64 protein-coding genes and 3 tRNA genes (1 of these 67 cut by a window edge) are annotated in these 53929 nt (G+C 68.1%); 7 read left to right on the top strand and 60 right to left on the bottom strand.

All coding sequences use genetic code 11. The features are described 5' to 3' along the window. The 47 genes from ADL25_RS09360 to ADL25_RS09135 all read right to left on the bottom strand — a co-directional run. On the bottom strand, window positions 1-86 hold the start of the coding sequence (locus ADL25_RS09360; RefSeq protein WP_003966937.1) for a DNA-directed RNA polymerase subunit alpha. 937 nt of this gene lie to the left of the window's left edge; only the first 86 of its 1023 coding nucleotides appear in the window; its start codon is at window positions 84-86; its stop codon lies beyond the left edge, outside the window. Between the two features lie 155 nt (window positions 87-241). Next, window positions 242-646: a 30S ribosomal protein S11 gene (gene rpsK / locus ADL25_RS09355; protein ID WP_003956432.1), complete on the bottom strand. Its 405-nt coding sequence runs from the start codon at window positions 644-646 to the stop codon at window positions 242-244. 65 nt (window positions 647-711) lie between these two features. After that, on the bottom strand, window positions 712-1092 hold the full coding sequence (gene rpsM / locus ADL25_RS09350) for a 30S ribosomal protein S13 (RefSeq protein ID WP_059127188.1): 381 nt from the start codon (window positions 1090-1092) through the stop codon (window positions 712-714). Window positions 1093-1279: 187 nt separating this feature from the next. Next, window positions 1280-1393 (bottom strand): 50S ribosomal protein L36, encoded by a 114-nt coding sequence (rpmJ, locus tag ADL25_RS09345; RefSeq protein WP_003974245.1) that lies wholly within the window; start codon window positions 1391-1393, stop codon window positions 1280-1282. 59 nt (window positions 1394-1452) lie between these two features. After that, on the bottom strand, window positions 1453-1674 hold the full coding sequence (gene infA, locus ADL25_RS09340; RefSeq protein WP_003948620.1) for a translation initiation factor IF-1: 222 nt from the start codon (window positions 1672-1674) through the stop codon (window positions 1453-1455). Window positions 1675-1846: 172 nt separating this feature from the next. Then, complete coding sequence (gene map / locus ADL25_RS09335; protein WP_059127187.1) at window positions 1847-2683, bottom strand: type I methionyl aminopeptidase; 837 nt, start codon at window positions 2681-2683, stop codon at window positions 1847-1849. Between the two features lie 134 nt (window positions 2684-2817). Further along, window positions 2818-3480, bottom strand: coding sequence for an adenylate kinase (locus tag ADL25_RS09330; RefSeq protein ID WP_059127186.1), 663 nt, complete (start codon window positions 3478-3480; stop codon window positions 2818-2820). Continuing rightward, the gene (gene secY / locus ADL25_RS09325; protein WP_059127185.1) at window positions 3480-4793 is read right to left on the bottom strand and encodes a preprotein translocase subunit SecY; all 1314 of its coding nucleotides are present in this window, start codon (window positions 4791-4793) and stop codon (window positions 3480-3482) included. Before secY ends, ADL25_RS09330 begins: the two co-directional genes overlap by 1 nt. A gap of 241 nt (window positions 4794-5034) precedes the next feature. After that, window positions 5035-5490, bottom strand: coding sequence for a 50S ribosomal protein L15 (gene rplO / locus ADL25_RS09320; RefSeq protein ID WP_059127184.1), 456 nt, complete (start codon window positions 5488-5490; stop codon window positions 5035-5037). A 2-nt stretch (window positions 5491-5492) separates the two neighbouring features. Beyond that, on the bottom strand, window positions 5493-5675 hold the full coding sequence (rpmD, locus tag ADL25_RS09315) for a 50S ribosomal protein L30 (protein WP_059127183.1): 183 nt from the start codon (window positions 5673-5675) through the stop codon (window positions 5493-5495). 2 nt (window positions 5676-5677) lie between these two features. Next, the gene (gene rpsE / locus ADL25_RS09310) at window positions 5678-6283 is read right to left on the bottom strand and encodes a 30S ribosomal protein S5 (protein WP_003992370.1); all 606 of its coding nucleotides are present in this window, start codon (window positions 6281-6283) and stop codon (window positions 5678-5680) included. A gap of 39 nt (window positions 6284-6322) precedes the next feature. Next, entirely contained in the window at window positions 6323-6706 is a 384-nt protein-coding gene (gene rplR / locus ADL25_RS09305) for a 50S ribosomal protein L18 (RefSeq protein ID WP_059127182.1), read from the bottom strand. A gap of 3 nt (window positions 6707-6709) precedes the next feature. Next, window positions 6710-7249, bottom strand: coding sequence for a 50S ribosomal protein L6 (rplF, locus tag ADL25_RS09300; protein ID WP_059127181.1), 540 nt, complete (start codon window positions 7247-7249; stop codon window positions 6710-6712). 24 nt (window positions 7250-7273) lie between these two features. Continuing rightward, on the bottom strand, window positions 7274-7672 hold the full coding sequence (gene rpsH, locus ADL25_RS09295; RefSeq protein ID WP_007384075.1) for a 30S ribosomal protein S8: 399 nt from the start codon (window positions 7670-7672) through the stop codon (window positions 7274-7276). Between the two features lie 209 nt (window positions 7673-7881). After that, on the bottom strand, window positions 7882-8067 hold the full coding sequence (locus ADL25_RS09290) for a type Z 30S ribosomal protein S14 (RefSeq protein WP_059127180.1): 186 nt from the start codon (window positions 8065-8067) through the stop codon (window positions 7882-7884). A 5-nt stretch (window positions 8068-8072) separates the two neighbouring features. Next, the gene (gene rplE, locus ADL25_RS09285; protein ID WP_016434630.1) at window positions 8073-8630 is read right to left on the bottom strand and encodes a 50S ribosomal protein L5; all 558 of its coding nucleotides are present in this window, start codon (window positions 8628-8630) and stop codon (window positions 8073-8075) included. Then, window positions 8630-8953, bottom strand: coding sequence for a 50S ribosomal protein L24 (gene rplX / locus ADL25_RS09280; protein WP_059127179.1), 324 nt, complete (start codon window positions 8951-8953; stop codon window positions 8630-8632). The genes rplE and rplX overlap by 1 nt, the downstream gene beginning before the upstream one ends. Before the next feature lie 2 nt (window positions 8954-8955). Then, window positions 8956-9324 carry a 50S ribosomal protein L14 gene (rplN, locus tag ADL25_RS09275; protein WP_003998823.1) on the bottom strand — a complete coding sequence of 123 codons (369 nt, stop codon included), beginning with the start codon at window positions 9322-9324 and terminating at the stop codon, window positions 8956-8958. A 184-nt stretch (window positions 9325-9508) separates the two neighbouring features. Then, window positions 9509-9790, bottom strand: coding sequence for a 30S ribosomal protein S17 (rpsQ, locus tag ADL25_RS09270; RefSeq protein ID WP_059127178.1), 282 nt, complete (start codon window positions 9788-9790; stop codon window positions 9509-9511). Then, window positions 9790-10014: a 50S ribosomal protein L29 gene (gene rpmC / locus ADL25_RS09265; protein WP_018564811.1), complete on the bottom strand. Its 225-nt coding sequence runs from the start codon at window positions 10012-10014 to the stop codon at window positions 9790-9792. The genes rpsQ and rpmC overlap by 1 nt, the downstream gene beginning before the upstream one ends. Continuing rightward, window positions 10014-10433 carry a 50S ribosomal protein L16 gene (gene rplP / locus ADL25_RS09260; RefSeq protein ID WP_059127177.1) on the bottom strand — a complete coding sequence of 140 codons (420 nt, stop codon included), beginning with the start codon at window positions 10431-10433 and terminating at the stop codon, window positions 10014-10016. The genes rpmC and rplP overlap by 1 nt, the downstream gene beginning before the upstream one ends. Before the next feature lie 5 nt (window positions 10434-10438). Continuing rightward, window positions 10439-11260 carry a 30S ribosomal protein S3 gene (gene rpsC, locus ADL25_RS09255; RefSeq protein WP_003998826.1) on the bottom strand — a complete coding sequence of 274 codons (822 nt, stop codon included), beginning with the start codon at window positions 11258-11260 and terminating at the stop codon, window positions 10439-10441. Continuing rightward, window positions 11260-11607: a 50S ribosomal protein L22 gene (gene rplV / locus ADL25_RS09250; RefSeq protein WP_059127176.1), complete on the bottom strand. Its 348-nt coding sequence runs from the start codon at window positions 11605-11607 to the stop codon at window positions 11260-11262. The genes rpsC and rplV overlap by 1 nt, the downstream gene beginning before the upstream one ends. 42 nt (window positions 11608-11649) lie before the next feature. Further along, the gene (gene rpsS / locus ADL25_RS09245) at window positions 11650-11931 is read right to left on the bottom strand and encodes a 30S ribosomal protein S19 (protein WP_059127175.1); all 282 of its coding nucleotides are present in this window, start codon (window positions 11929-11931) and stop codon (window positions 11650-11652) included. Between the two features lie 12 nt (window positions 11932-11943). Beyond that, entirely contained in the window at window positions 11944-12780 is an 837-nt protein-coding gene (rplB, locus tag ADL25_RS09240; protein ID WP_059127174.1) for a 50S ribosomal protein L2, read from the bottom strand. Between the two features lie 40 nt (window positions 12781-12820). Continuing rightward, entirely contained in the window at window positions 12821-13240 is a 420-nt protein-coding gene (rplW, locus tag ADL25_RS09235) for a 50S ribosomal protein L23 (RefSeq protein WP_059127173.1), read from the bottom strand. Continuing rightward, window positions 13240-13893 carry a 50S ribosomal protein L4 gene (gene rplD, locus ADL25_RS09230; RefSeq protein ID WP_059127172.1) on the bottom strand — a complete coding sequence of 218 codons (654 nt, stop codon included), beginning with the start codon at window positions 13891-13893 and terminating at the stop codon, window positions 13240-13242. Before rplD ends, rplW begins: the two co-directional genes overlap by 1 nt. Window positions 13894-13901: 8 nt before the next feature. Then, on the bottom strand, window positions 13902-14546 hold the full coding sequence (rplC, locus tag ADL25_RS09225; protein WP_059127171.1) for a 50S ribosomal protein L3: 645 nt from the start codon (window positions 14544-14546) through the stop codon (window positions 13902-13904). A gap of 16 nt (window positions 14547-14562) precedes the next feature. Continuing rightward, window positions 14563-14871 (bottom strand): 30S ribosomal protein S10, encoded by a 309-nt coding sequence (gene rpsJ, locus ADL25_RS09220; RefSeq protein ID WP_003948644.1) that lies wholly within the window; start codon window positions 14869-14871, stop codon window positions 14563-14565. Between the two features lie 520 nt (window positions 14872-15391). Further along, complete coding sequence (locus tag ADL25_RS09215) at window positions 15392-16657, bottom strand: alpha/beta hydrolase family protein (RefSeq protein ID WP_234380770.1); 1266 nt, start codon at window positions 16655-16657, stop codon at window positions 15392-15394. Window positions 16658-17107: 450 nt separating this feature from the next. Next, a complete protein-coding gene (gene tuf / locus ADL25_RS09210) occupies window positions 17108-18301 on the bottom strand; it encodes an elongation factor Tu (RefSeq protein WP_059127169.1) in 1194 nt (397 codons plus the stop codon). A 142-nt stretch (window positions 18302-18443) separates the two neighbouring features. Next, a complete protein-coding gene (gene fusA / locus ADL25_RS09205; protein ID WP_059127168.1) occupies window positions 18444-20570 on the bottom strand; it encodes an elongation factor G in 2127 nt (708 codons plus the stop codon). A gap of 39 nt (window positions 20571-20609) precedes the next feature. Then, the gene (gene rpsG / locus ADL25_RS09200; RefSeq protein WP_003992340.1) at window positions 20610-21080 is read right to left on the bottom strand and encodes a 30S ribosomal protein S7; all 471 of its coding nucleotides are present in this window, start codon (window positions 21078-21080) and stop codon (window positions 20610-20612) included. 2 nt (window positions 21081-21082) lie between these two features. Continuing rightward, window positions 21083-21454 carry a 30S ribosomal protein S12 gene (rpsL, locus tag ADL25_RS09195; protein ID WP_003948652.1) on the bottom strand — a complete coding sequence of 124 codons (372 nt, stop codon included), beginning with the start codon at window positions 21452-21454 and terminating at the stop codon, window positions 21083-21085. 353 nt (window positions 21455-21807) lie between these two features. After that, entirely contained in the window at window positions 21808-22320 is a 513-nt protein-coding gene (locus tag ADL25_RS09190) for a DUF1707 and DUF4190 domain-containing protein (RefSeq protein ID WP_059127167.1), read from the bottom strand. A 184-nt stretch (window positions 22321-22504) separates the two neighbouring features. Next, a complete protein-coding gene (locus ADL25_RS09185; RefSeq protein WP_059127166.1) occupies window positions 22505-26404 on the bottom strand; it encodes a DNA-directed RNA polymerase subunit beta' in 3900 nt (1299 codons plus the stop codon). 93 nt (window positions 26405-26497) lie between these two features. Beyond that, window positions 26498-29983 (bottom strand): DNA-directed RNA polymerase subunit beta, encoded by a 3486-nt coding sequence (rpoB, locus tag ADL25_RS09180; RefSeq protein ID WP_059127165.1) that lies wholly within the window; start codon window positions 29981-29983, stop codon window positions 26498-26500. 201 nt (window positions 29984-30184) lie between these two features. Then, complete coding sequence (locus ADL25_RS48910; RefSeq protein ID WP_159044905.1) at window positions 30185-30430, bottom strand: hypothetical protein; 246 nt, start codon at window positions 30428-30430, stop codon at window positions 30185-30187. Between the two features lie 263 nt (window positions 30431-30693). After that, the gene (gene rplL, locus ADL25_RS09175) at window positions 30694-31077 is read right to left on the bottom strand and encodes a 50S ribosomal protein L7/L12 (RefSeq protein ID WP_059127164.1); all 384 of its coding nucleotides are present in this window, start codon (window positions 31075-31077) and stop codon (window positions 30694-30696) included. A 111-nt stretch (window positions 31078-31188) separates the two neighbouring features. Further along, entirely contained in the window at window positions 31189-31719 is a 531-nt protein-coding gene (gene rplJ / locus ADL25_RS09170; RefSeq protein WP_059127163.1) for a 50S ribosomal protein L10, read from the bottom strand. A 284-nt stretch (window positions 31720-32003) separates the two neighbouring features. Further along, window positions 32004-32867 carry a DUF1396 domain-containing protein gene (locus tag ADL25_RS09165; protein WP_234380763.1) on the bottom strand — a complete coding sequence of 288 codons (864 nt, stop codon included), beginning with the start codon at window positions 32865-32867 and terminating at the stop codon, window positions 32004-32006. A 111-nt stretch (window positions 32868-32978) separates the two neighbouring features. Then, window positions 32979-33848 carry a hypothetical protein gene (locus ADL25_RS09160; RefSeq protein WP_059127161.1) on the bottom strand — a complete coding sequence of 290 codons (870 nt, stop codon included), beginning with the start codon at window positions 33846-33848 and terminating at the stop codon, window positions 32979-32981. Between the two features lie 238 nt (window positions 33849-34086). Then, entirely contained in the window at window positions 34087-34812 is a 726-nt protein-coding gene (rplA, locus tag ADL25_RS09155; protein WP_059127160.1) for a 50S ribosomal protein L1, read from the bottom strand. 95 nt (window positions 34813-34907) lie between these two features. Next, window positions 34908-35342 carry a 50S ribosomal protein L11 gene (rplK, locus tag ADL25_RS09150; RefSeq protein WP_059127159.1) on the bottom strand — a complete coding sequence of 145 codons (435 nt, stop codon included), beginning with the start codon at window positions 35340-35342 and terminating at the stop codon, window positions 34908-34910. Window positions 35343-35681: 339 nt separating this feature from the next. Then, window positions 35682-36491 carry a transcription termination/antitermination protein NusG gene (gene nusG / locus ADL25_RS09145; protein WP_059127158.1) on the bottom strand — a complete coding sequence of 270 codons (810 nt, stop codon included), beginning with the start codon at window positions 36489-36491 and terminating at the stop codon, window positions 35682-35684. A gap of 80 nt (window positions 36492-36571) precedes the next feature. Then, window positions 36572-36856, bottom strand: a complete 285-nt coding sequence (secE, locus tag ADL25_RS09140) for a preprotein translocase subunit SecE (protein WP_059127157.1) — start codon at window positions 36854-36856, stop codon at window positions 36572-36574. Between the two features lie 102 nt (window positions 36857-36958). After that, window positions 36959-37031: transfer RNA gene (locus tag ADL25_RS09135), tRNA-Trp, on the bottom strand. Between the two features lie 262 nt (window positions 37032-37293). On the opposite strand from ADL25_RS09135, the gene ADL25_RS09130 reads away from it, so the two are divergent. Together ADL25_RS09130 and ADL25_RS09125 are read left to right on the top strand one after the other, a co-directional pair. Then, window positions 37294-38520: a pyridoxal phosphate-dependent aminotransferase gene (locus ADL25_RS09130; RefSeq protein WP_059127156.1), complete on the top strand. Its 1227-nt coding sequence runs from the start codon at window positions 37294-37296 to the stop codon at window positions 38518-38520. 129 nt (window positions 38521-38649) lie between these two features. Continuing rightward, the gene (locus tag ADL25_RS09125; RefSeq protein WP_059127155.1) at window positions 38650-39690 is read left to right on the top strand and encodes an adenosine deaminase; all 1041 of its coding nucleotides are present in this window, start codon (window positions 38650-38652) and stop codon (window positions 39688-39690) included. A 92-nt stretch (window positions 39691-39782) separates the two neighbouring features. On the opposite strand, the gene ADL25_RS09120 is transcribed toward ADL25_RS09125, so the two are convergent. Next, window positions 39783-40424 (bottom strand): TetR/AcrR family transcriptional regulator, encoded by a 642-nt coding sequence (locus tag ADL25_RS09120; RefSeq protein WP_059127274.1) that lies wholly within the window; start codon window positions 40422-40424, stop codon window positions 39783-39785. 136 nt (window positions 40425-40560) lie between these two features. Between ADL25_RS09120 and ADL25_RS09115 the strand changes: the two genes are divergently transcribed. After that, window positions 40561-41193: an NAD(P)-dependent oxidoreductase gene (locus ADL25_RS09115; RefSeq protein WP_059127154.1), complete on the top strand. Its 633-nt coding sequence runs from the start codon at window positions 40561-40563 to the stop codon at window positions 41191-41193. A 30-nt stretch (window positions 41194-41223) separates the two neighbouring features. On the opposite strand, the gene ADL25_RS09110 is transcribed toward ADL25_RS09115, so the two are convergent. From ADL25_RS09110 to ADL25_RS09075, 8 genes are all read right to left on the bottom strand, one after another. After that, window positions 41224-42279: a UDP-N-acetylmuramate dehydrogenase gene (locus tag ADL25_RS09110; protein ID WP_059127153.1), complete on the bottom strand. Its 1056-nt coding sequence runs from the start codon at window positions 42277-42279 to the stop codon at window positions 41224-41226. A gap of 104 nt (window positions 42280-42383) precedes the next feature. After that, window positions 42384-43820, bottom strand: a complete 1437-nt coding sequence (locus ADL25_RS09105; RefSeq protein ID WP_059127152.1) for a DHA2 family efflux MFS transporter permease subunit — start codon at window positions 43818-43820, stop codon at window positions 42384-42386. Window positions 43821-43911: 91 nt separating this feature from the next. After that, a complete protein-coding gene (locus ADL25_RS09100) occupies window positions 43912-44484 on the bottom strand; it encodes a TetR/AcrR family transcriptional regulator (protein WP_199839132.1) in 573 nt (190 codons plus the stop codon). Between the two features lie 100 nt (window positions 44485-44584). Further along, the gene (locus ADL25_RS09095) at window positions 44585-45013 is read right to left on the bottom strand and encodes a MaoC family dehydratase (protein WP_059127151.1); all 429 of its coding nucleotides are present in this window, start codon (window positions 45011-45013) and stop codon (window positions 44585-44587) included. Between the two features lie 5 nt (window positions 45014-45018). Further along, on the bottom strand, window positions 45019-45474 hold the full coding sequence (locus ADL25_RS09090) for a MaoC family dehydratase N-terminal domain-containing protein (RefSeq protein WP_059127150.1): 456 nt from the start codon (window positions 45472-45474) through the stop codon (window positions 45019-45021). Window positions 45475-45861: 387 nt separating this feature from the next. Further along, window positions 45862-46026: a 50S ribosomal protein L33 gene (gene rpmG, locus ADL25_RS09085; protein WP_003948671.1), complete on the bottom strand. Its 165-nt coding sequence runs from the start codon at window positions 46024-46026 to the stop codon at window positions 45862-45864. An 89-nt stretch (window positions 46027-46115) separates the two neighbouring features. Next, window positions 46116-46188 (bottom strand) — tRNA-Met (locus ADL25_RS09080). 46 nt (window positions 46189-46234) lie between these two features. After that, window positions 46235-46307: transfer RNA gene (locus ADL25_RS09075), tRNA-Thr, on the bottom strand. 371 nt (window positions 46308-46678) lie between these two features. Between ADL25_RS09075 and ADL25_RS09070 the strand changes: the two genes are divergently transcribed. Together ADL25_RS09070 and ADL25_RS09065 are read left to right on the top strand one after the other, a co-directional pair. Continuing rightward, complete coding sequence (locus ADL25_RS09070; protein WP_059127149.1) at window positions 46679-47923, top strand: amidohydrolase family protein; 1245 nt, start codon at window positions 46679-46681, stop codon at window positions 47921-47923. Window positions 47924-48033: 110 nt separating this feature from the next. Then, window positions 48034-48690, top strand: a complete 657-nt coding sequence (locus tag ADL25_RS09065) for an SDR family oxidoreductase (RefSeq protein WP_059127148.1) — start codon at window positions 48034-48036, stop codon at window positions 48688-48690. Between the two features lie 295 nt (window positions 48691-48985). Here ADL25_RS09065 and ADL25_RS45890 read toward each other — a convergent pair whose 3' ends face one another. Both ADL25_RS45890 and ADL25_RS09060 read right to left on the bottom strand, forming a co-directional pair. Beyond that, window positions 48986-49198 carry a hypothetical protein gene (locus tag ADL25_RS45890; RefSeq protein WP_079050258.1) on the bottom strand — a complete coding sequence of 71 codons (213 nt, stop codon included), beginning with the start codon at window positions 49196-49198 and terminating at the stop codon, window positions 48986-48988. A gap of 103 nt (window positions 49199-49301) precedes the next feature. Further along, complete coding sequence (locus ADL25_RS09060) at window positions 49302-49775, bottom strand: NUDIX domain-containing protein (protein WP_059127147.1); 474 nt, start codon at window positions 49773-49775, stop codon at window positions 49302-49304. Between the two features lie 237 nt (window positions 49776-50012). Between ADL25_RS09060 and ADL25_RS09055 the strand changes: the two genes are divergently transcribed. Both ADL25_RS09055 and ADL25_RS09050 read left to right on the top strand, forming a co-directional pair. Next, the gene (locus tag ADL25_RS09055; RefSeq protein WP_059127146.1) at window positions 50013-50807 is read left to right on the top strand and encodes an SDR family NAD(P)-dependent oxidoreductase; all 795 of its coding nucleotides are present in this window, start codon (window positions 50013-50015) and stop codon (window positions 50805-50807) included. A gap of 14 nt (window positions 50808-50821) precedes the next feature. Then, window positions 50822-51250, top strand: coding sequence for a carboxymuconolactone decarboxylase family protein (locus ADL25_RS09050; RefSeq protein WP_234380761.1), 429 nt, complete (start codon window positions 50822-50824; stop codon window positions 51248-51250). Window positions 51251-51341: 91 nt separating this feature from the next. Here ADL25_RS09050 and ADL25_RS09045 read toward each other — a convergent pair whose 3' ends face one another. Beyond that, entirely contained in the window at window positions 51342-51719 is a 378-nt protein-coding gene (locus ADL25_RS09045) for a hypothetical protein (RefSeq protein ID WP_234380759.1), read from the bottom strand. Beyond that, the gene (gene ctaD, locus ADL25_RS09040) at window positions 51716-53455 is read right to left on the bottom strand and encodes a cytochrome c oxidase subunit I (RefSeq protein WP_059127145.1); all 1740 of its coding nucleotides are present in this window, start codon (window positions 53453-53455) and stop codon (window positions 51716-51718) included. Before ctaD ends, ADL25_RS09045 begins: the two co-directional genes overlap by 4 nt. Window positions 53456-53929: the final 474 nt, after the last annotated feature.

Here is a 53929-nt window from a genome sequence, read left to right as displayed (position 1 = left end):
CCCGGCTCCAGCGGCTCGATCACGAACCGGGAGCGGAACTCGTCGACGACCTCTTCGGTCAACGAGGGACGCTGAGCGATCAGCATGTGTGGATCAGATCCTTCAGTCGTGGACGCCCGCTATATGACGCCCGACGGGGCCGCACCCGGAATGCAGAGGTGCGGGTACTGCAAGGGTACGGGCGGCACGTCCCGAAAGGGCCGTACCGCCCGAAACCGCTGTCCTGCGGAGCGGCCGTGCGTCAGACGCGGCGGCGCTTCGGCGGACGGCAGCCGTTGTGCGGGGTCGGGGTGACGTCCTGGATGGAGCCGACCTCGAGGCCCGTGGCCTGCAGGGAGCGGATCGCGGTCTCACGGCCGGAACCCGGGCCCTTGACGAACACGTCGACCTTGCGCATGCCGTGCTCCTGCGCGCGACGGGCGGCCGACTCGGCGGCCATCTGCGCGGCGAACGGCGTGGACTTCCGGGAGCCCTTGAAGCCGACGTGGCCGGCGGAGGCCCAGGAGATCACGTTGCCCGACGGGTCGGTGATCGAAACGATGGTGTTGTTGAACGTGCTCTTGATGTGCGCGTGGCCGTGAGCGACGTTCTTCTTTTCCTTGCGGCGCACCTTCTTGGCAGCGCCCTGACGTCCCTTGGGGGGCATCTACTAACTCCTACGGGAGGTGGTCGGTCCTACAGCGAAGACCGTGGACAGGTGTCCGCTGCGGACTACTTCTTGCCCGGCTTCTTCTTGCCGGCGATGGCGCGACGCGGGCCCTTGCGGGTGCGGGCGTTGGTGCTGGTGCGCTGACCGCGGACGGGCAGACCCCGGCGGTGCCGCAGACCCTGGTAGCAGCCGATCTCGACCTTGCGGCGGATGTCGGCCTGGACCTCACGACGGAGGTCACCCTCGGTCCTGATGTTGTTGTCGACGTACTCGCGGATCGCGACCAGCTGCTCTTCGCTCAGGTCACGGACGCGGGTGTTCGGGTCGACGCCGGTCGCAGCCAGCGTCTCCTTCGAGAGGGTCCGGCCGATGCCGAACACGTAGGTCAGGGCGACCTCCACGCGCTTTTCGCGCGGGATGTCAACACCGGAAACGCGTGCCATTCAATGGCTCCAGTTGATCTTCGGAGGTCTTCCGCAGAACCGGCTCCCAGCCGCCGTACCAGGTACGAACTGGGTCCCCGGCCTCCGAACCGGGGGTATCGGAACCGATCGGTTCCGGGTCCTGCGTATGAACATATTCAGCTTGCGTCGCGCGAAGTTCTGCGGATGCAGAGGATGCGGTCCTGCGTCAGCCCTGGCGCTGCTTGTGGCGCGGGTTGTCGCAGATGACCATGACCCGACCGTGACGACGGATCACCCTGCACTTGTCACAGATCTTCTTGACGCTCGGCTTGACCTTCATGGATGTGAGGTTCTCCGGGTCAGTGCCACCACCCCGTGGAGACGGGGTACCGGCAAGATCTACTTGTAGCGGTAGACGATCCGGCCACGCGTCAGGTCGTACGGAGAAAGCTCCACCACGACCCGGTCGTCAGGGAGAATGCGGATGTAGTGCATACGCATCTTGCCGCTGATGTGTGCCAGGACCTGGTGGCCGTTCTGGAGCTCGACCTTGAACATGGCGTTCGGAAGAGACTCGACGACAGTGCCCTCGATCTCGATGGCACCTTGCTTCTTGGCCACGCTTCGCCCTTCGAATCGACTACCTTGATCGGCTCCGGTCCCGCATGCGGACATGCGGATGCACGAGAGCCGACGAGTCAGTCTACGTCAGGCCTCTCGGAAAGACGAATCGCGGAAGTCTGCCCCATGTCCGAGATCATCATGCGGGCAGGGGCCTGTCCGGCACCGGCTCTCAGGCGAGCGGGTCCGGCGCGGCCGTCACGCCGTACTCGGCGAGCTTGGCCCTGCCCCCGTCGGGGGACGTCAGCACCAGCGGGCCCTGTTCGGTCAGGGCGACGGAGTGCTCCCAGTGCGAGGACCAGGTGCCGTCGGTGGTGATGACGGTCCAGTCGTCCTCGAGGACGTCCGTCTTCGGGGTGCCCAGGGACACCATCGGCTCGATGGCCAGGCAGAACCCGGGGACCAGCTTGGGGCCCTTGCCACGGCGGCGGTCCACGTAGTTCAGCAGATGGGGGTCCATGTGCATCTCGGTTCCGATGCCGTGCCCGCCGTAGTCCTCGATGATCCCGTACTTGCCGCCACCGGGCTTCGGCTGCCTGCGGATGTAGGTCTCGATGGCCCGGGAGACGTCGACCAGGCGGTTGCCCTGCTTCATGGCGGCGATCCCGGCCCACATGGACTCCTCGGTCACCCGGGAGAGCTCGACCAGCTCCGGAGCGTGACCGGACCCCACGAACGCCGTGTAGGCGGCGTCGCCGTGCCAGCCGTCGACGATGGCGCCGGCGTCGATGGAGATGATGTCCCCGTCCTTGAGCACGACCTCCTCGGACGGGATGCCGTGGACGACGACCTCGTTCACCGAGGTGCAGATGGTGGCGGGGAAACCGCCGTACCCGAGGAAGTTCGGCTTGGCCCCGTGCTCCGCGAGAACCTTGCGGGCGACCTCGTCCAGGTCCTTCGTCGTGGCGCCCGGCACGGCCGCCTCGCGCGTGGCCGCGTGCACGGCGGCGACGACCAGCCCCGCCTCACGCATCCTGGCGATCTGCTCGGGGGTCTTGATCTGCACCATGACGACTGCGGCCTTTCTGGACCGGAGAGAAACACGGACTTCTTCAACGATACGGGCGCGCCGGACCGCCCATCACCGCTCACAGCTCGGCCGCGGCTCCCGGAGGGAACCGCGGCCGTGTGTGCCGGAAGCGACTACTTGGCGCCGTCCTTCTGCTGGAGCGCCTCCATCGCGCGCTGGGTGACGTCCTCCACCTTGCCGAGCGCGGAGATCGTGACCACCAGGCCCTGCGACTTGTAGTAGTCGATGATCGGCTCGGTCTGCGTGTGGTAGACCTCGAGCCGCTTGCGGACGGTCTCCTCGGAGTCGTCGTCGCGCTGGTAGAGCTCGCCGCCGCAGACGTCGCAGACGCCTTCCTGCTTGGCCGGCTTGTACGACACATGGAAGACGTGCGCCGAGTCGTTGCGGCAGACGCGACGTCCCGCGATGCGCTTGACGACCTCTTCCTCGGGCACCTCGAGGTCGAGGACCGCGTCCAGCTTCATGCCCTCGGTCCTGAGCATCTCGTCCAGCGCCTCGGCCTGCTTCACATTGCGAGGGAAGCCGTCCAGGAGAAAGCCGTTCTTCGCGTCGGGCTGCTCCATGCGGTCCTTGGCCATCGCGATGGTGACCTCGTCGGGAACCAGCTCACCGCGGTCCATGTAGGACTTCGCGAGTTTGCCAAGGTCCGTCTGCCGGCTGATGTTGGCGCGGAACAGGTCGCCCGTGGAGATGTGCGGGATCGACAGGTTCTTGGCGAGGAACGCGGCCTGCGTTCCCTTCCCGGCACCGGGCGGCCCGACGAGGACGATTCGCATCAGCGGAGGAACCCTTCGTAATTGCGCTGCTGGAGCTGGCTCTCGATCTGCTTCACCGTCTCGAGACCGACACCCACGATGATCAGGATGCTGGTTCCGCCGAACGGGAAGTTCTGGCTCGCCCCGAAGCCAACCAACGCCACTGTCGGTACGAGAGCAATCAGACCCAGGTACAGCGATCCCGGCCAAGTGATCCGGTTGAGCACGTACGAGAGGTACTCAGCAGTGGGCCGACCGGCCCGGATGCCAGGGATGAAGCCACCATACTTCTTCATGTTGTCCGCGACTTCCTCGGGGTTGAACGAGATGGCCACGTAGAAGAACGCGAAGAAAACAATCAGCAAGAAGTACATAGTGATGTAAATCGGGTGGTCGCCCTTGGTCAGGTTCTGCTGGATCCAGGCTTTCCACCCGGAATTACCCCCGGAGAACTGCGCGATCAGGGCCGGGATGTACAGCAGCGACGACGCGAAGATGACGGGGATCACACCCGCCTGGTTCACCTTCAGCGGGATGTAGGTCGAGGTCCCGCCGTAGGAACGCCGGCCGATCATGCGCTTCGCGTACTGGACCGGGATGCGTCGCTGAGCCTGCTCGACGAAGACGACCAGGCCGACCATGACGAGGCCGACGAGGATGACGGTGCCGAACTCGATCCAGCCCCCGGCCAGGGTGCCCTGCTTCTTGATCGCCCACAGCGCGGACGGGAAGGTCGCGGCGATCGAGATGAACATCAGAATGGACATGCCGTTGCCGATGCCGCGGTCGGTGATCAGCTCACCGAGCCACATGACGACGGCCGTACCGGCGGTCATGACGACGACCATCGTGATGGTCGTGAAGATCGACTGGTCGGGGACGATCGAGGTCGCCACCGGGCAGCCCGAGAACAGCGCGCCGCTGCGGGCGGTCGCCACCAGGCCGGTGCCCTGGAGGATCGCGAGGGCCACCGTCAGGTAACGGGTGTACTGCGTGATCTTCGTCGTGCCCGCCTGGCCCTCCTTCTTGAGGGCTTCCAGGCGCGGAATGACCACGGTCAGCAGCTGGAGAATGATGCTCGCCGTGATGTACGGCATGATGCCCAGTGCGAAGATCGTGATCTGCAGCAGCGCGCCACCGCTGAACATGTTGACCAGACCGAACAGGCCCTGGTTGCCCTTGGCGACGTCGATACACGTCTGGACGCTCTTGTAGTCGACGCCCGGGATCGGAATGTGCGTACCGACCCGGTACACCACGATGATGCCGAGCGTGAAGAGCAGCTTCTTGCGCAGGTCGGGCGTCCTGAACGCCCGGGCGAACGCGGTGAGCACGGTGCCTCCTGCGACCCCCGCGCGTCTGCGTCAAGGGTGACGGTCTTGAGTATCCGACTGAACAACGACTTGGGTAACGGCTGACTGCCGCCCTGAGTGCCCGAACCGCGGCACCCTGTGAAAGTTGGCAGTGCAGGCCACCTTACCGGCGAGACTGCTCCCTTGGAACGACCAACCGGGGATACCCCATGTGGGATATCCCCGGCCGGGATCGTTCAGGTCATCGAGACGCCCGAAATTCTCAGACGAGCTCGGTGACGGTACCGCCGGCGGCGGTGATCTTCTCCTTGGCGGAGCCGGAGACGGCGTCGACCGTCACCTGCAGCGCCACGGAGATCTCGCCCTGCCCGAGGACCTTGACGAGCGCGTTCTTGCGAACGGCACCCTTGGCCACCAGACCCTCGACGGTGACCTCGCCACCCTCGGGGTAGAGCGCGGCCAGCTTGTCGAGGTTCACGACCTGGTACTCGGTCTTGAACGGGTTCTTGAAGCCCTTCAGCTTCGGGAGGCGCATGTGGAGCGGCATCTGGCCACCCTCGAAGCGCTCCGGAACCTGGTAGCGGGCCTTCGTGCCCTTCGTACCACGACCGGCCGTCTTACCCTTGGACGCCTCACCACGACCCACACGGGTCTTGGCGGTCTTGGCGCCCGGGGCGGGACGGAGGTTGTGGATCTTGAGCGGGTTCTGCTCCGCCATGATCAGTCGACCTCCTCGACCGACACGAGGTGGCGGACGGTGTGCACCATGCCGCGGAACTCGGGACGGTCCTCCTTGACGACCACGTCACCCAGGCGCTTGAGGCCCAGGGAACGCAGGGTGTCGCGGTGGTTCTGCTTGCTGCCGATGTAGGACTTGACCTGCGTGATCTTGAGCTGCGCCATGATTACGCACCCGCCCCGGCACGCGCCCGCAGCAGGGCCGCGGGGGCGACGTCCTCGAGCGGCAGACCACGGCGGGCCGCGATCTCCTCGGGACGCTGCAGGCCCTTCAGGGCCGCCACGGTCGCGTGCACGATGTTGATCGCGTTGTCGGAGCCGAGCGACTTCGACAGCACGTCGTGGATACCGGCGCACTCGAGCACGGCACGCACCGGACCACCGGCGATAACACCGGTACCGGGCGACGCGGGCTTCAGGAGCACGACGCCGGCAGCCTTCTCACCCTGGATCGGGTGCGGGATGGTGCCCTGGATACGCGGGACCTTGAAGAAGTGCTTCTTGGCCTCCTCAACGCCCTTGGCGATGGCGGCCGGCACCTCCTTGGCCTTGCCGTATCCGACACCCACGGTGCCGTCACCGTCGCCCACCACGACCAGCGCGGTGAAGCTGAAGCGACGACCACCCTTCACAACCTTGGCGACGCGGTTGATCGCGACAACGCGCTCAACGTACGCGGTCTTCTCGGCGGCAGCAGCGCCGCCGTCACGGCCCTTCCGGTCCCGCCGCTCGCCGCCACCGGCACCGCCACCGCGGCGCTGGGGTCCAGCCATTGGAATTACCTCTCTCTGTTTCCGCTAGCTACGGCAGGCTCAGAACTTGAGCCCGGCTTCGCGGGCGGCGTCCGCCAGGGCGGCGATGCGCCCGGCGTACTGGTTGCCACCACGGTCGAACACGACAGCCTCGACACCGGCGGCCTTGGCGCGCTCGGCGACCAGGGCGCCGACCTGCTTGGCCTGCGCGGACTTGTCGCCCTCGCCACCACGGACCGAGGTGTCCAGCGTGGACGCCGATGCCAGGGTGTGGCCCTTGAGGTCGTCGATCACCTGCGCCACGATGTGGCGGTTGGAGCGGGTCACGACCAGACGCGGACGCTCCGCCGTACCCGAGATCCGCTTGCGGATCCGGATGTGACGGCGCTTGATCGCGGCGCGCTTGTAGGCGTCGCCCTTGAGGATCTTCTGTCCGTATGCCATGGCTTACTTACCCGCCTTTCCGACCTTGCGGCGGATGACTTCGCCCTCGTACTTGACGCCCTTGGCCTTGTACGGGTCGGGCTTGCGCAGCTTGCGGATGTTGGCCGCAACCTCGCCGACCTTCTGCTTGTCGATGCCCTCGACCGAGAAACGGGTGGGGGCCTCCACCTTGAAGGTGATGCCCTCGGGGGCCTCGACGGTGATCGGGTGGCTGTAGCCGAGCGCGAACTCGAGGTTCGAGCCCTTGGCGGTCACGCGGTAACCGACACCGCTGATCTCGAGCTTCTTCACGTAACCCTGGGTCACGCCGGTGATCATGTTCGCCACCAGCGTGCGGGACAGGCCGTGCAGGGCCTTGTTCTGACGCTCGTCGTTGGGGCGGGTGACGTGCAGAACGCCGTCCTCACCCTTGGCGATCTCGATCGGCGCCACGACGGTGTGGGTCAGCGTGCCCTTGGGGCCCTTGACCGAGACCGTGCTGCCGTCGATGGTGACGTCCACGCCGGCGGGAACCGCGATGGGGAGCTTGCCGATGCGCGACATAGCTGTTTCCTCCGTTCCCTTCCGTTACCAGACGTAGGCGAGGACTTCTCCGCCTACGCCCTTCTTGCCGGCCTGCTTGTCGGTGAGGAGCCCGTGGGACGTGGAGATGATCGCCACGCCGAGGCCGCCGAGCACCTTCGGCAGGTTGGTGGACTTCGCGTACACCCGGAGACCGGGCTTGGAGATCCGCTTGATGCCCGCGATGGAGCGCTCACGGTTCGGGCCGAACTTCAGCTCGAGAACGAGGTTCTTGCCGACCTCGGCGTCCTCGACCTTCCAGCCCGTGATGAAGCCCTCCTGCTGGAGGATCTCCGCGATGTGCGACTTGATCTTCGATGCCGGCATCGTCACGGAGTCGTGGTATGCCGAGTTCGCGTTCCGCAGACGCGTAAGCATGTCTGCGATCGGATCAGTCATGGTCATGAATTGGCCTTCGGCCTCTCTCGCCGGGGTTTCCTGGTGCGCCATCCCTCTCCCCGATCCGAGACGGGACGGGTGCGGCGCGGTGGACCTACGGCGTAGTAAGTCGTACGGGCGACAGACGCCCAACCCCACAAGCCTAATGCATGTGAGTTGGGCCGCCTGCCGACCCAGATGCTTACCGAGAGCCCTGCATCAACCCAATAGGGCTGTTACCAGGAGCTCTTGGTCACGCCCGGCAGCTCGCCACGGTGAGCCATCTCACGAAGGCACACGCGGCACAGGCCGAACTTGCGGTACACGGAGTGCGGACGACCGCAGCGCTGGCAGCGGGTGTAGCTGCGCACACCGAACTTGGGCTTACGAGCAGCCTTCGCGATCAGAGCCTTCTTCGCCATCTCGCTCACGCCTCCTTGAACGGGAAGCCGAGGTGACGAAGGAGCGCGCGGCCCTCAGCGTCGTTGGTCGCCGTGGTGACCACGGTGATGTCCATACCCCGGACACGGTCGATCTTGTCCTGGTCGATCTCGTGGAACATGACCTGCTCCGTGAGACCGAAGGTGTAGTTGCCACGGCCGTCGAACTGCTTGGGGGACAGACCGCGGAAGTCGCGGATGCGCGGCAGCGCGAGCGACAGGGTGCGGTCCAGGAACTCCCACATGCGGTCGCCACGAAGCGTGACGTGGGCACCGATCGGCTGACCCTCACGCAGCTTGAACTGCGCGATGGACTTGCGGGCCTTGGTGACGGCCGGCTTCTGACCGGTGATCGTGGTGAGGTCGCGGATGGCGCCCTCGATCAGCTTGGAGTCGCGGGCGGCGTCGCCCACACCCATGTTGACCACGATCTTGACGAGGCCGGGGATCTGCATGACGTTCTCGTACTTGAACTCGTCACGCAGCTTGCCCGCGATCTCCTCGCGGTACTTCTGCTTCAGACGCGGAGTGGTGGTGGTAGCCATCAGATGTCCTCACCCGTCCGCTTGGCAACGCGGATCTTGTTGCCGTTCTCGTCGAAGCGGTAGCCGACACGCGTGACGACCTTGTTGCCGTCCTTCTCCACGACCAGCTGAACGTTGGACACGTGGATCGGGGCCTCGGTGGTCACGATGCCGCCGGCCTGCGAACCGCTGGCGGTCGGACCGGCCTTGGTGTGCTTCTTGACCCGGTTGACACCCTCGACCAGGACACGCTCGTCGCGCGGGTAAGCGGCAATGACCTTGCCCTGCTTGCCCTTGTCCTTGCCGGTGATGACCTGGACCAGGTCGCCCTTCTTGATCTTCATGCTTACAGCACCTCCGGCGCGAGCGAGATGATCTTCATGAACTTCTTCTCGCGCAGCTCACGGCCGACCGGGCCGAAGATGCGGGTGCCGCGAGGGTCGCCGTCGTTCTTCAGAATGACGGCGGCGTTCTCGTCGAAGCGGATGTACGAGCCGTCCGGACGGCGGCGCTCCTTGACGGTGCGAACGATGACCGCCTTGACGACGTCACCCTTCTTCACGTTGCCACCGGGGATCGCGTCCTTGACGGTGGCGACGATGACGTCACCGATGCCCGCGTAGCGGCGACCGGAACCACCGAGCACACGGATGCAAAGGATCTCCTTCGCACCAGTGTTGTCGGCGACGCGCAGTCGCGACTCCTGCTGGATCACGTCTATCTCCTGATCGTCTGCCGGTTCCCTCCGGGTGTTGGCCGGAGAGCCTGGCGGAACTGTCCTGCGGGGGATACCGCAGGAATTACTTACGCCTCTGCAGGCGGGAACCCACGCCGGGGGCCGGGCACCCTGAGGTGCGGCCCCCAGCGGGGGTCAGCAGGGGCCGTGCGGCCCCCGCTTGTTACTTCGCCTTCTCGAGGATCTCGACGATGCGCCAGTGCTTCGAGGCGGACAGCTTGCGCGTCTCCATCAGGAGGACGCGGTCGCCGACGCCGGCAGCGTTCTGCTCGTCGTGCGCCTTGAGCTTGTTGGTACGGCGCAGGACCTTGCCGTACAGCGCGTGCTTCACACGGTCCTCGACGGCGACGACGACGGTCTTGTCCATCTTGTCGCTGACGACCAGACCCTCACGGGTCTTGCGGGCGTTGCGCTCGGTCTGCTCAGTCACGTTCTTCTCGCTCATCAGGCGTTCTCCACCGTTTCGATGCCCAGCTCACGCTCGCGCATCAGGGTGTAGATCCGCGCGATGTCCTTGCGGACCGCCTTCAGACGGCCGTGGTTCTCGAGCTGTCCCGTCGCCGCCTGGAAGCGGAGGTTGAACAGCTCTTCCTTGGCCTCGCGGAGCTTGCCAAGAAGCTCCTCGTTGCCCAGCTCGCGCAGCTCGGACGCCTTGGTACCGGCCGACATCACGCTTCACCTGCCTCGCGCTTGACGATCCGGCACTTCATCGGCAGCTTGTGGGCCGCACGAAGGAGCGCCTCACGGGCGATCTTCTCGTTCGGGTAGGACAGCTCGAACATCACGCGACCAGGCTTGACGTTCGCGATCCACCACTCCGGCGAACCCTTACCGGAACCCATGCGGGTCTCGGCGGGCTTCTTGGTCAGCGGGCGGTCCGGGTAGATGTTGATCCAGACCTTGCCGCCACGCTTGATGTGACGGGTCATGGCGATACGAGCCGCTTCGATCTGGCGGTTCGTCACGTACGCCGGGGTCAGCGCCTGGATGCCGTACTCGCCGAACGCAACCTGCGTTCCACCCTTGGCCATTCCATCGCGCTTCGGGTGGTGCTGCTTGCGGTGCTTGACCCTACGGGGGATCAGCATGTCGGTCAGGCCTCCGTTCCGGTGCTCTCAGCCGGAGCGGACGCGGGAGCCTCGGCCTTGGGGGCCTCGGCGCCGGCAGCCTGCTGCGGCTTACGACCGCGCCGCTCGCCACCGCGGCCACCACGGGCCGGGCGGTCGGCGCCACCGCGGGCCGGGCGGTTACCCGCACGGGCGGCAGCGTTCTCGGCGCGGACCTCGGCGATGTTCTTGACATCGCCCTTGTAGATCCAGACCTTCACACCGATGCGGCCGAAGGTCGTCTTGGCCTCGAAGAAGCCGTAGTCCACGTTCGCGCGGAGCGTGTGCAGGGGCACACGGCCCTCGCGGTAGAACTCCGAGCGGGACATCTCGGCGCCGCCGAGGCGGCCACCGCACTGGATCTTGATGCCCTTGGCGCCCGCCTTCATCGCCGACTGCATGCTCTTGCGCATGGCGCGGCGGAAGGAGACGCGGGAGGAGAGCTGCTCGGCAACGGCCTGCGCCACCAGCTGAGCGTCGGTCTCGGGGTTCTTGACCTCGAGGATGTTCAGCTGGACCTGCTTGCCCGTGAGCTTCTCGAGGTCGCCGCGGATGCGGTCGGCCTCGGCGCCACGGCGGCCGATGACGATGCCCGGACGCGCGGTGTGGATGTCCACACGGACGCGGTCACGGGTGCGCTCGATCTCCACCTTGGAGATACCGGCGCGCTCCATGCCGGACGTCATCATCCGACGGATGGCGACGTCTTCCTTGACGTAGTCCTTGTACAGCTTGTCGGCGTACCAACGCGACTTGAAGTCGGTCGTGACACCGAGCCGGAACCCGTGCGGGTTTACCTTCTGGCCCATTACCGGGTTCCTTCCTTGCTGCTGACGACCACGGTGATGTGGCTGGTCCGCTTGCGGATCCGGTAGGCACGGCCCTGGGCGCGCGGACGGAACCGCTTCAGGGTCGGGCCCTCGTCGACGTACGCCTCGGAGATGTAGAGGCTGTCGACATCGGTGTGGTCGTAGTTGTGCGCGGCGTTGGCGATGGCGCTGTCCAGCACCTTGCCGACCGGCACGCTCGCGGCCTGCGGGGCGAAACGCAGGACCGCCTGAGCCTCCGCGGCATCCATGCCACGGATGAGGTCCACCACGCGGCGGGCCTTCATGGGCGTGACGCGGATGTACCGCGCCTGGGCCCTGGCGTCCATGGTTGTCCTTCCAGTGTCTGTCATGGTCATTCCACCCCGCTACTAGCGGCGCTTCGACTTCCGGTCGTCCTTGACGTGACCCCGGAAGGTGCGCGTCGGCGAGAACTCGCCGAGCTTGTGGCCGACCATCGACTCGGTGACGAACACCGGAATGTGGGTCTTGCCGTTGTGCACCGCGATCGTGTGGCCGAGCATGGCCGGGATGATCATGGAGCGTCGGGACCAGGTCTTGATGACGTTCTTGGTGCCGGCTTCGTTCTGGGCGTCCACCTTCTTGCTCAGGTGGTCGTCGACGAAGGGCCCCTTCTTGAGACTGCGCGGCATCTAAACCCGCTCCTAGCGCTTCTTGTTCGTCTTGCGGCGGCGGACGATGTACTTGTTGCTCGCCTTCTTGGCGGAACGAGTACGGCCTTCCTTCTGGCCCCACGGGGACACCGGGTGGCGGCCACCGGAGGTACGACCCTCACCACCACCGTGCGGGTGGTCCACGGGGTTCATGACCACACCACGCACGGTCGGGCGGACGCCCTTCCAGCGCATACGGCCGGCCTTGCCCCAGTTGATGTTCGACTGCTCGGCGTTGCCGACCTCACCGACGGTGGCGCGGCAGCGCGCGTCCACCATGCGGATCTCGCCGGACGGCATACGGAGGGTCGCCATGGCGCCCTCACGAGCCAGCAGCTGCACGGAGGCACCCGCGGAACGGGCGAACTTGGCGCCGCCACCGGGACGGAGCTCGATCGCGTGGATCGTGGTACCGACCGGGATGTTGCGGAGTGCCAGGTTGTTGCCCGGCTTGATGTCGGCCCCGGGACCGTTCTCGACGCGGTCGCCCTGCGCAAGGCCGCGCGGCGCGAGGATGTAGCGCTTCTCGCCGTCGGCGTAGTGCAGCAGCGCGATACGCGCGGTGCGGTTGGGGTCGTACTCGATGTGCGCGACCTTCGCCGGCACGCCGTCCTTGTCGTGACGACGGAAGTCGATCACACGGTAGGCGCGCTTGTGTCCGCCACCCTGGTGGCGAACGGTCACACGACCGGCGTTGTTACGGCCGCCCTTGCTGTGCAGCGGGCGGACCAGCGACTTCTCCGGCGTGGACCGCGTGACCTCGACGAAGTCGGCGACGCTGGCGCCACGACGGCCCGGCGTAGTCGGCTTGTACTTGCGGATTCCCATTTCTCAGTCCTCGTCCGATATCGGACGATCCGGACCGCCCTCAGGCGGTCGGACCGCCGAAGATGTCGATACGGTCGCCCTCGGCGAGGGTCACGATCGCGCGCTTGGTGGCGGCACGCTGGCCGAAGCCCGTACGGGTCCGCTTGCGCTTGCCCTGGCGGTTGATCGTGTTGACCCCGGTGACCTTGACCTCGAAGACCGCCTGGACGGCCTCCTTGATCTGGGTCTTGTTCGCACGCGGGTCGACAATGAACGTGTACTTGTTCTCGTCGATGAGCGCGTAGCTCTTCTCCGACACGACCGGCTTCAGCAGGACGTCACGGGGGTCCGTGTACGACTTGCTCGCCGGGGTGACGACGGTGTTCTTGCCCTCGGCGGCGTGGCGGCGCGCCTTGGCGACGCGCGCGGCCTTGGCGGCCTTGGCCGCCTTCGAGGCAATGGCGGGGTGACGGATAGCCATCAGGCCTCGCTCCCTTCGGTGTCGTTGGCCTTCGGGCCGGACACGAAGGACTCGAAAGCGGCCTGGGTGAAGACCACGTCGTCGGAGACGATCACGTCGTACGTGTTCAGCTGGCCCGGCTCCAGGATGTGGACCTGGGGCAGGTTGCGGGCGGACAGCAGGGCCTTGTCGTTCTCGCGCTCGATGACCAGGAGCACGTTCTTGCGCTCGCTGATCTTGCCGAGGAGAGCCTTGGCGGCCTTGGTGGAGATGTCCGACTCGACCACGTCGGTCACGACGTGGATGCGGTTGTTGCGGGCCCGGTCGGTGAGGGCGTGGCGCAGGGCCGCGGCCTTCATCTTCTTGGGGGTCCGCTGCGAGTAGTCGCGCGGCACGGGACCGTGCACGACGCCACCACCGGCGAACTGCGGGGCGCGGGTCGAACCCTGACGGGCGCGACCGGTGCCCTTCTGGCGGTACGGCTTCTTGCCGCCACCACGGACCTCGGCGCGGGTCTTCGTCTTGTGCGTGCCCTGGCGGGCAGCGGCCAGCTGCGCGACGACGACCTGGTGGATCAGCGGAACGCTGACCTTCTCAACGCCGAAGATCTCCGCGGGGAGCTCGACGGAACCGGCCTTCTCGCCCGCCGGCGAAAGGATGTCAACAGTGCTCATCGGTTACCTCAGGCCCCCTTGGCCGCGGTGCGGACCAGGACGAGGCCGCCGTTCGGACCAGGAACCGCGCCCTTGATGAGCAGCAGACCCTTCTCCGCGTCAACGGCGTGGACGGTCAGGTTCTGGGTGGTGACCCGCTCGTGGCCCATGCGACCCGCCATGCGGACGCCCTTGAACACACGGCCCGGGGTGGCGCAGCCACCGATCGAACCGGGGGAGCGGTGCTTGCGCTGGACACCGTGTCCGGCGCCGAGGCCCTTGAAGTTGTGACGCTTCATGACACCGGCGAAGCCCTTGCCCTTGCTCTTGCCGGTGACGTCGACCTTCACGCCGGCCTCGAACACCTCAGCGGTGATCTCCTGGCCGAGGGTGTACTCGGCGGCGTCCGCCGTGCGGATCTCGACGAGGTGACGGCGCGGGGTGACGTCGGCCTTCGCGAAGTGGCCCTTGAGAGGCTTGTTCACCTTGCGGGGGTCGATCTCGCCGAAGGCGATCTGGACCGACTCGTAGCCGTCGACGTCGTTCGTACGAACCTGGGTCACGACGTTGGGGCCGGCCTTGACGACGGTCACGGGGACGACACGGTTGTTCTCGTCCCAGACCTGCGTCATGCCGAGCTTCTCGCCCAGGATGCCCTTGATCTGCTTAGCCATTCTCAGATCACCGGCCTCAGAGCTTGATCTCGATGTCGACACCGGCCGGGAGGTCGAGTCGCATCAGAGAGTCAACGGTCTTGGGCGTCGGGTCGAGAATGTCGATCAGGCGCTTGTGGGTACGCATCTCGAAGTGCTCGCGCGAGTCCTTGTACTTGTGCGGCGACTTGATGACGCAGTACACGTTCTTCTCAGTGGGCAGCGGCACCGGGCCCGCGACCGACGCACCAGTACGCGTCACCGTCTCGACGATCTTCTTCGCCGAGGAGTCGATGACCTCGTGGTCGTAGGCCTTGAGCCGGATGCGGATCTTCTGTCCCGCCATGGCTACTCCGTAGTCCTGTCTCTCTTACGCTCTGGGACCCGGCGTTCCGAGCCTCTCTCCGACCCACGCGGTCGGGCGTGTCGCGCTCCCGCTGACACGGATGTCCCTTGTTCGAACATCCCTGCAGGGGGAACACGGCCCTTCCGGAACCGCGGGACCGGGAGCGAGGAGCCCACCGGGCGCCTGGCCGGTGTCGCGCCCACACTTCCCGGAAGATTCCCGTACGTCCGCCCCAGCGCTGCCGTGAGGCAGTTAGGGCGACGAGTACTGTGGGACTCGCTTCCGGTCCTCCCGACGGGAGGCGCGCAGCATCAACACTCGACCGAGCAACTCCGACAGTCTGCCATAGCAGGCGGGGGGCTGGCCAATCGAGCCGTAGAGAGTACCCCGGCGGAGTCGTGTGCGAAACGCGGGCCTCGATGCCCGCCTCCGGCATTCGGGCTTCTCTCCCGTCCACGGACCGCGCCGGGCGGCGCGGGAGACGAAGCAGGGGGCGCGTGTGCGTCAGCGGGCCGGGCCCCTACAGCGTTTGCTGCAGCCAGTCGAAGACCACCTCGCAGTGCTGCTGCGGAGCCATCGGCGAGCAGTGCATCTGGGCGCCGGTCGCGGCGGTGAGCCTCACGTAGTCCTTGGGAGCGGTCAGCGCCTCGTACATCTGACGCGCCTGCCCCGGGTAGAACTGCTCGAACTCGTAGTCCAGGACGAGGGTCGGCACCTTGATGCGGCTCACCACGTTCGTCGTGGCCAGTGACTGGATCAGCTTGGCCGGGGTGTAGAAGTCGGTGAAGAGCCTGCCCTGGCGGGCGGCGAGCATCGCCGGCACGGAGAACGGCTCGAAGCGCGTCTTCAGGATCGCCGCGTCGGTGCGCGACAGCTTCGGGGCCACCTCCTTGTTCCAGACGTTGTTGGTCTCGTCCTTGGTCGCGGCCAGGATCTCCCGGACCTGCTTGGGGAAGGCCAGCCACGGCTCCAGCAGCCCGGGCATGGCGACCAGGGCGGCGATGCGCTCCTCGAAGGCCGCGGCACGGGCGGTCAGATTCCCCGCCATGCTGAGCCCGGCAAGGGCGATCTTGGCGCGGTTGACATCGGACCTGGCGAGCAGCCAGTCGACGACGGGCGTCACCACGTGCTCCCAGCTGGGGGTGAAGGGCACCCGGTTCACGAAGAGCAGCTGCCCCTGTCCGGGTCCGTCGTACACCAGGGCGTTCCACCCCCGGTCCAGGGCGGTACGGACCCCGTAGGTCCACATGTCCACGTTCTGTCCGTCGCTGCCGTTGGTGAGGATCACCGTGGGACGGGCCTGCCCCGAGGCGTCCGGCCGGAAGAGCCACACGGGCAGCGGCGTGCTCTCGTAGGTGATGTTGTCCGTCACGGGAGCCGGGTCGCACAGCCCGCAGAAGGCGTCCCAGGCGCCGCGGCCCGCCTGGTACAGCGCTTCCTCGCTGCCGGGGTCCTCGGAGCCCAGCACGCAGGACAGCGCCTGCGCGTAGTACTGCGCCGCCCTCAGGGCCCGGAAGCGCATGGTCTCCGCGTCGGGTCTGGCGTTCTCGGGCTCCTTCGTCAGACGGTCCCCGAGCCTTCGGAAGGTCTGGGTGTAGGTCTGGGCGGAGAGACCGGCCTTGTTGATGGTGTTGACGGCGGTCAGCACCTCCCCCGCGTCGGCACTCCCCTGCCCGGCCCCACCGAGCGCCCACAGCCCGCTGAAGTTGAACCCGTCGTCGTCGAACAGCGTCATCACGCCGGGGGCGGGGCCGGCCTTCGGAGCGGGTGCCGGACTTGTGCGCACGGTGGCCGGCCTCCGCGTGTACCTCGGCCTCGGGGCCGTGCACCCGGCGGCCACCGCCGCCCCGGCCGCACCGACGATCCCGGCGAGGGCGCCGCGCCGACTGGGACCGGACGTCTGATCACCCGTTGCGCTCTTCATGCCAACCGAACATATGAGTCGCGCCCGTTCCCCCAGGGTGCGACACCCGCCGTTCCCTCGAACGGCACGACCCGGGTAACTCCGCTGCCGGAACGGGCCGATCCGCCATGTGAGCGAGGGCGTCCGTCCGACCGCTCGGCGGCCGGGTCCGGTACAGCCGAATGCGGCCGCCGCCGCGGATCCCGTGAAAAGACCCGGCCTCGCGGTGCCGGTTGCCCGCACATGGAAAAGCGAAGAGGCCCGTACGACCGAAGTCGTACGGGCCTCTTCAGGTCAACTACCCCGAGGGGTCGGACCCTCAAGCGAGTGGACTCACTTGTTGATCTTGATGACCTGGCCGGCGCCCACGGTGCGGCCACCCTCACGGATGGCGAACTTCAGGCCCTCTTCCATCGCGATGGGCTGGATGAGCTCCACCTTCATCTCGGTGTTGTCACCCGGCATGACCATCTCGGTGCCCTCGGGGAGGGTCACGACGCCGGTCACGTCCGTCGTACGGAAGTAGAACTGCGGGCGGTAGTTGTTGAAGAACGGCGTGTGGCGGCCACCCTCGTCCTTGGACAGGATGTAGGCCTGCGCCTCGAACTCCGTGTGCGGGGTGACCGAGCCGGGCTTGATGATGACCTGGCCGCGCTCGACGTCCTCGCGCTTGATACCGCGGAGCAGCAGACCGACGTTCTCACCGGCCTGGCCCTCGTCGAGCAGCTTGCGGAACATCTCGATGCCGGTGACCGTGGTGGTGGTCTTCTCGGTCTTGATGCCGATGATGTCGACGGTCTCGTTGACCTTGAGGATACCGCGCTCGATACGACCGGTGACGACGGTGCCACGACCGGTGATCGTGAAGACGTCCTCGATCGGCATCAGGAACGGCTTGTCGACGTCGCGCTCCGGCTCCGGGATCGACTCGTCGACGGCCTTCATCAGGTTGAGGACCGACTCGGTCCACTTCGCGTCGCCCTCGAGGGCCTTGAGCGCGGAGACCTGAACGACCGGAACGTCGTCGCCCGGGAACTCGTACTCGGAGAGGAGCTCACGGACCTCGAGCTCGACGAGCTCCAGGATCTCCTCGTCGTCCACCATGTCGGCCTTGTTCAGGGCGACGACGATGTACGGAACGCCGACCTGGCGGGCCAGGAGCACGTGCTCCTTGGTCTGCGGCATCGGGCCGTCGGTGGCGGCGACCACGAGGATCGCGCCGTCCATCTGCGCGGCACCCGTGATCATGTTCTTGATGTAGTCCGCGTGACCCGGGCAGTCGACGTGCGCGTAGTGACGGGTCTCCGTCTGGTACTCGACGTGCGCGATGGAGATGGTGATACCGCGCTGACGCTCCTCGGGCGCCTTGTCGATGTTGTCGAACGCGGTCGCCTCGTTCAGGTCCGGGTACGCGTCGTGCAGCACCTTGGTAATGGCGGCCGTGAGGGTCGTCTTACCGTGGTCGATGTGACCGATGGTGCCGATGTTGACGTGCGGCTTAGTCCGCTCGAACTTCGCCTTCGCCACTGGGGTCCTCCTGTGGAGTGGTTCTGTACGCCTTACTCATCGGCGCCAGGTGATCTTTGCTGGGGTGCCGCCCGCCGGGGTTCTTCGCGGAGAAGAACCCCCGGCGGTCGGTGTCAAGCCTAAAGCGTGTAAACGGGGTGCGTTACTCGCCCTTGGCCTTCGCGATGATCTCCTCGGCGACGTTCCGGGGAACCTCGGCGTAGGAGTCGAACTGCATCGAGTAGCTCGCGCGACCCGACGTCTTGCTGCGGAGGTCGCCGACGTAGCCGAACATCTCCGACAGCGGAACCAGGCCCTTCACGACACGGGCGCCGGCACGCTCCTCCATGGCCTGGATCTGGCCACGACGGGAGTTGATGTCACCGATGACCTCGCCCATGTAGTCCTCGGGCGTGGTGACCTCGACGGCCATCATCGGCTCGAGCAGCACGGGGCTGGCCTTGCGCGCGGCCTCCTTGAAGGCCTGCGAACCGGCGATCTTGAAGGCGAGCTCGGAGGAGTCGACCTCGTGGTAGCCACCGTCGATGAGCGTGACACGGACGCCGGTCATCTCGTAGCCGGCGAGGATGCCGAACTGCATGGCCTCCTGCGCACCGGCGTCGACCGAAGGGATGTACTCCTTCGGGATGCGACCACCGGTCACCTTGTTCACGAACTCGTACGAGGCGTCGCCGCCCTCGATGGGCTCGATCGCGATCTGGACCTTGGCGAACTGTCCGGTACCACCGGTCTGCTTCTTGTGGGTGTAGTCCACACGCTCGACGGCCTTGCGGATCGTCTCGCGGTAAGCGACCTGCGGCTTGCCGACGTTGGCCTCGACCTTGAACTCACGGCGCATACGGTCGACCAGCACCTCGAGGTGCAGCTCGCCCATACCACCGATGATGGTCTGGCCGGTCTCCTCGTCCGAGTGGACCTGGAAGGACGGGTCCTCCTCGGCCAGGCGCTGGATCGCGACGCCCAGCTTCTCCTGGTCGCCCTTCGACTTGGGCTCGATGGCGACCTGGATGACCGGCGCCGGGAAGTCCATGGACTCCAGGATGACCGGGTTCTTGTCGTCGGACAGCGTCTCACCGGTGGTGGTCTGCTTCAGGCCCATGACGGCGACGATGTCGCCGGCGCCCACCGACTCGATCTCCTCACGCTTGTTGGCGTGCATGCGGTAGATCTTGCCGATGCGCTCCTTCTTGCCCTTGACGGAGTTCAGCACCGCGGTGCCGGACTCCAGGCGGCCCGAGTAGACCCGGACGAAGGTGAGCTTGCCGAGGTGCGGGTCGCTCATGATCTTGAACGCCAGCGCCGACAGCGGCTCCTCGTCGGACGGCTTGCGCTTGACGACCTCCTCCGGGTCGTTGACGGCGTGGCCCTCGATGGCCTCGACGTCGAGCGGGGAGGGGAGGTAGCGCACGACCGCGTCGAGCAGGGGCTGGACGCCCTTGTTCTTGAACGCGGTACCGCAGAACACCGGGGTGACCGTGGTGTCCTTGGACTTGCCGGAGGCGATGGTGATACGACGGATCGCGGCGTACAGCTGCTCCTCGGAGGGCTCCTCGCCCTCCAGGTACAGCTCCATGATCTCTTCGTCGTTCTCGGCGACGGACTCGACGAGCTTGCCGCGCCACTCCTCGGCCGCCTCGGTGTGCGTGGCCGGGATGTCGACGATGTCGTACATCTCGCCCTTGGTGGCCTCGGCGGACCACACGAGCGCCTTCATGCGGACCAGGTCCACGACGCCCTTGAAGTCGGCCTCGGCACCGATCGGCAGCTGCATGACCAGCGGCTGAGCACCCAGGCGGTCGGAGATCATGTCGACGCAGCGGTGGAACTCGGCACCGGTGCGGTCGAGCTTGTTGACGAAGCAGATACGCGGAACGCCGTAGCGGTCCGCCTGACGCCACACCGTCTCGGACTGCGGCTCCACGCCGGCGACGCCGTCGAACACCGTCACGGCACCGTCGAGCACGCGCAGGGAGCGCTCCACCTCGACCGTGAAGTCGACGTGGCCCGGGGTGTCGATGATGTTGATGGTGTGGTCGACGTCTTCCAGCGGCCAGTGACAGGTGGTGGCAGCAGAGGTGATCGTGATGCCACGCTCCTGCTCCTGCTCCATCCAGTCCATGGTGGCAGCGCCGTCGTGGACCTCACCGATCTTGTACGAAACGCCGGTGTAGAACAGGATCCGCTCGGTGGTGGTCGTCTTGCCCGCGTCGATGTGGGCCATGATCCCGATGTTGCGGACCTTGGCCAGGTCAAGTGAAGTGGTAGCCATAAGGCTTCAGTCTTCTCTCGGTCTCGATGTGGGTAGCGACTACCAGCGGTAGTGCGCGAAGGCCTTGTTGGACTCGGCCATCTTGTGCGTGTCCTCGCGCTTCTTCACAGCGGCACCGAGGCCGTTGGACGCGTCGAGGAGTTCGTTCAGCAGACGCTCGGTCATCGTCTTCTCGCGACGGGCGCGGGAGTAACCGACGAGCCAGCGCAGCGCGAGCGTGTTGGCGCGACCGGGCTTGACCTCGATCGGAACCTGGTACGTCGCACCACCGACACGGCGGGACTTGACCTCGAGGGTCGGCTTGATGTTCTCGAGGGCGCGCTTCAGCGTGATGATCGGGTCGTTGCCCGTCTTCTCACGCAGGCCCTCCATGGCGCCGTAGACGATGCGCTCGGCGGTGGAGCGCTTGCCGTTCAGCAGCACCTTGTTGATCAGGGAGGTCACCAGAGGAGAGCCGTAAACCGGGTCGATGATGACCGGACGCTTCGGGGCGGGGCCCTTACGAGGCATTCTTACTTCTCCTTCTTGGCGCCGTAACGGCTGCGGGCCTGCTTGCGGTTCTTGACACCCTGGGTGTCGAGGGAGCCACGGATGATCTTGTAGCGAACACCCGGCAGGTCCTTCACACGGCCGCCGCGCACGAGCACGATGGAGTGCTCCTGCAGGTTGTGTCCCTCACCCGGAATGTAGGCCGTGACCTCGATCCCGCTGGTCAGACGCACACGCGCGACCTTACGCAGGGCCGAGTTCGGCTTCTTCGGGGTGGTCGTGAACACACGCGTGCAGACGCCACGACGCTGAGGGGAACCCTCGAGTGCGGGCGTCTTGTTCTTCTCGACCTTGTCCTGCCGGCCCTTGCGGACCAGCTGCTGGATCGTAGGCACTACTTCTCCGGTTTCTGTGTGCCGATGGGTACAGCTAACCTGGAACTTCTCCGACCCACGCGGTCGGGTGTGTCGAATCCCGCAGACTCCCGCCGCAAGACGGAGAGGGCGCAGATTACGGTGGGCGGTGACGGCTCGCCATGCGGTTTCAAGGCACGCACGAGAGCCAGGGCACACCCCAGGCACAAGGTCTGAGCGTACCTACCTCATTCGCTGTGGTCAAAACAAATGGACCCGGCCTGCATCGACGCGCGGAACATGTCAACCCCGTACGCCGTATGTGATCTTCGAATCAACGGTACGGGCATCTCGCGCCGGTGAGGGCCGACACCCGGGGAACGCTCGCCCGGCCCTCACACCGACACGAGCGCCACCGCCAGGAACAGCACCAGGACGCGTGCCCAGCCCGCCGCCGACAGCCAGCCCGGGACGAGTCCGGTCAGCGCCGGTCCGTCGCCGGCCTCACCCCTGCGGCGGATCTCGGCGCGGGCCGCGTGTCCCAGGACCACCGCGGGGATACCCGTGAGACCTGCGGTGGGCAGGCAGGGCAGACGGCAGATCAGGGCCCCGACGGCCTTCTCGGCGGTCTTCGGCGGGGGTGGCGGCAGGAACGTCTGCGGCACGCCGTCCGTACGCGGCGCGGGCCCCTGGGGCAGGTCGGCCACCAGCAGGCACAGTTCGCCGAGCGTACGGGCCGTGTACGCCCGTGCGACCCGGTCGTCGAACTCCGGCTGCCCGAGCCGCCCTTCGGCGTACCCCGCCCTGAGCACGTCCACGGCGCGCTCGCGCTCGGCGTGCGAGGCCAGCAGGGACGACGAGGCGGACGGGAGCGCGATCTGACCCGGCCACGGCTGGGGGGAACCCACCCTGCACCTGGCCCTGTCGCCAGGGTTGCCACGACGGATTCGACACGGAGCACCTCCCCCGATTTCTCCCGCCATGCACCGTACGGCCCCTCCCGCACAGGTATCGGCGGGCAACGGTTGCGCCGAACGCCGAAGGGCGGTCACTCCGCAATGGAGTGACCGCCCCTCAACTCAGGCTGCTCGCTTACTGGTTGTACGGACCGTAGTCGTAGTCCTCCAGCGGCACGGCCTGGCCGGAGCCCGTGCCGAACGGCGAGTAGTCGATGTCGTCGTAGCCGACGGCCGAGTACATCGCGGCCTTGGCCTCCTCGGTGGGCTCCACCCGGATGTTGCGGTAGCGGGACAGACCCGTACCGGCCGGGATGAGCTTACCGATGATGACGTTCTCCTTGAGGCCGATCAGGGAGTCGGACTTGGCGTTGATCGCCGCGTCCGTGAGGACCCTGGTCGTCTCCTGGAAGGACGCCGCCGACAGCCAGGACTCGGTCGCCAGCGAGGCCTTGGTGATACCCATGAGCTGCGGACGACCGGAGGCCGGGTGACCGCCCTCCTGGACCACACGACGGTTCTCGTGCTCGAACTTCGAGCGCTCGACCAGCTCGCCGGGCAGCAGCTCGGCGTCGCCGGACTCGATGATCGTCACACGGCGGAGCATCTGCCGGATGATGATCTCGATGTGCTTGTCGTGGATCGACACACCCTGCGAGTTGTAGACCTTCTGGACCTCGCCCACCAGGTGGACCTGGACGGCACGCTGACCCAGGATGCGCAGCACGTCGTGCGGGTTGGTGGCACCCACGGTGAGCTTCTGGCCCACCTCGACGTGCTCGCCCTCGCCGACCAGGAGTCGGGCGCGCTTCGAGATCGGGAACGCCGTCTCGTCGCTGCCGTCGTCCGGCGTGACGACGATCTTCTTGGTCTTCTCGGTCTCCTCGATCCGGACGCGGCCCTGGGCCTCGGAGATCGGGGCGACACCCTTCGGGGTACGGGCCTCGAACAGCTCGACGACACGGGGCAGACCCTGGGTGATGTCGTCACCGGCCACACCACCGGTGTGGAAGGTACGCATCGTCAGCTGGGTACCGGGCTCACCGATGGACTGGGCGGCGATGATGCCGACCGCCTCGCCGATGTCGACCAGCTTGCCGGTGGCCAGCGAGCGGCCGTAGCACATGGCGCAGGTGCCGACGGCGGACTCACAGGTCAGGACCGAGCGGGTCTTGACCTCCTCGATGCCCTGCAGGATCAGCTCGTCGATGAGCACGTCGCCCAGGTCGGTACCGGCCGGGGCCAGCACCTTTCCGTCGACGACGATGTCCTCGGCGAGGCAGCGCGCGTACACGGACGTCTCGACGTTCTCCGCCTTGCGCAGGACGCCGTCGGCACCGCGCTCGGCGATGTGCAGCTTGAGGCCGCGGTCGGTGCCGCAGTCCTCCTCGCGGATGATGACGTCCTGCGACACGTCCACCAGACGACGGGTGAGGTAACCCGAGTCGGCGGTACGCAGGGCGGTGTCCGCGAGACCCTTGCGCGCACCGTGCGTGGAGATGAAGTACTCCAGCACGGACAGACCCTCACGGAACGACGCCTTGATGGGCCGCGGGATCGTCTCGTTCTTCGCGTTCGACACAAGACCACGCATACCGGCGATCTGACGCATCTGCATCATGTTGCCTCGTGCACCCGAGTTCACCATCATGAAGATCGGGTTGGTCTTCGGGAAGTTCTCGTTCATCGCCTCGGCGACCTCGTTGGTCGCCTTGGTCCAGATCGCGATGAGCTCCTGCGTGCGCTCGTCCTTGGTGATCAGACCGCGCTCGTACTGCTTCTGGACCTTCTCGTCCTGCGCCTCGTAGCCCTTGACGATCTCCTTCTTCGCCTCGGGAACGACGACGTCGGAGATGGCGACGGTGACGCCGGAACGGGTCGCCCAGAAGAAGCCGGCCGCCTTCAGGTTGTCGAGCGTCGCCGCCACGATGACCTTCGGGTAGCGCTCGGCGAGGTCGTTGACGATCTCGGAGAGCTGCTTCTTGCCGACCTCGTAGTCGACGAACGGGTAGTCCTCGGGCAGCAGCTCGTTGAAGAGCGCACGGCCCAGCGTGGTCCTCAGACGGAAGCTGTCACCCTGCTGCCACTCCGGCTCGCCCTCCTCCTGGGCCGGCGGGGTCCAGCCGCGCGGCGGGATGGTGCCCACCGGGAAGCGGATGTCCACGCGCGACTGCAGCGAGAGCTCGCCGGCGTCGAACGCCATGATCGCCTCGGCCACGGACGCGAAGGAGCGGTCCTCGCCCTTCACGTTCCGCATCTCGCCGTCCGTGGTCAGGAAGAACAGACCGAGGACCATGTCCTGGGTCGGCATCGTGACCGGGCGGCCGTCGGCCGGCTTGAGGATGTTGTTCGAGGACAGCATCAGGATGCGGGCCTCGGCCTGCGCCTCCGCGGACAGCGGCAGGTGCACGGCCATCTGGTCACCGTCGAAGTCCGCGTTGAACGCGGTGCAGACGAGCGGGTGGATCTGGATGGCCTTGCCCTCGACCAGCTGCGGCTCGAAGGCCTGGATGCCGAGACGGTGCAGCGTGGGCGCACGGTTCAGCAGAACCGGGTGCTCCGCGATGACCTCTTCCAGCACGTCGTACACGACCGTGCGGCCGCGCTCGACCATGCGCTTGGCCGACTTGATGTTCTGCGCGTGGTTCAGGTCCACCAGGCGCTTCATCACGAACGGCTTGAACAGCTCCAGCGCCATCGCCTTCGGCAGACCGCACTGGTGCAGCTTCAGCTGCGGACCGACGACGATCACGGAACGCGCCGAGTAGTCGACACGCTTGCCGAGCAGGTTCTGACGGAAACGGCCCTGCTTACCCTTCAGCATGTCGCTGAGGGACTTCAGCGGGCGGTTGCCGGGGCCCGTGACGGGGCGGCCGCGACGACCGTTGTCGAAGAGGGCGTCAACAGCCTCCTGAAGCATGCGCTTCTCGTTGTTGACGATGATCTCCGGGGCACCGAGGTCCAGGAGCCTCTTCAGACGGTTGTTGCGGTTGATCACACGGCGGTACAGGTCGTTCAGGTCGGAGGTCGCGAAGCGGCCACCGTCCAGCTGCACCATCGGACGCAGGTCCGGCGGGATGACCGGCACGCAGTCGAGGACCATGCCCTTGGGGCTGTTGGAGGTCTGCAGGAACGCGGACACGACCTTCAGCCGCTTCAGCGCGCGGGTCTTCTTCTGGCCCTTGCCGGTGCGGATGATCTCGCGGAGACGCTCGGCCTCCTCGTCGAGGTCGAAGGACTCCAGGCGCTTCTGCAGCGCCGCGGCACCCATCGAACCGTCGAAGTACGTGCCGAAGCGGTCACGCAGCTCGCGGTAGAGCAGCTCGTCGCCCTCGAGGTCCTGGACCTTGAGGTTCTTGAAGCGGGTCCACACCTCGTCGAGGCGGTCGATCTCGCGCTGCGCACGGTCGCGCAGCTGCTTCATCTCGCGCTCGGCACCCTCGCGCACCTTGCGGCGCACGTCGGCCTTGGCACCCTCGGCCTCCAGCTCGGCCAGGTCGGCCTCGAGCTTCTTGGCGCGGGCCTCCAGGTCGGCGTCGCGACGGTTCTCGATCTGCTGCCGCTCGACGGAGACGTGCGCCTCCAGGGAGGGCAGGTCACGCGTACGGCGCTCCTCGTCGACGTACGTGATCATGTACGCCGCGAAGTAGATGACCTTCTCCAGGTCCTTCGGGGCAAGGTCGAGCAGGTAGCCCAGCCGCGACGGAACACCCTTGAAGTACCAGATGTGTGTGACGGGGGCGGCCAGCTCGATGTGGCCCATCCGCTCACGGCGCACCTTCGCACGCGTGACCTCGACGCCACAGCGCTCGCAGATGATGCCCTTGAAGCGGACGCGCTTGTACTTGCCGCAGTAGCACTCCCAGTCCCGGGTGGGGCCGAAGATCTTCTCGCAGAAGAGGCCGTCCTTCTCGGGCTTGAGGGTGCGGTAGTTGATGGTCTCGGGCTTCTTGACCTCGCCGTGGCTCCACTGACGGATGTCGTCAGCGGTGGCCAGGCCGATCCGGAGCTCGTCGAAGAAGTTGACGTCGAGCACTATGCGTCAATCCCTCTCAGGGTCGTAAGTCGTTCGGTCTGTACGGGGGCCTGGGGGTCGGCGGGTCCGGTGATCAGACCCGCCGGACTCCCGTCAGACCTCTTCGACGCTGCTCGGCTCGCGCCGGGACAGGTCGATGCCGAGCTCCTCCGCAGCGCGGAAGACGTCCTCGTCGGTGTCACGCATCTCGATGGACATACCGTCGCTGGACAGCACCTCCACGTTCAGGCACAGGGACTGCATCTCCTTGATGAGCACCTTGAAGGACTCGGGGATGCCGGGCTCGGGGATGTTCTCGCCCTTGACGATGGCCTCGTAGACCTTCACGCGGCCGGTGACGTCGTCGGACTTGATGGTCAGCAGCTCCTGGAGGGCGTAGGCGGCGCCGTAGGCCTCGAGGGCCCACACCTCCATCTCGCCGAAGCGCTGGCCACCGAACTGGGCCTTACCACCCAGCGGCTGCTGGGTGATCATCGAGTACGGACCGGTCGAACGGGCGTGCAGCTTGTCGTCGACCAGGTGGTGCAGCTTCAGGATGTACATGTAGCCGACCGAGATCGGGTCCGGGAACGGCTCACCGGAGCGGCCGTCGAACAGCCGCGCCTTACCGGTCGGGAGGACCAGGCGGTCCCCGTCACGGTTCGGGATGGTGTGCTGCAGCAGACCCGCCAGCTCGTCCTCGCGGGCACCGTCGAAGACCGGGGTCGCGACGTTGGTGCGCGGGTCGACCTGGTCGGCGCCGATGGCCTGCAGGCGCTGGGCCCACTCTTCGGCCAGTCCGGACACGTCCCAGCCGCGGCTGGCGAGCCAGCCGAGGTGGATCTCCAGGACCTGTCCCGGATTCATTCGGGACGGCACACCCAGCGGGTTCAGGATGATGTCGACCGGGGTGCCGTCCTCCAGGAACGGCATGTCCTCGATCGGCAGGATCTTGGAGATGACACCCTTGTTGCCGTGGCGGCCGGCGAGCTTGTCACCGTCGGTGATCTTGCGCTTCTGGGCCACGTAGACGCGGACCAGCTGGTTCACGCCCGGCGGCAGCTCGTCGCCCTCCTCGCGGTCGAAGACGCGCACGCCGATGACCTTGCCGGTCTCACCGTGCGGCACCTTCAGCGAGGTGTCACGGACCTCACGGGCCTTCTCGCCGAAGATCGCGCGCAGCAGACGCTCCTCGGGGGTCAGCTCGGTCTCACCCTTGGGCGTGACCTTACCGACGAGGATGTCACCGGCGATGACCTCGGCACCGATACGGATGATGCCGCGCTCGTCCAGGTCCGCGAGGACCTCCTCGGAGACGTTCGGGATGTCCCGGGTGATCTCCTCGGGGCCGAGCTTGGTGTCACGGGCGTCGACCTCGTGCTCCTCGATGTGGATCGAGGAGAGGACGTCGTCCTGCACGAGGCGCTGCGACAGAATGATCGCGTCCTCGTAGTTGTGACCCTCCCACGGCATGAACGCCACGAGCAGGTTCTTGCCGAGGGCCATCTCGCCGTTCTGGGTGGCCGGACCGTCGGCCAGCACCTGGCCGACGATGATGCGGTCGCCCTCGTTGACGATGACCTTCTGGTTGACCGAGGTGCCCTGGTTGGACCGGGAGAACTTGGCCAGGCGGTACGTGATGTACGTGCCGTCGTCGTTGGCGGTGGTGATGTAGTCCGCGGAGACCTCCTGGACCACACCGTCCTTCTCGGCCTTGACCACGTCGCCGGCGTCGACCGCGGAGCGGTACTCCATGCCGGTGCCGACGAGCGGGGACTCGGACTTGATCAGCGGCACGGCCTGCCGCATCATGTTCGCGCCCATGAGGGCACGGTTGGCGTCGTCGTGCTCGAGGAACGGGATCATGGCGGTCGCGACCGACACCATCTGGCGCGGCGAGACGTCCATGTAGTCCACGTCCTCGGGGCTGACGTAGTCGACCTCACCGCCGCGGCGGCGGACCAGCACCCGGTTCTCGGCGAAGCGGAGCTCGTCCGTCAGCGTGGCGTTGGCCTGCGCGATGACGAAGCGGTCCTCCTCGTCGGCGGTCAGGTAGTCGACCTCGTCGGTGACCTGGCCTTCGTTCACCTTGCGGTACGGGGTCTCGACGAAGCCGAACGCGTTGACCCGGCCGTAGGAGGCGAGCGAGCCGATCAGACCGATGTTCGGGCCTTCAGGCGTCTCGATCGGGCACATACGGCCGTAGTGCGAGGGGTGCACGTCACGGACCTCGAAGCCGGCCCGCTCACGGGAGAGACCACCCGGGCCGAGCGCGGACAGACGACGCTTGTGCGTCAGCCCGGACAGCGGGTTGTTCTGGTCCATGAACTGGGACAGCTGGCTGGTGCCGAAGAACTCCTTGATGGAGGCGACGACCGGCCGGATGTTGATCAGGGTCTGCGGCGTGATCGCCTCGACGTCCTGCGTGGTCATGCGCTCGCGCACGACGCGCTCCATACGGGCCAGACCCGTGCGGACCTGGTTCTGGATGAGCTCGCCGACGCTGCGCAGGCGGCGGTTGCCGAAGTGGTCGATGTCGTCCGTCTCGACGACGATCGTCTCGCCGGAGTCGCCGACCGTCTCGGTCTCGCCCGCGTGCAGCTTGACCAGGTACTTGATCGTCGAGATGACGTCCTCGACGGTCAGGATGCCCGCGTCGAGCGGAGCGTCCGCACCCAGCTTCTTGTTGACCTTGTAGCGGCCGACCTTGGCCAGGTCGTAGCGCTTCGGGTTGAAGTACAGGTTCTCCAGGAGCGTCTGTGCGGCCTCACGCGTGGGGGGCTCGCCCGGACGCAGCTTGCGGTAGATGTCGAGCAGCGCGTCGTCCTGGCCCTGGGTGTGGTCCTTCTCCAGGGTGGCGCGCATGGACTCGTACTCGCCGAACTCCTCGAGGATCTGCTCGGTGGTCCAGCCGAGCGCCTTCAGGAGAACGGTCACGGACTGCTTGCGCTTGCGGTCGATGCGGACACCGACCATGTCGCGCTTGTCGATCTCCATCTCCAGCCAGGCACCCCGGGACGGGATGATCTTGGCCGAGAAGATGTCCTTGTCGGACGTCTTGTCGATGGTGGAGTCGAAGTAGACACCGGGCGAACGGACCAGCTGCGACACCACGACACGCTCGGTGCCGTTGATGACGAAGGTGCCCTTGTTCGTCATGAGCGGGAAGTCGCCCATGAAGACCGTCTGGGACTTGATCTCACCGGTCTCGTTGTTGGTGAACTCGGCCGTGACGAAGAGGGGCGCGGCGAACGTGAAGTCGCGCTCCTTGCACTCGTCGATGGAGTTCTTCGGCGGCTCGAAGCGGTGGTCGCGGAACGTCAGCGACATCGACCCGGAGAAGTCCTCGATCGGGGAGATCTCCTCGAAGATCTCCTCGAGACCGGACTTGGTGGGGACGTCCTGACCGGACTCCAGAGCCTCCTCGACGCGAGCCTTCCACGCGTCGTTGCCGAGCAGCCAGTCGAAGCTCTCGGTTTGCAGCGCGAGAAGGTTCGGAACCTCGAGGGGCTCCTTGATCTTTGCAAAGGAGATGCGCAGCGGGGCGGTGCTGGCGCCGTTGTTCATATTCGCGGTCGAGGCAGTGCGCGAGGCGGCCAAGAGGGGGTCCTTCCGAGGGCTCGGACTCACTACGCGCGTCCCGGTCCCCGCCAGGCACAGAGATGGAAAGTCTCAGGTCAGAGACTTCTGATCGTTGTGCTCGGGCAAGGGGCGTGCTCCTGGTGACGGGCAGGAGACAGCTAACAGGCAGCGCAAAGGGTCAGTGTAGCCACTTGGCACACTGATGTCCAGTGCGAGTTTTCAGCGCTCACGATGGAGGCCCTCGTTGTCCCTCAACACCTGCGGGAAGCCACGCCCTCGATGCACATCGATACTGCCCTCTTCGTCGTCGATCCATGCCTCGGATTCGGATCGTTGTGACGACGCGTCCTGAGAATTGCGCGCTGCGTGCAGTTCGTCAAGGCCCCCCTTGCTCAAACCGGGTGCTGCCATCGTCACTTGCAACCTGTCACCGGGGCCCTCGGGAGGCACGACGAAGATCACCATACTCCCCGCGGCGGCGGTCGCAAGGCAGCCGCCGCCGGTCCCCCGGGAACGGCGAAGAGCGACCACCCGGATGGATGATCGCCCTTCGGTGCGTCCGCGTTACAGCCTCCCGGGTGAGCAGCGATCGGGCCCCCGGAAGGCCGTCTGCGCTGTTCGAGTGAACCGTGTCCCGCGTACGCGAAAGGGCCGTACGAGGCGGAAGCCCCGTACGGCCCAGTGAGCCCTGTGCGGGCCCGTGAGTCCGGTGCGGACCCGAGGAGGTGTTACTTGACCTCGACGGAGGCGCCGGCGCCCTTGAGGGACTCGGCGGCCTTCTCGGCGGCGTCCTTCGCGACCTTCTCCAGGACGGGCTTCGGGGCGCCGTCCACCAGGTCCTTGGCCTCCTTCAGGCCGAGGGAGGTCAGCTCGCGCACGACCTTGATGACCTGGATCTTCTTGTCGCCGGCACCGGTGAGGATGACGTCGAACTCGTCCTTCTCCTCCTCGGTCTCGACGGCGGCGGCCGGGCCGGCCGGGCCCGCGACGGCGACCGCGGCGGCGGCGGTGACGTCGAACTTCTCCTCGAACGCCTTCACGAACTCGGAGAGCTCGATGAGGGTCATCTCCTCGAACTGCGCGAGCAGGTCTTCCTGGCTGAGCTTCGCCATGATGGGCGATCCTTCCATTGATTCGGCTGGTGCCGGATGTACATGTCTGGCGGGCGTACGTTCGGCCCGCTACGACCGTCGCCTCAGGCGGCGGTCATGTCGCGAGCCGAATTACTCGGCACCGCCCTGCTCGGCCTGCTTGGCGCGAAGAGCGTCCACGGTGCGGACGAGCTTCGACGGGAGCGCCTGGAAGACCTGAGCAGCCTGGGTCTGCTTGCCCTTGAAGGCACCCGCCAGCTTGGCGAGCAGAACCTCGCGGGACTCGAGGTCCGCAAGCTTCTTGATCTCGTCGGCTGACAGCGCCTTGCCGTCAAGGACACCGCCCTTGATGACGAGGTTCGGGTTGTCCTTGGCAAAGTCACGAAGACCCTTCGCCGACTCCACCGGGTCACCGGTGACGAAGGCGACCGCCGTCGGACCGTTGAACAGGTCGTCGAGCGTCGTGATCCCGGCCTCGTTGGCCGCAATCTTGGTCAGCGTGTTCTTCACCACGGCGTACTGGGCGTTCTCACCGAGCGACCGGCGCAGCGTCTTGAGCTGCGCCACGGTGAGACCCCGGTACTCGGTCAGCACGGCGGCGTTCGAGCTGCGGAACTGCTCCGCGAGCTCGGCCACCGCGGCAGCCTTGTCGGGCCTTGCCATAGAGCGTCGGCCTCCTTCCGGGTGATGGGACCGCTCGGAAGGGGCTGGACAAAACGAACGCCCCGGCGCAGGCGCACGGGGCGGACTCGACCGGCTGTACGCGCGGTGCACGCACATACTCCGGGAGTTCTTCCACTGTCACCTGCGCGGGCCGTCCGCAATTCAGCGGATCCTTCGGTCACCGCACCCTCTTGCGAGTGCACAGCGACGACCAGCGGTCTTTGGCTTCGACAGGAAGACTAAGGGAACGGATCGCTGTCAAGCAAATCCGTTCCCCTGCGGGCTCAGCCCTGCTGGGCGTCCTTCATCGCGTCGGCGAACGAGAACGTGTCCTTGGCGGGCGGAGCCGTCACCGTCACCGGCTTGTTGAAGTCGAGGAAGGTGATGGTCGTGTCCAGAGGGCCCTTGTCGGTGTCGCTGCGCATCCGGAACTGCTTGGTGTGGTTGCTGCCGTCGATCCACATGTCCATGCTGATCGCGCCGGCGCCCATCTTCTCGTACGCGTCGATGCTCTTCTCGCGCCGGTCGAGGGTGGTCTTGTCCAGGTGCTGCTTCTTCAGGGCCGCACGCATCTCGTCGACCGAGACCTCGCCCTTGTAGTGCGTGGTCTTCACGCCGCCGACGGTCTCGGTGCCGACCTTCGTCACCCGCTTGGAGTCGGTGAGGAACGTGGACTCCTGGGCCGGGTTCCGATCGGCCTGCCCGGCGCCGAGCTGGTCGGCGCCGAGCTCCTTGTCCATCCCCAGCGCGGACAGATCGAACTTGAGCCAGCTCTTGCCGTTCAGCTCCTTGGCGGCCGCGGCGCCACCACCGACGTACATCACCTGGTCGACAAGGCGGATCTCGACCGGCCCGTCGGTGTCCTGGCCCGCGACCGTCATCTTCATGGCCATGGCGAGCGGCTTCAGGCTCATCCGGGCCTCGCCGCTGACCTTGCCCTCACCCGGGACCGTGCCGGTCATCCGGTAGTGCATGGATGTGATCTGCTCGGCGTTCTTCGCGGCCTCGGCCACGGCGGCGGCGGGCGTCATCCGCGGGGACTCCTCCGCACCACCCTTCGAACAGGCGACCGTTCCACCGCCCAGGACCAGCGCCGCGAGCGCCGCGCCCGCCGCGCCGCGCCCCATCGCGCCACGCACAGCAATCATCAAGAATCCCCCCAGGGAACATACTGTCGATCCATAGCAAGACCGTGAGCGTAACCCGGCCGGAACGCCTGTGGCTCGCGATTTCCGGATGACGCGTGTGACCTACACACGTCACGGAGTCTGCTCGCTCAGCAGGTCCTTGAAATCGGCGGTGTCCGCGACGGGTGGCCTTTCGGCCGCGACCCGCACTCCGTAGTCGCGGTAGTACGCGGTGGAGGACATCCGCCCCGTCGTCAGCTCCCCGCGCTCGGCCTTCTTCACCAGCAGGTCGTGGTCGTCGACCCAGATGTCCACGGTCTCCGTGGTGACCCCGGCCTGTTCCAGCCGCTCCTTGAGGTCGGCGGTGGCGGCGCCGGTGAGGGCGGCGGTGATGATCGTGCCCGTGTAGCGGGTGGTGCGCCGACCGCGCACCGTCTCCTCGCCTGCCCTGCGCAGGTTCCCCGAGGCGAGCAGGAGGCGGACCGGCTGGAGCGGAGCGGTGTTGCGCAGCTGGTCCGTCAGCTGCGTCCCGGTGCCTCCCGGGAGGGCCGCGAGGTCGTCGTAGGCATATCTGATCCAGTGCCGGCCGTCCAGGCGCCGGGCGAACGAGGTGCCGACCTTCGCGTAGTAGGCGTCCGGCAGCAACCGGGCCTCCATGGAGGCGCTGTTCAGCTTGCGCATGGTGTCGGCGAGCTGGCCGTCGGTGTAGGTGATGCGAAGGGTGCCGACGGATCGGCCGGCCCAGCCGAGGGCGCCGTCCGTGTGCAGCGAGAGCATCCCGCCCATGACCGTCGTGGACTCTATCCGTGCGGAGCCGGCCCTGACGGTGGCCCGCTCCACGGCGTGCAGGGCCGACGCCGAGCGGGGGTCCGCACGTCCCCCCGAGGGCACTGCGGCCCTCTTGGAGGAGTCGTCGCCGGAGGGGCTGCACGCCGCGACGGCGGCCAGCGCGGCGGCCACCGCGATCGGAAGGATCCCGCGCCGCACGATCCGGTCCCTCATCCGTCCCCCCTTGTGCGCTCCGTGATCATCACGCTAACTCCGAGTCGGGAGGAACGGCACGCATCTGAGGCGGAACGGCATGTGCCCGGTGTCGCACACAGGTACGTCGAGGCAGCGCACCGACCGCGCGGAGCCGTTGCGAGCGCCCCGGGACACGGCCGGAAAACACGGCCGGCCCCGCACCCGGAAGGGTGCGGGGCCGGCCGTCAGCTGCGCGTGACCGCGGCTGCCGTCGGTGTCAGACGGCGGCCGGGTCCTCCTCGGTGAGGAGGTTGCGGGTGCGGTTCGGGTCGACCGGAACGCCGGGGCCCATCGTCGTGGCGATGGCGGCCTTCTTGATGTAGCGACCCTTGGCGGCGGACGGCTTCAGACGAAGGATCTCGTCCAGAGCCGCACCGTAGTTCTCCACCAGCTTGGAGTCGTCGAAGGACACCTTGCCGATGATGAAGTGCAGGTTCGAGTGCTTGTCGACGCGGAACTCGATCTTGCCGCCCTTGATGTCGGTGACGGCCTTCGTCACGTCCGGGGTCACGGTGCCGGTCTTGGGGTTCGGCATCAGACCACGGGGACCGAGCACGCGGCCGAGGCGGCCGACCTTGCCCATGAGGTCCGGGGTGGCGACGACGGCGTCGAAGTCCAGACGCCCCTTCGACACCTCGTCGATCAGCTCGTCGGCGCCGACGATGTCGGCGCCCGCGGCACGAGCGGCCTCGGCACGGTCACCGGTCGCGAAGACCAGGACCCGGGCGGTCTTACCGGTGCCGTGCGGGAGGTTCACGGTGCCACGGACCATCTGGTCGGCCTTGCGCGGGTCGACACCCAGACGGAAGGCGACCTCGACGGTGCCGTCGAACTTGGTCGTGGAGGTCTCCTTGGCGAGACGGACGGCCTCGAGCGGGGCGTAGAGCTTGTCCCGGTCGACCTTGGCGTCCGCAGCGCGGAGAGCCTTGCTGCGCTTGCTCACAACTGCTCCTGTGTGTTCTGAAAGGAGTCGTGGTACGGGCCGAGCAGGCCCTGCCACGTGCGGCCGTCAGCCGCATGGTTCTGCGAAGGTGGGGTTCAGCCCTCGACCGTGATGCCCATGGAACGCGCGGTGCCCGCGATGATCTTCGAGGCGGCGTCCAGGTCATTGGCGTTGAGGTCGGGCATCTTGGTCTGGGCGATCTCGCGGACCTGCGCCTCGGTGATCTTGGCGACCTTGGTCTTGTGCGGCTCGCCGGAGCCCTTGTCCACGCCCGCGGCCTTGAGGATCATCTTGGCGGCCGGCGGGGTCTTGGTGATGAAGGTGAAGGAACGGTCCTCGTAGACCGTGATCTCCACCGGGATGACCCAACCGCGCTGCGACTCGGTCGCGGCGTTGTAGGCCTTGCAGAACTCCATGATGTTGACGCCGTGCTGACCCAGCGCCGGGCCGACCGGCGGAGCCGGGTTGGCCGCGCCGGCCTGGATCTGGAGCTTGATGAGCCCCGTGACCTTCTTCTTCTTGGGAGGCATTCCGGGTCCTCTCCCGTTTTCCGTTTCGATTTCCTAGTGCCCAAGGGCAAGACAGCCCGAAGGCAACCGCACAACCCTAGCGGGAATCCCTGTGCGGCCAAAAACCGAGCAGGTCAGACGGGCTGTGCAGCCGTCTGACCTGGCCGGTGGCTGGCCCGCCGGAAGGTGGTCCTTCGGGCGGGGTCGACACAAGTCTCTCATGCGCGGCGGGCCGCTCCGGCCGCCGGGCGCCGTTGCCCACGTCGCATGCCGACGCCACCACGGCCGCACCGGGTATGCGAGAGAGCCCCCGACCAACGGGAAACCGCTGGTCGGGGGCTCTCTCGGATGAGCGTCTGCTCAGTTCTTCTGGATCTGGTCGAAGCTCAGCTCGACCGGGGTCTCGCGGCCGAAGATCTCCACGAGGCCCTTGACCTTCTTGGAGTCGGCGTTGATCTCGTTGATGGTCGCCTGCAGCGTGGCGAACGGGCCGTCGGTGACGGTGACCGAGTCGCCGACCTCGAAGTCCAGCACCTGGACCTCGACCTTGCGCTGCGGCGCCGGCTTGCCCTCGGCCTCTGCGGCCTCGCGGGCGGCCTTCTCCTCGGCCTCCGGGGCGAGCATTTTGACGATCTCGTCCAGGGTCAGAGGGTAGGGGTCGTAGGCGTTGCCCACGAAGCCGGTGACACCGGGGGTGTTGCGGACGACGCCCCAGGACTCGTTGGTCAGATCCATGCGCACCAGCACATAGCCGGGGAGCTTGTTCTGACGGATGGTCTTGCGGTCGCCGTTCTTGATCTGGACGACCTCTTCCTGCGGCACCTCGGCCTGGAAGATGTAGTCCTCGACGTTCAGCGACACGGCGCGCTGCTCGAGGTTGGTCTTCACACGGTTCTCGTAGCCGGCGTACGTGTGGATCACGTACCACTCGCCGGGCAGGCTGCGCAGCTCCTCGCGCAGGGCCTCGACGGGGTCGACGGGCGCGGCCTCCTCCTCGCCGGCGACCTCGTCCTCCTCCACGACGTGCACGGCGGCCGTCTCGGCCGGCTCGCCCGCCTCGGCTTCCGCAGCCTGGAACTCGTCCACCTCGTCCGCGCCCTCGACGATGTCGAGCTCGTCATCCACGGACTCGTCCGGCTCGATGGCGTCGTTCAGGTTCGGGTCAGACACGTGGCTGCTTCTTCCTGGATACATAGGGGTAGAACATGCGAAAGGGGACGCCGGATACCTCGGCGCCCTTCGCTCGCGGCTCAGCCGAATACGTACTTGGCCGCGTGGTTGAGCCCATAGTCAATCACGGTCACCAGGGCGATCATGATGACGACGAAAACGATCACCACAGTGGTGTACGTCGTCAGCTGGTTCCGCGTCGGCCAGACCACCTTGCGGAGTTCCGCAACGATCTGGCGGTAGAAGAGGGCAAGGCGCTTGAGCGGGCCCTTCTTGGCTCGCTTGCCACCCTTGCGGGTCTTCTTCGGCTCCTGCACCTCATCCTGGGCGTCAGGCATGTCGATGGAGCCCACGGCGTCCGTCACTCGTCCTCACCTGAATCCCGGGTCGTGGCCGTGCCGCGCCCGGTGGAGCCGCACGGCGAGTGCAAAGGTACTCTGCGCACACTTCCTGATGGGAGTGTGTAGCAGGGCCGGAGGGACTTGAACCCCCAACCGCTGGTTTTGGAGACCAGTGCTCTACCAATTGAGCTACGACCCTTTGCTGTGTACCCCAACGTACCGCATCCGAGCGAGTGCTCGGTGTGCACCGGCGCGATCACGGCCGCTGGAGGCCAACGAGGTGAGAGTGTACGTGGTCCGGGGCCGGTCGTCGAACAGAAAGTGCCCGTAAGGGTTTTGCCGCCCGGAAGATCGCCCGGTCCGGCACCCGGATCCGGACGTGTGTCCGGTCATCGGCCCGGTCCGGTTCAGTCTGTGAAACCCGTGTGCCGGGCGCGTTTCCTGTCTGAAACCATGGGGCCATGAGCGCTGCAACCCCTCCCACCGAGCGCCGGGTCTCCGCCCGAGTCGGCGCGATCTCCGAGTCCGCCACCCTCGCCGTGGACGCCAAGGCCAAGGCCCTCAAGGCCGCCGGGCGGCCGGTGATCGGCTTCGGCGCCGGTGAGCCCGACTTCCCCACGCCGGACTACATCGTCGAGGCGGCCGTAGAGGCCTGCAAGAACCCGAAGTTCCATCGCTACACGCCGGCGGGCGGTCTGCCCGAGCTGAAGAACGCGATCGCCGCCAAGACGCTGCGCGACTCCGGCTACGAGGTTGACGCCTCCCAGATCCTGGTCACCAACGGCGGCAAGCAGGCCATCTACGAGGCCTTCGCCGCGATCCTCGACCCGGGTGACGAGGTGATCGTCCCGGCTCCGTACTGGACCACGTACCCGGAGTCGATCCGGCTGGCCGGCGGTGTGCCGGTGGAGGTCGTCGCGGACGAGACCACCGGTTACCGCGTGTCCGTCGAGCAGCTCGAGGCCGCCCGCACGAAGAAGACGAAGGTCGTCCTCTTCGTGTCCCCGTCCAACCCGACGGGCGCGGTGTACTCCGAGTCGGAGACCGAGGCCATCGGCCGCTGGGCCGTGGAGCACGGGCTGTGGGTGCTGACGGACGAGATCTACGAACACCTGGTCTACGGTGACGCCGCCTCCGTGTCGTTGCCGGCGCTGCTGCCCGAGCTGCGCGACAAGTGCATCGTGGTCAACGGCGTGGCGAAGACGTACGCGATGACGGGCTGGCGTGTCGGCTGGATCATCGGCCCGAAGGACGTGGTGAAGGCCGCGACGAACCTCCAGTCGCACGCCACCTCGAACGTGTCGAATGTCGCACAGGTGGCCGCACTGGCCGCCGTCTCCGGCGACCTGGAGGCGGTCGCGACGATGCGCGAGGCCTTCGACCGGCGCCGCAAGACCATCGTGCGGATGCTGAACGAGATCGACGGCGTGGTCTGCCCCGAGCCCGAGGGCGCGTTCTACGCGTACCCGTCGGTGAAGGCGCTGATCGGCAAGGAGATCCGCGGCAGGCGCCCGGAGGACACGGTCGAGCTGGCCGCGCTGATCCTCGAGGAGGCCGAGGTCGCGGTCGTCCCGGGCGAGGCCTTCGGCACCCCCGGTTACCTGCGGCTGTCGTACGCCCTCGGTGACGAGGACCTGGTCGAGGGCGTGAGCCGGATCCAGAAGCTGCTGGCGGAGGCGCGGGACTGACGTCCCGCTCCGCGCCTCGGGGCGATCACCCGCCGGCCGGCGGGTGATCGCCCCGTCCTTTTGTGCGAGCAAGACCACTAAAGGGGAAAGCGCTACCGGAGCGGCGGGAACGTGCGGCAGGATCCTGGAATGGAGCATGTACGTGATGTCTCTGCGCTGCCGAAGGCCCATCTGCATCTGCACTTCACCGGATCCATGCGGCCCGCCACCCTCCTGGAGCTGGCCGACAAATACGGTGTCCGGCTGCCGGAGACTTTGACCGAGGCCCTGACCAGTGGGGAGCCGCCGAAGCTGCGCGCGACGGACGAGCGGGGCTGGTTCCGGTTCCAGCGGCTGTACGACGCGGCTCGCTCGTGTCTCAGAGAGCCGGAGGACATCCGGCGGCTGGTGCGGGAGGCCGCGGAGGAGGACGTCAAGGACGGCTCGGGCTGGCTGGAGATCCAGGTCGACCCGACGTCCTACGCGCCGCGCCTGGGCGGTCTGATCCCGGCGCTGGAGATCATCCTGGACGCGGTCGACGGCGCGGTGCGGGAGACGGGTCTGGGGATGCGTGTCCTGGTCGCCGCGAACCGGATGAAGCACCCCCTGGACGCCCGCACCCTGGCCCGGCTGGCCGTGCGCTACCGGGATCGCGGTGTGGTGGGCTTCGGCCTCTCCAACGACGAGCGCCGCGGCATGGCCCGGGACTTCGACCGCGCCTTCGCCATCGCCCGCGACGGCGGCCTTCTCTCGGCCCCGCACGGCGGCGAACTGACCGGACCGTCGTCGGTGCGCGACTGCCTGGACGACCTGCACGCGCACCGGGTGGGCCACGGGGTGCGCGCGGCGGAGGACCCGCGTCTGCTGAAGCGTCTGGCGGAGCGGGGGGTGACGTGCGAGGTGTGCCCCACGTCGAATGTCGCCCTGGGCGTCTACGCGAAGGCCGAGGACGTGCCCCTGCGCACCCTGTACGACGCGGGTGTCCCCATGGCGCTGGGCGCCGACGACCCGCTGCTCTTCGGCTCCCGCCTGGCGGCGCAGTACGAGCTCGCCCGCCACCACCACGGCTTCACCGACGAGGAACTGGCGGAACTGGCCCGGCAGTCGGTGCGCGGTTCGGCGGCACCGGAACAGACCAAGGCGGAGCTCCTCGCGGGGGTGGACGCCTGGCTGGGCGGCCCGGTGGCCTGAGGAAGGGGTGACGGGCGCGGGTGGGCCGCACGGCAGGGGCCGCCCGCGCCGTCGGTGGACCGGAGCGGGGCTACCCGCTCCCCGCCGCACGGTCAGGAGCCGCCCTCGGTGGCCGAGACGCCGCCGAGCAGGGTGCGCGCGAGGCGGCGCGCGAAGTCCTCCACGGGAGGTCGGCCGCCCGTCTCCGCCGCGTCGTAGGCGAACGCGCGCTGCGCGCAGGCGCCGAGGAGCAGCGACGCGGCCGCGAAGGTGTCGGCGTCGGGTCGGACCCGGCCCGCCGACTGTTCGGCGCGGAGGTAGGCGTCGAGCGCCTCGATCGGCCGGTGCGGACCCGTCCCCATCTGCCGCATGGCCTCGTCGTGCCGCCGCTTGAGCTGCGTCTCGGCGTACAGCGACGCGGCGATCGGGAAGCTCTGCTCGTAGAAGAGGGCCGCACGCCGGGCGATCTCGGTGAGGTTCTCCTCCAGCGAGTGCCGGCCGGGTTCGGCCGCGAGTTCGCTGAGCAGCGGGCCCAGCCTGGGCAGCCGTTCCGCGAGGACGCGGATGAACAGCTCCTCCTTGCTCGGGAAGTACTTGTACAGCGCGGCCTCCGAACAGCCCGCGGCCCGGGCGATCTCCTTGGTCGTGGCGCGCGCGAGCCCGACGGTCAGCATCAGCTCCTGCGCCGCGTCGAGGATGCGGACCCGGGCCGGTCTCTGCTGCGCCGCCGGCGGCTGCGCCCCTGTGTGCTGCATGGGACCGAAGGATTCCACGACAGGGCCTCCAGGTCTTGACGGGTGGGTGAGTACATACCCACCCTAGGAGCCACCGAGGTGAGTGAGTACTCACCCACCCGTGTCGGCGAGAGCGGACGTACAGGAGGGGCACGCCATGAGACTCACCGTCTTCGGTGCCACCGGCGGCATCGGCCAGGAGATCGTCGGACAGGCCCTCGCGGCAGGGCACCGGGTCACCGCGGTCGTACGGGATCCCGCGCGGCTCACCGTCACGGGCACCGGCCTGGAGGTGTTCCGCGCGGATCTCGACGACCCCGACGCGCTGCGCCCGGCGGTGGCGGGCCGGGACGCCGTTCTGTCCGGGCTCGGCGCGCGCAGCCGCAAGGACGCCGGGGTGGCGACCCGGCTGACCCGTACGGTCCTGGATGCCCTGGAGGCCGAGGGGGTGCGCCGGCTGCTGGTGGTCAGCGCCGGCCCGGTCGGCCCCCGCCCCGAGAACGAAGGGGCCCTGGACCGGACCGTCCGCGGCCTCGTCTCCGTGATGCTCAAGGATGTCTACGCCGACCTGCGGGAGATGGAGGCCGAACTGGCCCGCAGCGCCACGGACTGGACGGCCGTGCGGCCGCCCCGCTTGCAGGACAAACCGCTCACCGGTTCGTACCGCACGGTCGTCGGCGGCTTCCCGCCCCAGGGTCGCTTCATCGCCCGCGCCGACGTCGCCCACGCGATGCTGGCGATGACCCATGACCCCGCGACGGTGAAGCAGGGGGTGGGGGTCGCCTACTGAGCCCGGCCGCGGCTGCCGTCGGGGCGGGGTCTAGAGGCTGACGCCCACCGTGACCGGCTCGTTGACCAGCGTGACCCCGAAGGCCTCGCGGACCCCGGCCACGACCTCGCGGGCCAGCGCGAGCAGGTCCTCGGTGGTCGCGCCGCCGCGGTTGGTCAGGGCCAGGGTGTGCTTGGTGGAGATGCGGGCGGGTCCGGTGCCGTACCCCTTCGTGAAGCCTGCCTTGTCGATGAGCCAGGCCGCGGAGGTCTTGGTGTGGCCCTCGCCCGCCGCGTACGCGGGCGGTTCCGCCCCCTCGCCCAGCCGCTCGCTCACCCGCGCCCGGAAGGCGGCGAACTCCTCGTCCGCGAGGATCGGATTGGTGAAGAACGAACCCGCCGACCAGGTGTCGTGGTCCTCCGGGTCCAGCACCATGCCCTTGCCCGCGCGCAGCTTCAGCACGGTCTCGCGGGCGGCGGCCAGCGGCACCCGGTCGCCGGCCCCGACTCCGAGGGCGCGAGCCGTCTCGGCGTACTTGACCGGGCCCGAGAGCCCCTGCGCGTCCTCCAGCCGGAAGCGCACCCGCAGCACCACAAAACGCTCGGGATCGGCCTTGAAGCGGCTGTGCCGGTACGAGAACGCGCACTCGGCGTTCGAAAGGGTGACCGTTTCCTGCGTCCGGCGGTCGTAGGCGATCACTTCACTGATCGTCGAAGAGACCTCCTGCCCGTAGGCCCCCACGTTCTGGATCGGGGTCGCACCCGCGGAGCCGGGGATGCCCGCGAGGCACTCGACACCGGCGAGACCGGCCTCGACGGTGCGGGCGACGGCATCGGTCCACACCTCCCCGGCGGCCAGCTCCAGCTCCGTACCGTCCAGACGGAAGCCGTCGGTCGCGATCCGCAGGGCGGTGCCCTCGAAGCCCTTGTCGCCGATGACCAGGTTGGATCCGCCGCCGATCAGCAGCAGCGGCGTACCGGCTCCGTCGGCCTCGCGGACGGCGGCGATCACCTCCGCGTCGGTGGTGGCGGTGATCAGTCGGGTCGCGGGGCCGCCCAGCCGGAAGGTGGTCAGCGGGGCGAGCGGGGCGTCGTGGAGTTCCTGCACGCGCCAAGACTACGAGACGGCCCCGGCGGCCCGGCATCGCACGGGTACGGCCCCGCCGGGGACCGGCGGGGCCGTCGAGGGGTGCCGGGTCCGCGGGATCCCGCTCAGGAAGCGGCCGTCTCCAGGGCCGGGGCCGGCTGCGCGGTGGCCGCGGCCCGCGGCGTGCGCCGCCGGGTCGGGATCAGCAGAGCCGCGACGCCCGCCAGGGTCACCGCCGCGGAGCCCACCACGAGCGCCGGCCGCAACCCGTCCACGAACAGCTGTGCGCTCCCGTAGCCGCCCCGGGCCGTGAAGATCGAGGACATCACGGCGATGCCGAGCGCGCCGCCGACCTCGCGCAGGGCGTTGTTGGCGCCGGAGGCGATGCCCTGTTCCCGGGGCAGCACGCTGGACATGACGAGGTTGGAGGCGGGTGCGAAGAACAGGGCCATGCCGATGCCGCTGATGATCAGTCCGGGCAGCTGAACGGAGTACGCGACGTCCGTCGTGGCCACCCTGGCCAGGTAGCCGAGGCCCGCGGCCTGGAGGAAGAGACCGGCTGCGACGACCGGGCGGCCGCCGATGCGGTCGGAGAGGATTCCGGCGATCGGCGCGACGAGCATCGGCATGCCCGTCCAGGGCAGCATCCGCAGACCCGCCTGGGTCGGGGAGTAGCCGAGCACCCCCTGCATGTACTGGCTGAGCAGGAAGATCGAGCCGAACATCCCGAGGAACATCAGCAGGCTCGCGGCGTTGATCCCGGAGAACGCCCGGGAGCGGAAGAGCCGCATGGGGAGCATGGGGTTGCGGCCCCGGATGCCGTGGAGGACGAAGCCGGCGAGCAGCGCGGTGCCCGCGAACAGGCCGGTCAGCACGACGGGGTCGGCCCAGCCGTCGGCCGGGCCGCGCACCAGTCCGTACACGATCCCGAAGAGGCCGCCGCTGACGAGCAGGGTGCCCGGGACGTCGAGCGCCGCGCCGGTGCCGTGGGACTCGGCGAGGCGGAATCGGGCGAGCGGCAGTAGGAGGAGGCCCAGCGGGACGTTCAGCCAGAAGATCCAGTGCCAGGAAACGTGTTCGGTCAGACTGCCGCCGATGAGGGGTCCGGACGCCACGGCGAGGCCGTTGACGGCCCCCCAGATGCCGTACGCCATTCCGCGCCTCGCGGCGGGGACCGCTGCGGTCAGCAGGGTCAGGGTGAGCGGCATCATGATGGCCGCCCCGACACCCTGGACGGCGCGGGCCGCGATCAGGGAGTCGATGCCGGGCGCGAGGGCCGCGGCGGCGGACGCGCCGGTGAAGACGGTCAGCCCTACGAGGAAGAGCCTCCTGCGGCCGAACCGGTCGCCGAGCGCCGCGCCGAACATGAGCAGGACCGCGAAGGTGAGCGTGTAGGCGCTCACGGTCCATTCCAGGTCGTCCAGCGCTCCCCCGAGGTCCTTGCGGATGGAGGGCAGGGCTGTGGTGACGACGAGGTTGTCGAGGGCCGCCATGAATCCGGCGACGCTGGTGATGACGAGGGCCCAGGCCGCTCCCCCGCGAGGTGCCTTCTGCTGTGACATCGCTCCCCCAGAGCGTGATCGTTGTGATGATTAGTTATTGATGACTAACTTTTACGGTCATGAAAAGGCGGATCCGCCTTCCCGGATCCGGCTACTTCTTCTTCGGCATGCCCTCATGGCCCTCGGCCGGGTAGAGCCCTTCCCAGATCCGGTGCCCGGGCGGAAAGCCCATGGACACCAGGCAGTTGATGAGCATCCCCTGCGCCATGAAGGTGGTGGTCTCCTCGACGTCGGCCCCGAGGGCCAGATGCACGACGTCCCACAGCCGCATCCAGCCGGCCCGCACCGTCTCCCCGAACTCGCGGTCGCCCGCCTGCTCGGCCGCGGCCACCGCGATGTACATCTGCATCTGCATCATCAGCCGTTCGGGCTGCTCGGCGATGACCTCGGTGTACGCCTTTCCCATGGAGTGCAGGGCCTCTTCCCCCTCGAGCCCTTCGGCCGCCTCCTCGAAGGTGCGGATGGTGTCCTCCACGCACCGCTCGGCCGCCGCGAGGAAGATGGCCTTCTTGCCGGGGAAGAGCCGGAAGAGATACGGCTGCGACACACCGACACGCTTGGCGATCGCCTCGGTGGACGTGCCGTGGTAGCCGCCGCGGGCGAACTCGCTCGTCGCCGCGCGGATGACGCTCTCGCGCCTCTCTTCTGCGCTCATCCTGACCATGCGGGATAAGTTAGTGGTTAATAACTAACTTCGTCAAGGGGTCTCCCGCGACGCGGTCGAGGGGCGCCGCACACGGCGCACGCCCCTCACCGGCCCCAGGTCAGGCCAGCCTCACGACCGCCCGTGACATGCCCAGTACCTTCTGGCCGCCGCTGGTCGCCGTGAGGTCGACACGGACCGTGCCGTCGTCGAGCTTGGCCGCCACCTTGGCGCTGACCTCGATGAGGGCGCCCTCTTCGTCGTTCGGGACGACGACCGGCTTGGTGAAACGGACGCCGTACTCGACGACCGCGCCCGGGTCGCCCACCCAGTCGGTCACCACACGGATCGCCTCGGCCATGGTGAACATGCCGTGCGCGATGACATCCGGCAGGCCCACCTCCTTGGCGAACTTCTCGTTCCAGTGGATCGGGTTGAAGTCCCCGGACGCGCCCGCGTACCGCACGAGCGTGGCGCGGGTGACGGGGAAGGACTGCGGCGGCAGTGCGGTGCCGACCTCGACGGCGTCGTACGCGATCTTCGCGGTCATCCTCGTCAGGCCTCCTCTTCCGGCGCCCGGGCCACGAGCTTCGTCCAGGCGGTCACCACGGGCTCGCCGGCCTCGTCGTGGACCTCACCGCGGATGTCCAGAATGTCGTTGCCGGCCAGTGACTTGATCGACTCGATGGTCGAGGTGACGCTCAGCCGGTCACCGGCACGGACCGGGCGGTTGTAGACGAACCTCTGATCGCCGTGGACCACCCGGCTGTAGTCCAGGCCGAGCTTGGGGTCCTCGACGACCTGGCTCGCGGCTTTGAAGGTGATCGCGAAGACGAAGGTCGGCGGGGCGATCACATCGGGGTGACCGAGCGCCGTGGCGGCCTTCCGGTCCGTGTAGGCCGGGTTGGTGTCCCCGATCGCCACCGCGAACTCGCGGATCTTCTCCCGGCCGACCTCGTACGGGTCGGTGGGCGGGTAGGACCGCCCCACGAAGGACTGATCGAGCGCCATGGGCTCGGCACCTCCTGATAGTTCATCGGGCCCGGCCTCGTCGGAGGCCGCCGACCCCTTTGTGCGGCCGGCTCGGCGTTCGGCCCGTGTGACCGATTCTGGGACCGTCGACGCGGCCGGTTCTGCGTACGCCCCGGCCGATGTCCGAATCTGCGTGGCGGGTGCGGTTGATCTGACCGATTCCGCGTTGCGCCCGGTCGGCTTCCGCATGTCGTCCCGGTCGGGACGGCCGGATGCGGTCGACCGGATCGGGCCATCCTGCTCCCGTCGCGGGAGACGACGCCCGCGCCCCGCCGACGGCGGCGGTCGATGGACCGGTGCGGCCCACCGCCAACGCCGCGAGGCCGCCCCCTTGCTGCTGGGGACGGCCTCGCGTACGAGCCTGGGTTATCGCGTCTCGCGGTGCGCGGTGTGCGCGTTGCAACGCGGGCAGTGCTTCTTCATCTCAAGACGATCCGGGTTGTTGCGCCGGTTCTTCTTGGTGATGTAGTTCCGCTCCTTGCACTCCACGCAGGCCAGCGTGATCTTCGGGCGGACGTCGGTGGCAGCCACGTGAGTGCTCCTTGACGAACAGATGGATAAAAACAACGCAAGAAAGAGTAGCCGACCGAAGGACCGACCCCACAATCGGCTACTACGAGTAGCGGTGACCGGACTTGAACCGGTGACACAGCGATTATGAGCCGCTTGCTCTACCGACTGAGCTACACCGCTGTGATGCGATCGGGCCCCGCCTGGCAGCGGGAACCTCACACACCAGAGCCCCAAAACGGAATCGAACCGTTGACCTTCTCCTTACCATGGAGACGCTCTGCCGACTGAGCTATTGGGGCGAGCGATGAAGACATTACACGCTCGCCCGCCGTTCGCCCAAATCCGTTTCGCGGCTCCCGCCCGGCCTGTTCCCCGGCCTTCCCCGTGCGTTTCCGCGGCTTGCGGCACCCCGACGCGACGGCTGCCCCACCGGCCACTCCCGCCGCATCCACTGCGGCGACGGCGGGGGGCCGCCGCCCGACGGACCCGCCATCGCGGTGACGGCCCTCCGTCGGCCGCGCACCGGAGGCCCGCCCGCGTCCGCGGAACCACACCCCGGTACGACTATTGCGCTCCTCCCCGCCGTGGCCGGGTCACCGCCCTAGGCTCGAACTCACTCTGTGTGATCTTGCCCCGGGGTGCGCAGCCTCCCCCGAACCACAGGAGCGCGATGCCCGACAGCCCAGCGCAGTCGTCTCTCGTCCCGTCCTCGCCGTCGGCGACGACCGACTCGACCGCCCTGCTGCTGAGCGGGGCTCGGCTGACCGACGGCCGGACGGTGGACGTGCGGCTGGGCGGCGGACGGATCGAGGCCGTCGGCACCGCCGGCAGTCTGGCCACGGGGGCCGCCACCGCCCGTGTCGACCTGCGCGGCTATCTGCTCCTGCCGGCCCCCGCCGAGCCGCATGCACACGGTGACACGGCCCTCACCGCGGACTGCGACGGTCCGGTGTCGAACGAGCCGGAGGAGGTCCAGCGCCGCACCACCGAGGCCGCGCTGCTGCAACTCGGGCACGGCGCGACGGCGCTGCGCTCGCATGTGCACATCGGTGACGCACAGGGCCTGGACGCGCTCACGGCCGTGCTGGGCGCGGGGCGTTCGCTGTGCGGACTCGCCGAGCTGACGACGGTGGCGATGCCCCGGGTGCTGACCGGTGTCGCGGGGGCCGACGGGCTCGCCCTGCTGCGCGACGCGATGAAGATGGGCGCCACGGTGGTGGGCGGCTGTCCGGACGCGGATCCGGATCCGACCGGTTACGTGGAGGCCGTCCTCGAACTGGCCGCCGAGTTCGGCTGTCCGGTGGATCTGCACACCGACGCCGGCGATCCGGCACGCCTCGCCCGGCTCGCGGCGATGGCCGGCGGCCTGCGCCCCGGGGTGACGCTCGGGCCGTGCGGCGGTCTGGGACGTCTGCCGGCGGGAGCCGCGGCCCGCTCCGCGGAACGGCTCGCCGCCGCCGGGGTGACCGTGGTCTGCCTGCCGCAGGGCCGCTGCGGTGGGGCCGAGCAGCGCGACACCGCCCCGGTGCGGCTGCTGCGGTCCGCCGGGGTGCGGGTCACGGCGGGGAGCGGAGCGCTCAGGGACGTGTCGAACCCGGTGGGGCGCGGGGACCCGCTGGAGTCGGCCTATCTGCTGGCGTCCCGTTACGGGCTGTCCCCCGAGGACGCGTACGACATGGTGAGCGCGTCGGCGCGGGCCGCGCTCGGGCTGCCCGCGGTGCGCGTGGAGGCGGGCTTCCCCGCGGAGCTCCTCGCCGTGCGGGGCGACCGGCTGGCGGGCGCGCTGTCGCTCGCGTACAGCCGGATCGTGGTGCACCGGGGGCGTGTGGTGGCACGCACGAGCGCGGTGCGCGAATACTGCAACTCGGCCGCGGTGGCGCTGGACCTGCCCCGGCAGGGGCGGGCGCAGCCGTGACGGTCCCCCGCCGGGCCTGCGGACACGGGATGGCGTGGATCCGCCGGTGAGCGCCGACCCCGCGAAAAGTCGTGCGGCGGATGCGTCCGTCCGGGCGTACGGTCGGAGACATGCGCATTGTCATCGCTGGTGGTCATGGTCAGATCGCGCTGCGGCTCGAGCGGTTGCTCGCCGCGCGCGGCGAGGAGGCCGCGGGGATCATCCGCCGTGCGGAACAGGCCGACGATCTGCGCGCGGCGGGCGCCGAACCGATCGTCTGCGACCTGGAGTCGGCGCCGGTCGAGGAGGTGGCCTCGCATCTGGAGGGCGCCGCTGCGGCCGTCTTCGCGGCGGGCGCGGGCCCGGGCAGCGGTGCGGCCCGCAAGTACACCGTGGATCGGGACGCCGCGATCAAGTTCGCCGACGCCGCGGAGCGGGCGGGCGTACGCCGTTTCGTCGTCGTCTCCTCGATGGGTGCGGACCCGGAGCATCAGGGCGACGAGGTCTTCGACGTGTATCAGCGCGCGAAGGGCGAGGCCGACGCGTATGTACGTGCCCACAAGTCCCTGGACTGGACGGTCCTGCGCCCCGGCCGGCTGACCGACGACGCGGGCACGGGCCTGGTGCGCCTCGAGGCGCACACCGGTCGTGGCGCGGTCACGCGCGAGGACGTGGCGGCGGTGCTCGCGGAGCTCGTCGACACGCCCGCGACGGCCGGTCTGACGCTGGAGCTCATCGGCGGTTCGACCCCGGTGTCCGTGGCCGTGAAGTCGGTGGCGGGGAACTGAGCGGGACGGGCGTCGCCGACCGGGGTTCCCCCTCGGCTGACCCACTGCCGCGGCTGCAGGAGGGCACGGGACGCGTTCGTCCCGTGCCTCCCGTCTCGGGGACGCCGACCGGCGGTGCGGCGCCCCCGCACCGCGACGCCACGGAGGTTCCGGTGAACCGATCGGGTGTGCGGGGCTCCTGACGGTGCGTCGGAGGCCCGGGCCGCCTCGAACGGACCGGCCCGGCAGGACGGCCGCGCGGCACGGCCCGCCCGCAGGCAACGACGAAGAAGCCGGTCATATATCGGCGGACGGGTCAGAAGAGCGGCATCTGACCGGGGAACTCCGGTACGGCGTAACCGTCGAGAGCGGGCTGCGCGGCGTCGGCCTGAGCGAGACGGCGGGATCCCGGGCAGGAGACGAGCGCCCCGCTGTTCCGCGCCCTTGGCGGGTCGTGCCGTGCGAACCGCCCGGCGACGACGGCGATGTCCCGTCGGCACTCGGGGCAGCTTCTGCGGCGAGACGACATGTCCTCAGCGTACGAGAACGGGCCGGGCGACGGCGGGAATCCCGGTCCGTGCACGGATGCGGAGGGGCCGGTGGGGCCGGTACGAGGACCGCGAGGCGCCGAATCAGCCGATGTAGGGCGTGGCGCGCCCCTCGTCCATGGCGTGATCGATCCGCAGCCGCATGGTGGGGTGCACGTCCAGGCCTCCCAGGTCCGCGGGGTCGACCCATCGGACCTGGGTCGTCTCCGAGCTGGTGCGGAGCACCCCGCCGACCGGGCGTGCCCGGAAGCACAGGCTGAACTGCTGGCGTACCTCCCCGTCGTCGTACCGCATGACGTGTCCCGGATCGGTGTAGATCCCGGACAGATCGGCGACCTGCACCTCGACGCCGGTCTCCTCCCGCACCTCTCGGACGACGGTGTCGGCGATGGACTCGCCGAGGTCGTGGCCGCCGCCCGGAAGCGCCCACCGTCCGTTGTCCGAGCGCTGCACCATCAGCACGCGTCCGGCGCCGTCCCGGACGAAGGCCACGACCGAGGGGACGACGGAGTCGGCGAGCGGGGCGTCGGGATCGTGCAGGTAGTCGATACGGCCCATGGAACTGACCCCCCGGGGTGCTACAGCGCTCGAGCGGTGGGCGACAGCGGTTCCACCGACCCAAGTCTGCTCCTGTTCGGTGCCCCGGGTGGGCGACGCGATCCGGTCCGAAGGTCGCAGGCCCGCTGGATGAAGTGGCGCGAGCCGGGTCGATCGGCGCATCGCCCGCGCCGTGTGCGCATCGGCCAGATGCACCGTAAGCTTATTGTGTATCGATCATTTCAGAAAGATACCGCCATGGACCTGCACCTCAACGGCAAGACCGTCATCGTCACCGGCGCCAGCCGCGGCATCGGGCTCGCCGTCGCACAGGCCTTCGCCCATGAGGGCGCCCATGTGGTGGCCGGGGCCAGGCATCCCGGCAAACCCCTCGAGGAACTCGCCGACTCCCACGGACTCGTACCGGTGGCAGGGGACCTCACCACCGTCGAGGGCGTCGAACGGCTTGTGGAAACGGCCAAGGACCGCTTCGGCGGCATCGACGTCCTCGTCAACAACGTGGGCATCGTCCACCTCCGGCCGAACGGCTTCCTGTCGGTCACCGACGAGGACTTCGCCAAGACGCTCGACGCGAACTTCTTCAGCGCCGTCCGTGCCTGCCGCGCGGCCCTTCCCGCCCTGCTGGCCGCACGCGGAACGATCGTCACCATCAGCTCCGTGAACGCCTTCTACCCGGACCCCGGGCTCATCGACTACACCGTCTCCAAGGCCGCCCTCACCAACTTCTCCAAGGCCCTGTCCAAGGAGGTCGGACCGCAGGGAGTCCGCGTCAACACCGTGGCCCCGGGTCCCGTTTCCACGGACATGTGGCTGGGCGAGTCGGGCCTCGCCTCGCAGGCGGGCAGTGCCATGGGCGTGGATCCCGACACCGCGCGGGAGAAGCTCGTCGAGGGCACGGGCGGATTCGCCACCGGTCGTTTCACCCGCCCCGACGAGGTCGCCGACCTGGTGCTCCTGCTCGCCAGCGACCGCGCGGGGAACATCACCGGCACCGATGTCACCATCGACGGCGGCCTCATCAAGACGCTCTGACCCGGGCGTCCCGGGTGCCCAGGCATACGGGTGTCCCGGCGCCGCCCGATGTGCGGGCCCCGTACGCCGCTCAGGGCGACAGCCGCCCCGTCAGGAACGCGCGCACCACGGAGTCGAACAGGTCCGGGCTCTCCCAGAACATCAAGGAGGCCCTGCACGCCGGGGAGTCCGCGACGCGCCTCCACCTGGCCGCCGCCTGGCGGGAGGCCACGGTGTTCACGGAGGCCGAGCGTGCCGCCCTGGAGCTGACGGAACAGGGCACACGTATCGCGGACGCGGCGGGCGGCGTCACCGACGAGGCCTGGCAGGGCGCCGCCAAGCACTACGACGAGGAACAGCTCGCCGCCCTGGTGTGCGCCATCGCCCTCAGCAACGCCTACAACCGCGGGAACGTCATCGTCCGGCAGCCCGCCGGCGACCACCGGCCCGGCAGGTTCGCGTAGGCAGGGGATCTGCGCGGCGCTTCACGGTCGAACCCGCCCGGTCTCCGAGTGGCGGCATCACCCTCGTCCGCCGGCCCGAGGCCCTACCGGGTCAACGCACGAACAGGGAGGCCCCGGCGGTGGCCGTGGTGCAGCCGGCGATCAGGAGACACGCGCCGACGGCGTGCCTCCTGAGCAAGGCGTGCCGCAGGGTGGCGTAGCGGGCCTCGTACTCCCCGCGCAGGCGCCCCGCCCGGTCGGCCGTGGCCTGCAGGGCCTGCCGTGTCAGACCGAGGCGCTGCTCCGTGTAATGGCGGGTCAGGTCCTCGGCCTGCCCGCTCGTGAGCCAGGGCAGACGCGCGCAGAGGGCATCGGCCTCGCGCTGCGCCTGCTCCCGCTCCGCCTGCAGGAGGAGGTAGCCCTCGACCTCGTTGGCGAATGCGCCGCTGTGCGGGTCCAGCGGGGTCCCGTGGCAGCCCGGCGATGTCAAGGCCGGCCTCTTTCGCGTCCTGGCGCATCCACCGCGGCGCGCCTGCCGGGGCCACCCTCGTAGTCGAGTTGGGCGACCTCGGGGTGGTGCAGGTCGAACGCCGGGGACTCGGTGCGGATCCTGGGCAGCGTGTGGAAGTTGTGCCGCGGCGGCGGGCAGGAGGTCGCCCACTCGAGCGAACGGCCGTAGCCCCAGGGGTCGTCGACACCCACCGGCTTGCCGTACTTGGCGGTCCTCCACACGTTGTAGAGGAACGGCAGCATCGACAGGCCGAGCAGGAACGACCCGATCGTGGAGACGGTGTTCAGCCAGGTGAAGCCGTCGGTCGCGAGGTAGTCCGCGTAACGGCGCGGCATGCCCTCGGTACCCAGCCAGTGCTGCACCAGGAAGGTGGTGTGGAAGCCGATGAACAGCGTCCAGAAGGTGATCTTGCCGAGGCGTTCGTCGAGCATCTTGCCCGTCATCTTCGGCCACCAGAAGTGGAAGCCGGCGAACATCGCGAAGACGACCGTGCCGAACACCACGTAGTGGAAGTGGGCCACGACGAAGTACGAGTCGGAGACATGGAAGTCCATCGGCGGCGAGGCCAGGATGACACCGGAGAGGCCGCCGAAGAGGAACGTCACGAGGAAGCCCGTGGCCCACAGCATCGGTGTCTCGAAGGACAGCGAGCCGCGCCACATCGTGCCGATCCAGTTGAAGAACTTCACCCCGGTCGGCACTGCGATCAGGAAGCTCATGAAGGAGAAGAACGGCAGCAGCACACCGCCGGTGACGTACATGTGGTGCGCCCACACCGTGATCGACAGGCCCGTGATCGAGATGGTGGCTCCCACCAGACCCATGTAGCCGAAGATCGGCTTGCGGGCGAACACCGGGATGACCTCGGTGACGATGCCGAAGAACGGCAGGGCGATGATGTAGACCTCCGGATGCCCGAAGAACCAGAACAGGTGTTGCCACAGCAGCGCGCCGCCGTTCGCCGAGTCGTAGACGTGGGCGCCGAACTTGCGGTCCGCCTCCAGGGCGAACAGCGCGGCGGCCAGGACCGGGAAGGCGAACAGGACCAGGACGCTGGTCAGCAGCACGTTCCAGGTGAAGATCGGCATGCGGAACATGGTCATGCCCGGCGCGCGCATGCATACGGCCGTGGTGATGAAGTTGACCGCGCCCAGGATCGTGCCGAAGCCGGAGAAGGCCAGACCCATGATCCACATGTCGGCACCGATGCCGGGAGACCGGATCGCGTCCGAGAGCGGGCTGTAGGCGAACCAGCCGAAGTCGGCCGCGCCCTGCGGAGTGAGGAAGCCGCCGACCGCGACGGTCGAGCCGAGCAGGTAGAACCAGTAGGCGAGCATGTTCAGCCGCGGGAACGCCACATCGGGCGCGCCGATCTGCAGCGGCATGATCCAGTTCGTGAAGCCGGCGAACAGCGGCGTCGCGAACATCAGCAGCATGACCGTGCCGTGCATCGTGAAGGCCTGGTTGAACTGCTCGTTCGACACGATCTGCAGGCCCGGGCGGGCCAGTTCGGCGCGCATGAGCAGGGCCATGACGCCGCCGATGAGGAAGAACGCGAACGACGTCGTCAGATACAGCGTGCCGATGGTCTTGTGGTCCGTGGTCGTCAGCCACTTCACCACGACGTTGCCGGGCCGCCGGTGCCGGAGGGGCAACTCGTCCGCGTACGACTCCTCGGCTGCCGCGGCACCGTGGGGTTCGTCGATGATGCTCACAGGTGGCTCTCTCCGATGCTCGCGGTTCGCGTCGTCAGTCAGCCGCCATCCTGGCCGCGCCGGGGGTGGGGCCGCCGTCCCGATGGACCCGAATACGGCCACTGGTATGACGGTCGGACTCCAATGGAGCAGCCGGGGCGTGTCCTCGTGGCCGCCCGCGTCGTCGACACGCCGTGCCGGGTGTGCCGGGCTTTGCGGCGGTCCCGTGCCCGGGGCGGTTCGAGATGACGGGCGGCGACCACTCGGTACCCCGTGGCGCACACAACCGGCCGCGGTGGGTCCCGCATGTGCCGGTCGCACACCGCGGAGCGCAGCAGCACCAGGGCGGGTCCGTCCGCGCAGACTTCATGGCACGGCACCCGGTTACCCCAGCATGCGACACGCAGGTCTCTGACCTGGCCCGGTACGGCGTCATGCGGCTGTTACTCACTTTCGGGTGACGCCCGGGAAACGGGTGGGGTGGCGGACCCTGTC

It is taken from the genome of Streptomyces sp. NRRL F-5122, assembly GCF_001507435.1.
In the GTDB taxonomy this organism is placed as follows: Bacteria; Actinomycetota; Actinomycetes; order Streptomycetales; family Streptomycetaceae; genus Streptomyces; species Streptomyces lannensis.
This window is presented reverse-complemented; position numbering and strand designations above follow the sequence as displayed.

Excerpts from the sequence above, each read along its gene's own strand:
- rpsK (WP_003956432.1), bottom strand. The coding sequence starts at position 646 with ATGCCCCCCAAGGGACGTCAGGGCGCTGCCAAGAAGGTGCGCCGCAAG.
- rpsM (WP_059127188.1), bottom strand. The coding sequence starts at position 1,092 with ATGGCACGCGTTTCCGGTGTTGACATCCCGCGCGAAAAGCGCGTGGAG.
- rpmJ (WP_003974245.1), bottom strand. The coding sequence starts at position 1,393 with ATGAAGGTCAAGCCGAGCGTCAAGAAGATCTGTGACAAGTGCAGGGTG.
- map (WP_059127187.1), bottom strand. The coding sequence starts at position 2,683 with ATGGTGCAGATCAAGACCCCCGAGCAGATCGCCAGGATGCGTGAGGCG.
- ADL25_RS09330 (WP_059127186.1), bottom strand. The coding sequence starts at position 3,480 with ATGCGAATCGTCCTCGTCGGGCCGCCCGGTGCCGGGAAGGGAACGCAG.
- rplO (WP_059127184.1), bottom strand. The coding sequence starts at position 5,490 with ATGGCGGAGCAGAACCCGCTCAAGATCCACAACCTCCGTCCCGCCCCG.
- rpmD (WP_059127183.1), bottom strand. The coding sequence starts at position 5,675 with ATGGCGCAGCTCAAGATCACGCAGGTCAAGTCCTACATCGGCAGCAAG.
- rpsE (WP_003992370.1), bottom strand. The coding sequence starts at position 6,283 with ATGGCTGGACCCCAGCGCCGCGGTGGCGGTGCCGGTGGCGGCGAGCGG.
- rplR (WP_059127182.1), bottom strand. The coding sequence starts at position 6,706 with ATGGCATACGGACAGAAGATCCTCAAGGGCGACGCCTACAAGCGCGCC.
- rplF (WP_059127181.1), bottom strand. The coding sequence starts at position 7,249 with ATGTCGCGCATCGGCAAGCTCCCCATCGCGGTTCCCGCCGGCGTGGAC.
- rpsH (WP_007384075.1), bottom strand. The coding sequence starts at position 7,672 with ATGACCATGACTGATCCGATCGCAGACATGCTTACGCGTCTGCGGAAC.
- ADL25_RS09290 (WP_059127180.1), bottom strand. The coding sequence starts at position 8,067 with ATGGCGAAGAAGGCTCTGATCGCGAAGGCTGCTCGTAAGCCCAAGTTC.
- rplE (WP_016434630.1), bottom strand. The coding sequence starts at position 8,630 with ATGGCTACCACCACCACTCCGCGTCTGAAGCAGAAGTACCGCGAGGAG.
- rplX (WP_059127179.1), bottom strand. The coding sequence starts at position 8,953 with ATGAAGATCAAGAAGGGCGACCTGGTCCAGGTCATCACCGGCAAGGAC.
- rpsQ (WP_059127178.1), bottom strand. The coding sequence starts at position 9,790 with ATGAGCGAGAAGAACGTGACTGAGCAGACCGAGCGCAACGCCCGCAAG.
- rpmC (WP_018564811.1), bottom strand. The coding sequence starts at position 10,014 with ATGTCGGCCGGTACCAAGGCGTCCGAGCTGCGCGAGCTGGGCAACGAG.
- rplP (WP_059127177.1), bottom strand. The coding sequence starts at position 10,433 with ATGCTGATCCCCCGTAGGGTCAAGCACCGCAAGCAGCACCACCCGAAG.
- rpsC (WP_003998826.1), bottom strand. The coding sequence starts at position 11,260 with ATGGGCCAGAAGGTAAACCCGCACGGGTTCCGGCTCGGTGTCACGACC.
- rplV (WP_059127176.1), bottom strand. The coding sequence starts at position 11,607 with ATGGACGCCAGGGCCCAGGCGCGGTACATCCGCGTCACGCCCATGAAG.
- rpsS (WP_059127175.1), bottom strand. The coding sequence starts at position 11,931 with ATGCCGCGCAGTCTCAAGAAGGGGCCCTTCGTCGACGACCACCTGAGC.
- rplB (WP_059127174.1), bottom strand. The coding sequence starts at position 12,780 with ATGGGAATCCGCAAGTACAAGCCGACTACGCCGGGCCGTCGTGGCGCC.
- rplW (WP_059127173.1), bottom strand. The coding sequence starts at position 13,240 with ATGGCTATCCGTCACCCCGCCATTGCCTCGAAGGCGGCCAAGGCCGCC.
- rplD (WP_059127172.1), bottom strand. The coding sequence starts at position 13,893 with ATGAGCACTGTTGACATCCTTTCGCCGGCGGGCGAGAAGGCCGGTTCC.
- rplC (WP_059127171.1), bottom strand. The coding sequence starts at position 14,546 with ATGGCTAAGCAGATCAAGGGCATCCTGGGCGAGAAGCTCGGCATGACG.
- rpsJ (WP_003948644.1), bottom strand. The coding sequence starts at position 14,871 with ATGGCGGGACAGAAGATCCGCATCCGGCTCAAGGCCTACGACCACGAG.
- fusA (WP_059127168.1), bottom strand. The coding sequence starts at position 20,570 with ATGGCTACCACTTCACTTGACCTGGCCAAGGTCCGCAACATCGGGATC.
- rpsG (WP_003992340.1), bottom strand. The coding sequence starts at position 21,080 with ATGCCTCGTAAGGGCCCCGCCCCGAAGCGTCCGGTCATCATCGACCCG.
- ADL25_RS48910 (WP_159044905.1), bottom strand. The coding sequence starts at position 30,430 with ATGGTGATCTTCGTCGTGCCTCCCGAGGGCCCCGGTGACAGGTTGCAA.
- rplL (WP_059127164.1), bottom strand. The coding sequence starts at position 31,077 with ATGGCGAAGCTCAGCCAGGAAGACCTGCTCGCGCAGTTCGAGGAGATG.
- rplJ (WP_059127163.1), bottom strand. The coding sequence starts at position 31,719 with ATGGCAAGGCCCGACAAGGCTGCCGCGGTGGCCGAGCTCGCGGAGCAG.
- ADL25_RS09165 (WP_234380763.1), bottom strand. The coding sequence starts at position 32,867 with ATGATTGCTGTGCGTGGCGCGATGGGGCGCGGCGCGGCGGGCGCGGCG.
- ADL25_RS09160 (WP_059127161.1), bottom strand. The coding sequence starts at position 33,848 with ATGAGGGACCGGATCGTGCGGCGCGGGATCCTTCCGATCGCGGTGGCC.
- rplK (WP_059127159.1), bottom strand. The coding sequence starts at position 35,342 with ATGCCTCCCAAGAAGAAGAAGGTCACGGGGCTCATCAAGCTCCAGATC.
- ADL25_RS09130 (WP_059127156.1), top strand. The coding sequence starts at position 37,294 with ATGAGCGCTGCAACCCCTCCCACCGAGCGCCGGGTCTCCGCCCGAGTC.
- ADL25_RS09125 (WP_059127155.1), top strand. The coding sequence starts at position 38,650 with ATGGAGCATGTACGTGATGTCTCTGCGCTGCCGAAGGCCCATCTGCAT.
- ADL25_RS09120 (WP_059127274.1), bottom strand. The coding sequence starts at position 40,424 with ATGCAGCACACAGGGGCGCAGCCGCCGGCGGCGCAGCAGAGACCGGCC.
- ADL25_RS09115 (WP_059127154.1), top strand. The coding sequence starts at position 40,561 with ATGAGACTCACCGTCTTCGGTGCCACCGGCGGCATCGGCCAGGAGATC.
- ADL25_RS09105 (WP_059127152.1), bottom strand. The coding sequence starts at position 43,820 with ATGTCACAGCAGAAGGCACCTCGCGGGGGAGCGGCCTGGGCCCTCGTC.
- ADL25_RS09100 (WP_199839132.1), bottom strand. The coding sequence starts at position 44,484 with ATGGTCAGGATGAGCGCAGAAGAGAGGCGCGAGAGCGTCATCCGCGCG.
- ADL25_RS09095 (WP_059127151.1), bottom strand. The coding sequence starts at position 45,013 with ATGACCGCGAAGATCGCGTACGACGCCGTCGAGGTCGGCACCGCACTG.
- ADL25_RS09090 (WP_059127150.1), bottom strand. The coding sequence starts at position 45,474 with ATGGCGCTCGATCAGTCCTTCGTGGGGCGGTCCTACCCGCCCACCGAC.
- ADL25_RS09070 (WP_059127149.1), top strand. The coding sequence starts at position 46,679 with ATGCCCGACAGCCCAGCGCAGTCGTCTCTCGTCCCGTCCTCGCCGTCG.
- ADL25_RS09065 (WP_059127148.1), top strand. The coding sequence starts at position 48,034 with ATGCGCATTGTCATCGCTGGTGGTCATGGTCAGATCGCGCTGCGGCTC.
- ADL25_RS45890 (WP_079050258.1), bottom strand. The coding sequence starts at position 49,198 with ATGTCGTCTCGCCGCAGAAGCTGCCCCGAGTGCCGACGGGACATCGCC.
- ADL25_RS09060 (WP_059127147.1), bottom strand. The coding sequence starts at position 49,775 with ATGGGCCGTATCGACTACCTGCACGATCCCGACGCCCCGCTCGCCGAC.
- ADL25_RS09055 (WP_059127146.1), top strand. The coding sequence starts at position 50,013 with ATGGACCTGCACCTCAACGGCAAGACCGTCATCGTCACCGGCGCCAGC.